The sequence below is a fragment of the Paenarthrobacter sp. NPDC056912 genome (assembly GCF_042786555.1).
Lineage (GTDB): Bacteria > Actinomycetota > Actinomycetes > Actinomycetales > Micrococcaceae > Arthrobacter.
In genome coordinates, this window is the sequence record NZ_JBHUCD010000028.1 from 1 (window position 1) to 55046 (window position 55046).

58 protein-coding genes and 1 riboswitch (1 of these 59 running past the window's edge) are annotated in these 55046 nt (G+C 63.5%); of the genes, 33 read left to right on the forward strand and 25 right to left on the reverse strand.

The genetic code is table 11. The features are described 5' to 3' along the window. Positions 1–57: 57 nt before the first annotated feature. Positions 58–1074 (reverse strand): UDP-glucose 4-epimerase GalE, encoded by a 1017-nt coding sequence (gene galE / locus ACFRJ9_RS22105; protein WP_377672569.1) that lies wholly within the window; start codon positions 1072–1074, stop codon positions 58–60. An 80-nt stretch (positions 1075–1154) separates the two neighbouring features. Between galE and ACFRJ9_RS22110 the strand changes: the two genes are divergently transcribed. Both ACFRJ9_RS22110 and ACFRJ9_RS22115 read left to right on the forward strand, forming a co-directional pair. Then, positions 1155–1781: a TetR/AcrR family transcriptional regulator gene (locus ACFRJ9_RS22110; RefSeq protein ID WP_377672572.1), complete on the forward strand. Its 627-nt coding sequence runs from the start codon at positions 1155–1157 to the stop codon at positions 1779–1781. Between the two features lie 101 nt (positions 1782–1882). After that, positions 1883–2494 carry a hypothetical protein gene (locus tag ACFRJ9_RS22115; protein ID WP_377672575.1) on the forward strand — a complete coding sequence of 204 codons (612 nt, stop codon included), beginning with the start codon at positions 1883–1885 and terminating at the stop codon, positions 2492–2494. A 1-nt stretch (position 2495) separates the two neighbouring features. Here the strand turns inward: ACFRJ9_RS22115 and ACFRJ9_RS22120 are convergent, their stop codons facing one another. After that, a complete protein-coding gene (locus ACFRJ9_RS22120) occupies positions 2496–3338 on the reverse strand; it encodes a hypothetical protein (RefSeq protein ID WP_377672578.1) in 843 nt (280 codons plus the stop codon). 13 nt (positions 3339–3351) lie between these two features. Then, entirely contained in the window at positions 3352–4377 is a 1026-nt protein-coding gene (gene dapD / locus ACFRJ9_RS22125) for a 2,3,4,5-tetrahydropyridine-2,6-dicarboxylate N-succinyltransferase (protein WP_377672582.1), read from the reverse strand. Between the two features lie 117 nt (positions 4378–4494). Here dapD and dapE point away from each other — a divergent pair, with 117 nt between their 5' ends. Next, a complete protein-coding gene (gene dapE / locus ACFRJ9_RS22130) occupies positions 4495–5619 on the forward strand; it encodes a succinyl-diaminopimelate desuccinylase (protein ID WP_377672585.1) in 1125 nt (374 codons plus the stop codon). A gap of 78 nt (positions 5620–5697) precedes the next feature. Here dapE and ACFRJ9_RS22135 read toward each other — a convergent pair whose 3' ends face one another. The 4 genes from ACFRJ9_RS22135 to ACFRJ9_RS22150 form a co-directional block, all read right to left on the reverse strand. Beyond that, positions 5698–6600 carry an amino acid ABC transporter permease gene (locus tag ACFRJ9_RS22135; RefSeq protein WP_377672588.1) on the reverse strand — a complete coding sequence of 301 codons (903 nt, stop codon included), beginning with the start codon at positions 6598–6600 and terminating at the stop codon, positions 5698–5700. After that, a complete protein-coding gene (locus tag ACFRJ9_RS22140; protein ID WP_377672591.1) occupies positions 6597–7247 on the reverse strand; it encodes an amino acid ABC transporter permease in 651 nt (216 codons plus the stop codon). Before ACFRJ9_RS22140 ends, ACFRJ9_RS22135 begins: the two co-directional genes overlap by 4 nt. A gap of 92 nt (positions 7248–7339) precedes the next feature. Further along, entirely contained in the window at positions 7340–8218 is an 879-nt protein-coding gene (locus ACFRJ9_RS22145; protein ID WP_377672594.1) for a glutamate ABC transporter substrate-binding protein, read from the reverse strand. Between the two features lie 53 nt (positions 8219–8271). Further along, positions 8272–9027, reverse strand: coding sequence for an amino acid ABC transporter ATP-binding protein (locus tag ACFRJ9_RS22150; protein ID WP_377672597.1), 756 nt, complete (start codon positions 9025–9027; stop codon positions 8272–8274). 163 nt (positions 9028–9190) lie between these two features. On the opposite strand from ACFRJ9_RS22150, the gene ACFRJ9_RS22155 reads away from it, so the two are divergent. The 4 genes from ACFRJ9_RS22155 (at position 9191) to ACFRJ9_RS22170 (ending at position 12071) form a co-directional block, all read left to right on the forward strand. Further along, positions 9191–10030: a TIGR00730 family Rossman fold protein gene (locus ACFRJ9_RS22155; RefSeq protein WP_377672600.1), complete on the forward strand. Its 840-nt coding sequence runs from the start codon at positions 9191–9193 to the stop codon at positions 10028–10030. A gap of 18 nt (positions 10031–10048) precedes the next feature. Continuing rightward, positions 10049–10390: a DivIVA domain-containing protein gene (locus tag ACFRJ9_RS22160; protein WP_377672603.1), complete on the forward strand. Its 342-nt coding sequence runs from the start codon at positions 10049–10051 to the stop codon at positions 10388–10390. Positions 10391–10470: 80 nt separating this feature from the next. After that, entirely contained in the window at positions 10471–11676 is a 1206-nt protein-coding gene (locus ACFRJ9_RS22165; protein WP_377672721.1) for a hypothetical protein, read from the forward strand. A gap of 227 nt (positions 11677–11903) precedes the next feature. Next, on the forward strand, positions 11904–12071 hold the full coding sequence (locus ACFRJ9_RS22170) for a DUF3117 domain-containing protein (RefSeq protein WP_064721643.1): 168 nt from the start codon (positions 11904–11906) through the stop codon (positions 12069–12071). 133 nt (positions 12072–12204) lie between these two features. On the opposite strand, the gene ACFRJ9_RS22175 is transcribed toward ACFRJ9_RS22170, so the two are convergent. Continuing rightward, entirely contained in the window at positions 12205–12837 is a 633-nt protein-coding gene (locus ACFRJ9_RS22175; protein WP_377672606.1) for an O-methyltransferase, read from the reverse strand. 232 nt (positions 12838–13069) lie between these two features. Here ACFRJ9_RS22175 and sigE point away from each other — a divergent pair, with 232 nt between their 5' ends. Genes sigE through ACFRJ9_RS22190 form a run of 3 tightly spaced genes read left to right on the forward strand, consistent with a single transcriptional unit; the run spans position 13070 to position 15021 of the window. Beyond that, positions 13070–13693 (forward strand): RNA polymerase sigma factor SigE, encoded by a 624-nt coding sequence (gene sigE / locus ACFRJ9_RS22180; protein ID WP_377672609.1) that lies wholly within the window; start codon positions 13070–13072, stop codon positions 13691–13693. Between the two features lie 7 nt (positions 13694–13700). Next, positions 13701–14615 carry a hypothetical protein gene (locus tag ACFRJ9_RS22185; RefSeq protein WP_377672612.1) on the forward strand — a complete coding sequence of 305 codons (915 nt, stop codon included), beginning with the start codon at positions 13701–13703 and terminating at the stop codon, positions 14613–14615. Positions 14616–14646: 31 nt separating this feature from the next. Further along, a complete protein-coding gene (locus tag ACFRJ9_RS22190; RefSeq protein ID WP_377672615.1) occupies positions 14647–15021 on the forward strand; it encodes a Sec-independent protein translocase TatB in 375 nt (124 codons plus the stop codon). 24 nt (positions 15022–15045) lie between these two features. Here the strand turns inward: ACFRJ9_RS22190 and ACFRJ9_RS22195 are convergent, their stop codons facing one another. From ACFRJ9_RS22195 to ACFRJ9_RS22205, 3 genes are read right to left on the reverse strand one after another with little or no spacing between them, the layout of a single operon-like run. Then, positions 15046–16173, reverse strand: a complete 1128-nt coding sequence (locus ACFRJ9_RS22195; protein ID WP_377672618.1) for an Mrp/NBP35 family ATP-binding protein — start codon at positions 16171–16173, stop codon at positions 15046–15048. Between the two features lie 4 nt (positions 16174–16177). Continuing rightward, the gene (locus ACFRJ9_RS22200) at positions 16178–16918 is read right to left on the reverse strand and encodes a DUF1003 domain-containing protein (RefSeq protein WP_377672621.1); all 741 of its coding nucleotides are present in this window, start codon (positions 16916–16918) and stop codon (positions 16178–16180) included. After that, positions 16899–18182 carry a magnesium transporter MgtE N-terminal domain-containing protein gene (locus tag ACFRJ9_RS22205; protein ID WP_377672623.1) on the reverse strand — a complete coding sequence of 428 codons (1284 nt, stop codon included), beginning with the start codon at positions 18180–18182 and terminating at the stop codon, positions 16899–16901. The genes ACFRJ9_RS22200 and ACFRJ9_RS22205 overlap by 20 nt, the downstream gene beginning before the upstream one ends. 76 nt (positions 18183–18258) lie before the next feature. Between ACFRJ9_RS22205 and ACFRJ9_RS22210 the strand changes: the two genes are divergently transcribed. Beyond that, positions 18259–19086, forward strand: a complete 828-nt coding sequence (locus ACFRJ9_RS22210) for a general stress protein (protein ID WP_377672625.1) — start codon at positions 18259–18261, stop codon at positions 19084–19086. 102 nt (positions 19087–19188) lie between these two features. Here the strand turns inward: ACFRJ9_RS22210 and ACFRJ9_RS22215 are convergent, their stop codons facing one another. Then, positions 19189–20763, reverse strand: coding sequence for an aminopeptidase P family protein (locus tag ACFRJ9_RS22215; protein ID WP_377672627.1), 1575 nt, complete (start codon positions 20761–20763; stop codon positions 19189–19191). Between the two features lie 80 nt (positions 20764–20843). Here ACFRJ9_RS22215 and ACFRJ9_RS22220 point away from each other — a divergent pair, with 80 nt between their 5' ends. From ACFRJ9_RS22220 to ACFRJ9_RS22230, 3 genes are all read left to right on the forward strand, one after another. Continuing rightward, entirely contained in the window at positions 20844–21689 is an 846-nt protein-coding gene (locus tag ACFRJ9_RS22220; RefSeq protein ID WP_377672629.1) for a PHP domain-containing protein, read from the forward strand. A gap of 13 nt (positions 21690–21702) precedes the next feature. Next, positions 21703–22311, forward strand: coding sequence for a MarC family protein (locus tag ACFRJ9_RS22225; RefSeq protein ID WP_377672631.1), 609 nt, complete (start codon positions 21703–21705; stop codon positions 22309–22311). 72 nt (positions 22312–22383) lie between these two features. Next, on the forward strand, positions 22384–22722 hold the full coding sequence (locus tag ACFRJ9_RS22230) for a YciI family protein (protein WP_377672633.1): 339 nt from the start codon (positions 22384–22386) through the stop codon (positions 22720–22722). Here ACFRJ9_RS22230 and ACFRJ9_RS22235 read toward each other — a convergent pair. From ACFRJ9_RS22235 to ACFRJ9_RS22245, 3 genes are all read right to left on the reverse strand, one after another. After that, positions 22719–23588 carry a DNA-methyltransferase gene (locus ACFRJ9_RS22235; protein ID WP_377672635.1) on the reverse strand — a complete coding sequence of 290 codons (870 nt, stop codon included), beginning with the start codon at positions 23586–23588 and terminating at the stop codon, positions 22719–22721. The two genes, ACFRJ9_RS22230 and ACFRJ9_RS22235, sit on opposite strands and share 4 nt — an antisense overlap. A gap of 8 nt (positions 23589–23596) precedes the next feature. Next, positions 23597–25303, reverse strand: coding sequence for a DEAD/DEAH box helicase (locus ACFRJ9_RS22240; RefSeq protein WP_377672638.1), 1707 nt, complete (start codon positions 25301–25303; stop codon positions 23597–23599). Between the two features lie 276 nt (positions 25304–25579). Continuing rightward, positions 25580–27064, reverse strand: coding sequence for an RNB domain-containing ribonuclease (locus ACFRJ9_RS22245; protein WP_377672640.1), 1485 nt, complete (start codon positions 27062–27064; stop codon positions 25580–25582). A gap of 41 nt (positions 27065–27105) precedes the next feature. Here ACFRJ9_RS22245 and ACFRJ9_RS22250 point away from each other — a divergent pair, with 41 nt between their 5' ends. Next, entirely contained in the window at positions 27106–27774 is a 669-nt protein-coding gene (locus tag ACFRJ9_RS22250) for a ferritin-like fold-containing protein (protein ID WP_377672642.1), read from the forward strand. A gap of 3 nt (positions 27775–27777) precedes the next feature. On the opposite strand, the gene thiE is transcribed toward ACFRJ9_RS22250, so the two are convergent. Then, positions 27778–28461, reverse strand: a complete 684-nt coding sequence (gene thiE, locus ACFRJ9_RS22255) for a thiamine phosphate synthase (protein WP_377672645.1) — start codon at positions 28459–28461, stop codon at positions 27778–27780. 27 nt (positions 28462–28488) lie between these two features. Beyond that, a riboswitch (TPP riboswitch) is annotated at positions 28489–28608 on the forward strand. Here thiE and thiO point away from each other — a divergent pair. The 4 genes from thiO to ACFRJ9_RS22275 all read left to right on the forward strand — a co-directional run bounded on the left by thiO (position 28600) and on the right by ACFRJ9_RS22275 (position 31243). Further along, positions 28600–29859 (forward strand): glycine oxidase ThiO, encoded by a 1260-nt coding sequence (thiO, locus tag ACFRJ9_RS22260; protein WP_377672647.1) that lies wholly within the window; start codon positions 28600–28602, stop codon positions 29857–29859. It overlaps the preceding riboswitch by 9 nt. Then, positions 29856–30092 (forward strand): sulfur carrier protein ThiS, encoded by a 237-nt coding sequence (gene thiS / locus ACFRJ9_RS22265; RefSeq protein ID WP_377672650.1) that lies wholly within the window; start codon positions 29856–29858, stop codon positions 30090–30092. The genes thiO and thiS overlap by 4 nt, the downstream gene beginning before the upstream one ends. 3 nt (positions 30093–30095) lie before the next feature. Next, entirely contained in the window at positions 30096–30893 is a 798-nt protein-coding gene (locus ACFRJ9_RS22270; protein ID WP_377672652.1) for a thiazole synthase, read from the forward strand. Between the two features lie 14 nt (positions 30894–30907). Then, positions 30908–31243, forward strand: coding sequence for a 4a-hydroxytetrahydrobiopterin dehydratase (locus ACFRJ9_RS22275; RefSeq protein ID WP_377672654.1), 336 nt, complete (start codon positions 30908–30910; stop codon positions 31241–31243). 65 nt (positions 31244–31308) lie between these two features. Here the strand turns inward: ACFRJ9_RS22275 and ACFRJ9_RS22280 are convergent, their stop codons facing one another. From ACFRJ9_RS22280 to ACFRJ9_RS22290, 3 genes are read right to left on the reverse strand one after another with little or no spacing between them, the layout of a single operon-like run. Then, the gene (locus tag ACFRJ9_RS22280) at positions 31309–31611 is read right to left on the reverse strand and encodes a hypothetical protein (RefSeq protein WP_377672656.1); all 303 of its coding nucleotides are present in this window, start codon (positions 31609–31611) and stop codon (positions 31309–31311) included. A 34-nt stretch (positions 31612–31645) separates the two neighbouring features. Continuing rightward, on the reverse strand, positions 31646–31870 hold the full coding sequence (locus ACFRJ9_RS22285) for a DUF3107 domain-containing protein (RefSeq protein ID WP_144659727.1): 225 nt from the start codon (positions 31868–31870) through the stop codon (positions 31646–31648). Positions 31871–31920: 50 nt separating this feature from the next. Continuing rightward, positions 31921–32655 (reverse strand): TetR/AcrR family transcriptional regulator, encoded by a 735-nt coding sequence (locus ACFRJ9_RS22290; protein ID WP_377672658.1) that lies wholly within the window; start codon positions 32653–32655, stop codon positions 31921–31923. 6 nt (positions 32656–32661) lie between these two features. On the opposite strand from ACFRJ9_RS22290, the gene moeB reads away from it, so the two are divergent. Continuing rightward, complete coding sequence (moeB, locus tag ACFRJ9_RS22295; protein WP_377672660.1) at positions 32662–33864, forward strand: molybdopterin-synthase adenylyltransferase MoeB; 1203 nt, start codon at positions 32662–32664, stop codon at positions 33862–33864. Between the two features lie 38 nt (positions 33865–33902). Next, positions 33903–34892, forward strand: coding sequence for an SDR family NAD(P)-dependent oxidoreductase (locus ACFRJ9_RS22300; protein WP_377672663.1), 990 nt, complete (start codon positions 33903–33905; stop codon positions 34890–34892). A gap of 22 nt (positions 34893–34914) precedes the next feature. Here ACFRJ9_RS22300 and ACFRJ9_RS22305 read toward each other — a convergent pair whose 3' ends face one another. Next, positions 34915–36237 carry a glutamyl-tRNA reductase gene (locus tag ACFRJ9_RS22305; protein WP_377672664.1) on the reverse strand — a complete coding sequence of 441 codons (1323 nt, stop codon included), beginning with the start codon at positions 36235–36237 and terminating at the stop codon, positions 34915–34917. A 158-nt stretch (positions 36238–36395) separates the two neighbouring features. On the opposite strand from ACFRJ9_RS22305, the gene hemE reads away from it, so the two are divergent. The 9 genes from hemE (at position 36396) to hemL (ending at position 46281) form a co-directional block, all read left to right on the forward strand. After that, positions 36396–37511 (forward strand): uroporphyrinogen decarboxylase, encoded by a 1116-nt coding sequence (gene hemE / locus ACFRJ9_RS22310; protein ID WP_377672666.1) that lies wholly within the window; start codon positions 36396–36398, stop codon positions 37509–37511. Between the two features lie 6 nt (positions 37512–37517). Next, positions 37518–39002: a protoporphyrinogen oxidase gene (hemG, locus tag ACFRJ9_RS22315; protein ID WP_377672669.1), complete on the forward strand. Its 1485-nt coding sequence runs from the start codon at positions 37518–37520 to the stop codon at positions 39000–39002. A 73-nt stretch (positions 39003–39075) separates the two neighbouring features. After that, positions 39076–39777 carry a hydrogen peroxide-dependent heme synthase gene (gene hemQ / locus ACFRJ9_RS22320; RefSeq protein WP_377672672.1) on the forward strand — a complete coding sequence of 234 codons (702 nt, stop codon included), beginning with the start codon at positions 39076–39078 and terminating at the stop codon, positions 39775–39777. Continuing rightward, positions 39774–40997 carry a ferrochelatase gene (locus ACFRJ9_RS22325; protein ID WP_377672674.1) on the forward strand — a complete coding sequence of 408 codons (1224 nt, stop codon included), beginning with the start codon at positions 39774–39776 and terminating at the stop codon, positions 40995–40997. Before hemQ ends, ACFRJ9_RS22325 begins: the two co-directional genes overlap by 4 nt. Then, entirely contained in the window at positions 40994–41992 is a 999-nt protein-coding gene (hemC, locus tag ACFRJ9_RS22330; RefSeq protein ID WP_377672677.1) for a hydroxymethylbilane synthase, read from the forward strand. The genes ACFRJ9_RS22325 and hemC overlap by 4 nt, the downstream gene beginning before the upstream one ends. Continuing rightward, positions 41979–42857, forward strand: coding sequence for a uroporphyrinogen-III synthase (locus tag ACFRJ9_RS22335; protein ID WP_377672679.1), 879 nt, complete (start codon positions 41979–41981; stop codon positions 42855–42857). Before hemC ends, ACFRJ9_RS22335 begins: the two co-directional genes overlap by 14 nt. Next, positions 42854–43834, forward strand: a complete 981-nt coding sequence (gene hemB, locus ACFRJ9_RS22340) for a porphobilinogen synthase (RefSeq protein ID WP_377672682.1) — start codon at positions 42854–42856, stop codon at positions 43832–43834. The genes ACFRJ9_RS22335 and hemB overlap by 4 nt, the downstream gene beginning before the upstream one ends. Then, positions 43834–44910, forward strand: a complete 1077-nt coding sequence (locus ACFRJ9_RS22345; RefSeq protein WP_377672684.1) for an LLM class flavin-dependent oxidoreductase — start codon at positions 43834–43836, stop codon at positions 44908–44910. Before hemB ends, ACFRJ9_RS22345 begins: the two co-directional genes overlap by 1 nt. Before the next feature lie 51 nt (positions 44911–44961). Continuing rightward, positions 44962–46281 (forward strand): glutamate-1-semialdehyde 2,1-aminomutase, encoded by a 1320-nt coding sequence (hemL, locus tag ACFRJ9_RS22350; protein WP_377672687.1) that lies wholly within the window; start codon positions 44962–44964, stop codon positions 46279–46281. Positions 46282–46377: 96 nt separating this feature from the next. Here the strand turns inward: hemL and ACFRJ9_RS22355 are convergent, their stop codons facing one another. After that, complete coding sequence (locus tag ACFRJ9_RS22355; protein ID WP_377672727.1) at positions 46378–46731, reverse strand: hypothetical protein; 354 nt, start codon at positions 46729–46731, stop codon at positions 46378–46380. Between ACFRJ9_RS22355 and ACFRJ9_RS22360 the strand changes: the two genes are divergently transcribed. Beyond that, positions 46694–47668, forward strand: a complete 975-nt coding sequence (locus ACFRJ9_RS22360) for a glycoside hydrolase family 3 N-terminal domain-containing protein (protein ID WP_377672722.1) — start codon at positions 46694–46696, stop codon at positions 47666–47668. The two genes, ACFRJ9_RS22355 and ACFRJ9_RS22360, sit on opposite strands and share 38 nt — an antisense overlap. 150 nt (positions 47669–47818) lie before the next feature. On the opposite strand, the gene ACFRJ9_RS22365 is transcribed toward ACFRJ9_RS22360, so the two are convergent. The 4 genes from ACFRJ9_RS22365 to ACFRJ9_RS22380 form a co-directional block, all read right to left on the reverse strand. Next, complete coding sequence (locus ACFRJ9_RS22365; RefSeq protein WP_377672689.1) at positions 47819–48556, reverse strand: amino acid ABC transporter ATP-binding protein; 738 nt, start codon at positions 48554–48556, stop codon at positions 47819–47821. Continuing rightward, positions 48553–49317 (reverse strand): amino acid ABC transporter permease, encoded by a 765-nt coding sequence (locus ACFRJ9_RS22370; RefSeq protein ID WP_377672691.1) that lies wholly within the window; start codon positions 49315–49317, stop codon positions 48553–48555. The genes ACFRJ9_RS22365 and ACFRJ9_RS22370 overlap by 4 nt, the downstream gene beginning before the upstream one ends. Before the next feature lie 12 nt (positions 49318–49329). Further along, complete coding sequence (locus ACFRJ9_RS22375; protein WP_377672694.1) at positions 49330–50280, reverse strand: ABC transporter substrate-binding protein; 951 nt, start codon at positions 50278–50280, stop codon at positions 49330–49332. Between the two features lie 321 nt (positions 50281–50601). Beyond that, positions 50602–51312 (reverse strand): 3'-5' exonuclease, encoded by a 711-nt coding sequence (locus tag ACFRJ9_RS22380; RefSeq protein ID WP_377672696.1) that lies wholly within the window; start codon positions 51310–51312, stop codon positions 50602–50604. Positions 51313–51377: 65 nt separating this feature from the next. Here ACFRJ9_RS22380 and ACFRJ9_RS22385 point away from each other — a divergent pair, with 65 nt between their 5' ends. Next, positions 51378–51794 (forward strand): MGMT family protein, encoded by a 417-nt coding sequence (locus ACFRJ9_RS22385; protein WP_377672699.1) that lies wholly within the window; start codon positions 51378–51380, stop codon positions 51792–51794. Then, positions 51791–55046: the 5' portion of an ATP-dependent helicase gene (locus tag ACFRJ9_RS22390; RefSeq protein ID WP_377672701.1), read on the forward strand. 104 nt of this gene lie beyond the right edge of the window; 3256 of the gene's 3360 nt are visible here — the first part of the coding sequence; it begins with the start codon at positions 51791–51793; its stop codon lies off the right edge, out of view. Before ACFRJ9_RS22385 ends, ACFRJ9_RS22390 begins: the two co-directional genes overlap by 4 nt.

Here is a 55046-nt window from a genome sequence, read left to right on the forward strand (position 1 = left end):
CCTCGCGCGAGGTGGGCGGCCGCCGTCGTTGGTTCTGCCAGCGGGCCTGGAGGCCGGTTAGGAAGCGTTGTACCCGAAGGGGTTGTTCTTCTGCCAGCGCCAGTGGTCCTCGCACATCTGGTCCACGGTCTTGGTGGTGGACCATCCGAGGTCGGCCAATGCGGAGGAGGCGTCTGCCCAGAAGGCCGGGAGGTCGCCTGCACGGCGGCCGGTGATCTCGTAGGGCAGTTCGTGGCCTACGGCTTTCTCGAAGGAGCGCAGGACTTCCAGCACGGAGGAGCCCTTGCCTGAGCCGAGGTTCCAGCGGCGGACGCCCGGACGTTCGGCGATGAAATTTAGTGCTGCCACATGGCCCTCGGCGAGGTCCACCACGTGGATGTAGTCTCGCTGGCACGTTCCGTCGGGGGTGTCGTAGTCCCCGCCGAAGACCATCAGCTTCTCGCGGCGCCCAACGGCAACCTGTGCAATGAACGGTACGAGGTTGTTCGGAATGCCTTGGGGATCCTCGCCGATGCGGCCGGACGGGTGCGCGCCAACCGGGTTGAAATAGCGCAGTAGTGCGATCTGCCAGCGGGGATCGGCGTTGCCCAGGTCCGAGAGGATGTCCTCGATCTGTTCCTTGGTGCGGCCGTAGGGGTTGTTGGCGCCGATCTCCATCTTCTCGATGTAGGGGATCGGGTTGTGCTCGCCGTACACGGTGGCCGAGGAGCTGAACACGATGGAGCGGACGTTGTGCTTGTCCATTGCCCGGAGCAGGTTCAGGGTGCCCACGATGTTGTTGTAGTAGTAGGCCAAGGGTTCCTGGACGGATTCTCCGACGGCCTTCAGGCCCGCGAAGTGAATGACGGCGTCGATCTTGTGCTGGTCGAAAACGGCCTCGACGGCCGGCTCGTCCACCAGGTCCACGTTGTGGAAGGCAGCTGTCTTGCCCGTGAGCTCGGAGACGCGGCGCAGGGACTCTTCACTGGAGTTCACGAGGTTATCGAGGACGACGACGTCATGGCCGGCTTCCTGAAGGGACAGAACGGTGTGCGAACCGATGTAGCCGGTGCCACCCGTGACAAGAATTTTCATGGTGTCTACGCTATCGGAAATCGAAGCCACGCCGCGCAGTGTTGAGCAAGGTGGAAGCACGTTTGTGCTAAAAAATACTGGTGCCCAAAATTGTTGATGCCGAAGCCCGGCGCCAGGAAGTTGTCCAAGCAGTATTCCGAATCATTGCCAGCGACGGTTTGGAGCGGGCCTCCCTTCGTGAAGTAGCTGATGAGGCCGATCTGGCCGTGGGCTCAGTTCGACACTACTTCGCCAGTAGCGATGAACTCCTGGTGTTCTCCTTTGGCATGGTTATTGACCGAATCGCCGGGCGCCTTGAATCTGCGTTGGCCGCCGTGGAGGAAGCGGACTACGCCAGCCCGCAGCAGCACACAGCCGTGTTGACCCTCCTTGGCCAGTTCTTGCCCTTGGATGAGGAACTGGCCGTCGATGCTTGTGTGTGGATGGCCTTCAGGCATGCGGCACGGATCAAGCCTGTCCTGGAAGGTGAAGCCGAACGAAGCCACAGGACTGTGGCAGCCGTCGTCGGTCGGCTGGTCATGGTCCTGAACCCCGGAGAGGCCAATGCCCAACAAACCCTCGTAACGGAGGCTGAAAGGCTCCTGGCGACCCTGGACGGGCTGTGCATGCACGCCCTGCTGCAACCTGACTGGATGACCGCAGAGATGTGCAGTGATGTCCTCACGGCCCACCTGCGGTCGCTGGGCGCAGTGCCCGCCGCTGGCTGAGCAGCACGGCTGCCCTTATTCAGGGTTTACCCGTCGCTGACGTGGGGTAGCCAACGGGAATAGACTGGGCATGTCGGGGACCTGCCAAGGGAGGAATTCGGATGCATGAGTCAGGCGGCCCGGGATGGCGCATCACCATGGACACGTCCGGGCCGATGCTCATAGCCCTGTACCTGCGGGACGTAGCGGGACTGGACGGTGTCGGAAAACCAGTCCTGTCCCATGCAGATCCGAAAGTTCGGCACGCAGACCATACGCATCTGACCTCCGACGTCGGAGGCGTCCCCGCGCTCAAGACCGAGTGGGAGGCCTGGTGGGAGCAGCTCGTCCGGTCCTATCCCGAACCCGCCCTCGAACTGGCGCCGCCCAGCTTCAAGGCCTTCGGCAATTCACCAGCCCTCCAGCGAGTCCTGCAAGCCCACTTTGGCTCAGCGCTGGGCTGGGCAACGGACAGGATTGATGAGTACGCGGACATCGAGGCTGCCCGGGAAGCCAACGGAGTGACGCACGTCCTTGGAGAAATGGTGGAAGACCGGCTCCTTGAAGTGGGCCGGAGCTCGCGGGACTTCGACCTCACCATCATCGAGCTTCCGCTGACGGAACCGCGGGCGTGGTACTTGGAGCCAAGCACCATGATCATGAGCCACAGGCTGCTATCCCAGCCCGACGTGTTCCGGAGCTACGTCCAGCCCGTGGTGGAACTGCTCGCCTGATCTACGTGGTGGGGGCGGACACCGTGATGGTGACAGTGTCCGCGGGGGCCGCGGACGCCTCCCAGCCATTGCGCTTTTCCCGGTTCCACGTTTGGCCGGCAGCGTCCACCTGAGTAATGGACAGCGACTTGGCGTTCGCAACGGCCCAGTGGGCTACAGCCCAGGCCTGCGTGCCGGTGATATCCAGATGCACCGAGCGTCCCTGGACGGTCGCCGCCGGGGTGCCAAACGCCGTCGTCAATTCTTCAAGGACGGCGGCAGGGTCGCCTGCCGCGTCAGGCATGCGCAGTTCACAGTTCAGTGAAGACTCCGAATGTCCGGTCAGGGCCGAAGCGAAAGCCCGTCCCATGCCTTCGTGCTGGGCATAGGCGCGGGGAAACGCCGAACGCTGGACCGCTTGGGCGGCCTGAGTGATCTCCATGGTCTCGTAGCCGGGCACTTTGACCAGTCCGTCGAAGAACGCGTTAGTTGCGTAGACGGGGTCCATGACTTGTGCTTCGGTGCCCCAACCTTGCGTTGGCCTCTGCTGGAAGAGTCCCCGGGAGTCGGGGCCGGCCTCATCGCCATAGTTGATGTTGCGCAACCTGGACTCCTGCATGGCGGTCGCCAAGGCGATGCTCGAAGCCCTCGGCGGCAGTCCGCGCTGGACGGAAATCGCTGCGATAAGGGAAGCGTTCGCTGCCTGATCGGTGGCGAGTTCGTAGCTTTCGGAACCCACGACGGCGACGCAGCGCTCCGAGACCAAAGTCTCGGAGCGCTGCAGTACAGCAACAATCGCGTAGATAGCACCTGCCACGAGGGCCAAAGCCAGCACCGCAACGATGGCGCGGCGGAACCGGCGCACGGACGTCCTCCTGCTAGTTGGCGTGAAGTGCCTCGTTCAGCTCAACCGTCTGGCCCTTGCGCGGAAGGACTTCCACGCCGCCTGTGGTGGAGTTGCGGCGGAAAAGCAGGTTGGGGACACCGGAGAGTTCCACAGCCTTGATGATCGTGCTGGTGTCCTCGCCGTTTTCGTCCTTGGGTCCCGGAACACGCACGCGGGTTCCGGCGGTGACGTAGAGGCCGGCTTCGACGACGGAATCGTCACCGATGCTGATGCCTACGCCGGAGTTTGCCCCTAGGAGCACGCGCTCACCGAGGGCGATCTTTTCCTTGCCGCCGCCGGAAAGGGTTCCCATGATGGACGCTCCGCCGCCAACGTCGGTGCCGTCGCCGGCCACAACGCCGGCAGAGATACGGCCTTCCACCATGGAGGTGCCGAGGGTGCCGGCGTTGAAGTTGACGAAGCCTTCGTGCATCACGGTGGTGCCCTCGGCCAGGTGGGCACCCAGGCGGACGCGGTCGGCGTCGGCAATCCGAACACCTGTGGGGACAACGTAGTCAACCATCCGCGGGAACTTGTCCACGCCGAAGACCACCACGTTGCCGCGCTTGCGCAGGCGTGCACGGGTCAGTTCGAAGCCATCCACTGCAGCCGGACCGAAGTTGGTCCACACGACGTTGGGAAGCTTGCCAAAAACGCCGTCCAGGTTGATGCTGTTCGGCTTGGCCAGGCGGTGCGAGAGGAGGTGCAAACGGAGGTAGGCGTCGGCTGTGTCTGCAGGCGCGGCGTCGAGGTCGATCTGGGCGAAGACCACCTTCTGCTCCGTGCCACGGTCGGCATCCTTGCCGTCTTCGGCAAGTGCCGTGAGCGCGGGGTCTGCGTTTTCAACGTCGCGCAGCGTCTCGGCAGCAACGCCAAGGGCCGGAGCGGGGAACCAGACATCCAGCACGGTTGCTTCCCCGGAAGCCGAGGTGGCGATGGTGGCGAGGCCGAATCCGTAGGCTGATCGGTCGTTAGCGGGTGCGTTTGCGGGCACAGCAGAGGAAGCAGTTTCAGTCATGGGCCAAGTGTATCCAGCAGTCGGAGGTCGGCTAAAACCCGTCTCACGCCCTGCAAGTCGCATTCGTGGTGAATCCTGGGTGCCCCAAGCACCAACAATGGTAGATATGGTGGACGGGTGACCCTGAACCCCGCTCCCGCCCTCCTCGACCTGCGCCAGGACGTTGCCGTGCTGACGGCGGCGCTGATCGACTTCAACAGCGTCTCCGGCAACGAGACCGATCTGGCTGATGCCGTCGAGTCCGCTCTGCGCGCCATCCCCGCCTATACGGTGGTCCGCGATGGCGACGCCATCATCGCCCGCACCGAACTTGGCCGTCCTGAACGCGTCATCCTTGCCGGACACTTGGACACGGTTCCGCTGCCCACGGTTGAAGGGTCGCTGGGCACCGTCCCGGCGACGTGGGAGTCCGGCGTTCCCGGCGAAGGCGTGCTCTATGGCCGCGGCACCACGGACATGAAGGGCGGCGTCGCGGTGCAGCTCGCCTTGGCGGCGACACTGTTCGACGACGGCCGTCAGCCGGACAAGGATGTCACCTTCGTCTTCTATGACCACGAGGAAGTGGAGGCCGTGAAGAGCGGCCTCGGCAGGCTCGTGCGCAATCACGGGGACCTCCTTCAGGGCGATTTCGCCATCCTCCTGGAACCCACCCACGGCACTGTGGAAGGTGGCTGCAATGGCACAAGCCGATTCGAGGCAACCACGCTCGGCGAGACGGCACACTCCGCCCGTGCATGGATGGGCAGCAACGCCATCCACGCTGCGGCACCCATCCTTGCCCGGCTGGCGGCGTATGAGCCCAGGACCATCAACGTGGACGGCCTCGACTACCGCGAGAGCCTCAACGCCGTCAAGATCAATGGCGGTACTGCGGGCAACGTCATTCCTGACCGCTGCGTGGTGGAGATCAACTACCGCTTCGCCCCGGACAAGACGCCGGATCAGGCCGAGGCCCATGTTCGTGAACTGTTGGAAGGGTTCGACGTCGTCCGTACGGACGCTGCTGCCGGCGCCCGCCCGGGGCTGAACCACCCGGCAGCCGCGTCCTTTGTTGCCGCCGTCGGCGCCGAGCCCAAGCCCAAATACGGCTGGACCGACGTCGCGCGCTTCAGCGAGCTCGGTATCCCGGCGGTGAACTTCGGGCCCGGTGATCCGCTGCTGGCGCACAAGGACAACGAACACGTCGACGCCGACGCCGTCCGTGAGTGCCTCCGTGCACTGAGGACGTGGCTGGAGGCTTAGCCCGGGAGGTTCCCGCAGGCAAGAAAGAAGGTCCGCAGCTTGGTGGCTGCGGACCTTCTTCGTGTCGGTGCAGGATTTCTACTTCTTGTCCGGGTTATCCGCGCCGGGAACGACGTTCTGTGCAACCGGGTCGTTGCCGGTTCCTTCAAGGCCAGTTCGAATCGTCATCGGAGCCATGCCGCCAGCAGCCTTCTTGGAGCCGCGGCGTTCGATCCAGATCGCAAGCCGGGACACCGAGAGGTTGATCAGGATGTAGATGGCTGCGCCCACGAAGAACGCCGGGAACAGGAAGTCCGGGCCCAGGAAGTCCGCCATGATCTGGATCTTCCTCAGGAGTTCCTCGTAGCCAACAATGTAGCCAAGCGAGGTGTCCTTGAGCAGGACCACCAGTTGCGCGACCAGCGACGGGAGCATCCGGCGCACGGCCTGGGGGAACTCGATGGACATTCGCGACTGGAAGCTCCGCAGGCCGATGGCCAGACCAGCCTCACGTTGTCCCTTGGGCAGCGACTGGATGCCCGCGCGCAGGATCTCGGCAAAGATGGCGGCGTTGTAGAGCACCAAGCCAACCACTACCGCTTGGAACTGACCGGTCGCGAAAACCAGCAGGACGAACAACATCATGAGGACAACAGGCATGCCGCGGAGGAACTCAAGAACTACCTGGGTGGGTATCCGGATCCACGCGATCAGTGAGATGCGGAGGAGGCAGAGCGCGATGCCGAGCGGAAAGGCGATGACCGCTGCCACGGCGGCCGCAGCCAGCGTGGCCAGGATTCCTTGGCCGATGAGGCTCCACACATCCGGGGCCATCGGGCCGTAGAAGATGACCCAGCGGTCGGCGTCGAAAATTCCTTGCTGGGCGAGCGTCATGATGGCGATGCCCAGGACAACGAGGATGATCAGGATTCCGAGTGCGGACCCCAGCAGTGAGTAAAGGCGGGCCTTGGGCCCGGGGACGTCGTACAGGACCGAGGTCATCGGGCAATCGCCACCTTTCGTTCAACAAAGTGCGCCAGGAGCCCCAAAGGCACCGTAATCAGGAGGTAGAAGAACGCCACCCCGAGCAGGATCCAAAGGACTTGGTCACCGTAGTCGTTGGTGAGCTGGCGACCGTAGCCGAAAAGCTCAAGGACGAAGAATGCGCCGGCCACCGAAGAGTTCTTGACCAGTGCGATCAGGATGTTGATCAACGGGGGTATGACTGTGCGGACAGCTTGGGGAAGCACAATGAAACCCAAAACCTGGGTGAATGTCATGCCAATGCTGCGAGCGGCTTCTGCTTGTCCGACCGGCACGCTGTTGACACCGGAACGGACGGCTTCAGCAATGAAGGCTGCCGTGTAGCTGCTCAACGCGATGATGGCAGCGACTTCGAATTGTTCGAATTTGACGCCCAGCCGGGGGAGAACAATTGCAGAGAAAAAGAAAATGATGGTCAGCGGGGTGTTTCTTGCGACTTCAACATAGAACATGCTGAAACCGCGGAGAGCAGCCACCGGGGAGACCCTCATGGCCGCCAGGATGGTGCCGACGATGAGGGCAATGATTCCTGAGATTACGGAGAGGTAGAGGGTGCGGAGAAATCCGTCCCAGTATTCGGGGAGGCTTGCTATGACGGCGTCCATGGCTTCCTTCGGCTGCAGCTAATCAGGGAACAGGGTCCTGGATTCGGCAACTGCCGCCGTCCGGTGGGACGGCGGCAGCCGACGGGTCCCGACTAGTAGCGGTTGATCGCAGGAAGTTCAGGCGTGGTCTTGATGACCTTGCCGGCCGTGGCTTCCCATGCCTTCTTGTAGGTGCCGTCCTTGGAGAATTCCTCAAGCTGGTCGTTGATCCAGTTGCGGAAGACGGTGTCGTCCTTCTTCAGGCCGATGCCGTAGGGCTCCTTGGTGAAGGTTTCGTCCGAGGCGAGCTTGAAAGCGTCCGGTTCCTTGTCAACGTAACCGGCGAGGATCACGTTGTCCGTGGTCACTGCGACAACCTGCTTGTTGCGCAGCGGCTCCAGGCAGGCGGTGTAAGTAGCGGCCGGAACAACTTCGGCACCGTACTTTTCGGCGATCGTCTTGGCGGGGGTTGATCCGGTAACGGAGCAGACCTTCTTGCCCTTGACGTCCTCCGGCTTGGTGATGGAGTTATCGTCCTTGTTCACCAAGAGCGCCTGGCCTGCCTCGTAGTACGGGCCGGCGAAGGAGACCTTCTGCTTGCGGGCATCGTTGATGGTGTAGGTGGCGATGACCAGGTCAACGCGTCCCTGTTCGATGAACGACTCGCGGTTCTGGGAGACAGTCTCAACCCATTCGATCTTGTCCGCCGGGATACCCAGCTTGGCGGCGATGTTCTTGCCGATTTCAACGTCGAAACCGACAGGCTTGCCGTCAAGGCCCTTCTGGCCGAAGAGCGGCTGGTCGAACTTGGTGCCGATGGTGATCTTCTGGGCCTTGTTCAGCTTTTCCATCGTGGTGCCGGCTTCGAAGCTGGCCGAGGCAACAGGGGCAGGCGTCGAGCCGCTTCCGCCACCGCAAGCGCTCAGCGAGAGAGCAAGCGCAGCCGACGCGGCCACCAGGAGTGATTTCCTCCGGGTAATAAGAGACTTCATGACGTTCCTTTCATTGGATGGCCGCCTTACGGCCGGATGCGGGCTGTAAGGAGCTAGTGGGTCAAAAGCTTGGACAGGAAGTCCTTGGCACGGGTGCTCTTGGGGTTGGTGAAGAATTCCTCAGGAGTCTCGTCCTCCACGATCTGGCCGTCGGCCATGAACACCACGCGGTCGGCGGCCTTGCGGGCGAAGCCCATCTCGTGGGTGACCACGATCATGGTCATGCCCTCTTTGGCCAGTTGGATCATGACATCCAGCACTTCGTTGATCATCTCTGGGTCCAGTGCGGACGTGGGTTCGTCGAAGAGCATCACCTTGGGCTTCATCGCGAGCGCACGGGCTATGGCAACACGCTGCTGCTGGCCGCCGGACAGCTGGGCGGGAAGCTTGGGAGCCTGGTGCCCCACACCAACGCGCTCGAGGAGGGCCATGGCTTCCTTCTCGGCCGTGCCCTTGGCGACCTTCTTTACCTTGATGGGTCCAAGCGTGACGTTCTCCAGGATCGTCTTGTGGGCAAACAGGTTGAAGGACTGGAAGACCATTCCGACGTCGGCACGCAAGTGGGCGAGGTCCTTGCCTTCTTCGGGAAGCTTCTTCCCGTCGATCGCGATGTCGCCGTCGTCGATCGTTTCCAAACGGTTGATGGCACGGCACAACGTGGACTTACCAGAGCCGGAGGGCCCGATGACCACTACGACTTCACCCTTCCGAACCTGAAGGTTGATGTCCTTGAGTACGTGCAATTGACCGTAGTGTTTGTTGACGCTGTTCAGGGAGACGAGCGCATCGCCGGACACATGAGTAGTCATACGACGAATCTAGCGAACAATGCGGAGAATATGACCACGGTCACGCCAAGTTGTCCAAGATCGTGACTGAACAGAAACCTCTTCCCCAGCGATATACCAGACTGCAATGTAAGAAGCGGGTCGCAGCGACTGAGCATGCATTCATCCGCGCTAGCCTAGGGCAATGAGCATCAGCCAGCACCCAATTCCCCGCCCGGATGCCAATGGCCACACCACGGGCAACAATGTGCCGCTTCCGTCTGCAATCGCACCGGCCCGGCATAAGGGCCCTTTGGAGCTTCGGCGCAAACAGGCGGACGGCGGAATGTCCGATCAGCATTTGCTGGATTCGAGCGGCGCCGGCCAGTTCATCCACACCGACCCTTGGCGGGTTCTGCGAATCCAGAGTGAATTCGTGGAAGGCTTTGGAGCGCTGGCGGATCTTGGGCCGGCTGTGAGTGTTTTCGGTTCCGCGCGTACCAAACCCGGAACCGAGTACTACGAGATGGCCGTGGATGTGGGCCGCAAGTTGGCGGAAGCCGGCGTTGCGGTCATCACCGGCGGTGGGCCTGGCTCCATGGAAGCTGCGAACAAGGGCGCCGTGGAAGGCAACGGTGTCTCCGTGGGCCTCGGCATTGAGCTGCCGTTCGAGCAGGGCCTCAACCAATGGGTGGACCTGGGTATCAACTTCCGGTACTTCTTCGCCCGGAAAACCATGTTCGTCAAGTACGCCCAGGGGTTCGTCGTGCTGCCCGGCGGGCTGGGCACGCTCGATGAACTGTTCGAGGCCATGGTCCTGGTCCAAACCCGCAAGGTGACCTCGTTCCCGATCGTGCTCCTTGGTGTTCGTTTCTGGGGTCCCATGATTGAGTGGATCAGGGACACCCTTGTGGCTGAAGGAATGGTGTCCGAAAAGGACCTTGACCTGATCCAGTTGGTGGATGATCCGGCCGACGCCGTCCACCGTGTCCTGCACGGATCACCCCTTCCGGCAGCCACCAACGGAAACCAACGCCCGGAGTAGCCGGCTCTTTCTGGCACGATGGTGCCTGTGAGCTTTTTCCTGGTGTTTCTCGCGATTGTCCTCATTGGAGCTGCGCTGTATCTCGGCGCCGGAATCGTTCGGGGGCGCTCCTTGGGGGCGGGCCTGGACGATCCGGTCCCGAATCTCCCGCCTGTGTTGTTGCCGGCCGGGGCCAAGCCTTCCGACGTCGATTCATTGCGTTTTGCCTTGGGCCTGCGGGGTTACCGGATGGACCAAGTGGACCAGGTCCTGGATGAGCTCAGGGATCAGTTGAGCGCCAAGGACCGCGAGATCGAGCGGTTGGGTGCGTTGGCCCATCGACGCCTGGGGGATGGCGAATCCAACCGGACCGAGCCGTGACCACCAAAGTTCCACTGCCTCCCGGCGGAGAGGGACCCACCGCCCGGCTTTCCAGGTCTGTCTCTGCCGCCGGAGCCCGCATGGCAGGGTGGCCCTGGTGGCTGCAAGTATCCCTGATTTTTATTGCGGCAAGGCTGGTGAGCGCCTGCATCTTCATGGCTGCCGCCATTCACCAGGGCACCAACCCCTGGTTCCCGCCTGCGCCTGACTATTGGAACTTCATCACCATCTGGGACGGCCGCTGGTACCAGGAAGCGGCTGACAACGGCTACCCGTCGGACTTGCCCGTGGATGGGAACGGAGTAGTCAAGGAGAATGCGTGGGCGTTCCATGCGTTGTTCCCCTTCCTGGCCCGCGGACTCGCCGCCATGACCGGAATGGGCACCTTGCCGGCACTCACGGCCATTGCGATGGTGGCCGGTTTGGGCGCCGCGCTGGTGATCTTCAAACTGTTCCGGGAGTTCGCAGGCAAACGTGCAGCCATGTGGGGCGTCATCTTTGTCTCCACTTTCCCCGTTTCGCCGATCCTCCAAGTCCCGTACGCCGAATCCTTGAATCTCCTGCTGTTGTCGGCCTCGCTATTGCTCGTAGTCCGGCGCCGTTACCTGATTGCCATACCTGTGGTCCTCCTCATGTGCCTGTCCAGGCCTACGGGAGTACCTTTTGCGGCAATGCTGGGACTCCTTCTGCTGTGGCGGTTGTGGCAGCGATACGGCCCATCGGCGGGGAGGACGTTGCCGCCGGGATCCGGCAGCGGTGCCGCTCCGACGTCGGTACGGAGCTTGGTATCGCTGACTGTGCTCGTGCTGGCCACAGGGCTGGGAGCTTTGGCCTGGCCCGCAATTGCCTGGGCCGTCACGGGGGACCAGGCTGCCTACACCCGGACTGAAACGGCCTGGCGCGGACACGATCTGGTGCCTTTCAAGCCCTGGTTCGACACGGGCAGGATGTTGTTCGGTCCGCTGCTGGGCGTCCTCGCGCCCTTTGTCTTCACTGCCTTGTTCATACTCGTCATGATGTCCAAACCGGTGAGGGCGCTGGGGACGGAGCTGAGGCTGTGGTGCGCGTGCTACATGGGGTACCTGCTGGTATTCCTGCATCCGCAAACGAGTACGTTCAGGATGTTGCTGCCCCTTTTCCCCTTGGCGCTCGGAGCGGCGCAGCTGTCCAAGTCGAAGGCGTACCGGGGGACCGTGGTGGTCATGTTCGTCCTCCTCCAGATTGTCTGGATCGTCTGGCTGTGGGCGTGGGCTCCCTTGCCCGGAGGCGGCGACTATCCGCCCTGACGTGGTGCTTTGTTGCTGATCGGCAATATGTACAAAGCCCGGACAAATACGCCGCTGATTCGCTACGGACGGGTAATTACGGGATAATGGACTACGAGCAAGGACAAAGCACTTAAACGGTGCCCGGCCAAGGCGGCCTCCCAAGCGGTGCCGCCGGCTGCAATTGCGACGCGGATCCAGCCCGGCCGGGTTGGCGTGACTTGGGACAAATGGAGGGGATTTTCCTAATGGCGGCTATGAAACCACGTACTGGCGACGGCCCTATGGAAGTTACCAAAGAGGGACGCAGCCTGATCATGCGTGTGCCACTCGAAGGCGGAGGGCGGCTTGTGGTCGAGCTCAACGCCGCCGAAGCGGAGAACCTCAAGGAATGCCTTGTAGGCGTTACTGAATAGATTCATGGGGCAGGGCCCGGCGCAAGCCGAGGCCCTGTTTTGTTTAAGCCGCTGTGTTTGTTGAGTCCCAAGACATAGATAAAGCCGGCGCCCTGAGGGCGCCGGCTTTATCTATGGTGAATGAGGCATTTTCCTATTTCTTGACGGCCACCAAAAGGCCGTCGCCGGTGGGAAGCATTGCGGAAGCGAGCCGCTCGTCGTCGCGAATGGCCTTGCCCACCTGGCGCAGAACCACGGTGGTCGAGTCCCGCGCCGCCGGATTGGCTACGCGGTCCTTGTCCAGTGCGTCGTTGATCACCAGGGTGCCGCCGGACTTGAGCAGGCGGATGGCTTGTTCAACGTAGCCGGGGAAGTTTGGCTTGTCGGCGTCGATGAACACGAGGTCGTATGCGGAGTCCGTCAGGCGCGGCAGGACATCGGCCGCCCGGCCGGAAATGGTGCGGGTCCTGTTCGCAGGGCTCCCGGATTCAAGGAACGCTTCGCGGGCGGCCTTGAGGTGCTCCACGTCGACGTCGATGGTGGTCAGCACGGCCTGGCCGCTCAACCCGCGCAGCAGGCAGACGCCCGACACTCCTGCGCCTGAGCCGACTTCAACGACTGTCTGCGCCTTGGACGCTGCGGCCAGTACTGTCAGCACTGCGCCGACGCCGGGGCTGACAGGGGTCACGCCGAGCTCAAAGGACCGTTCGCGGGCGCGCAACAACACGTCATCCTCAGCTGGCAGATCTTCTGCGTAGGACCAGCTGGTTGACTTGTCGGCACTCATGAAGGGTTCGCTTTCCGCGGGTAGGGGTGTTTTTACCAGACTACTGTGTCCTGCCCTGTAAACCCGCTGTTCGCAGCCGCCCGCGGCTGTGTCCGTCGTCGTATTTCGCCGTCCGTGGAAAACCCTGGCCAGTCAGGAAATTCCCAGACAAGCTTGGGATAATAATTGTCCGGTCATCCAAGAGGTGGGCGGCACCGGATGACGGTGAACCACAGTTTGAGGGGAGTGGACGATGCCGGCATCGCATGCTGCGCCAGTCCAAACATCGGAAAGCTTTGACGCGGTTGCCGATTGGGTCATGCCCAGTTGGGAGGAAGTGGTCGCGAACCACTCCGCGAAGGTATACCGCCTTGCCTATCGGCTGACCGGCAACAAGTTCGACGCCGAGGACCTCACCCAAGAGGTCTTTGTCCGAGTCTTCCGCTCGCTGGAGAATTTCAAGCCGGGAACCCTGGACGGCTGGTTGCACCGCATTACCACCAATTTGTTCCTTGATCAGGCACGCCGAAAGAGCCGGATCCGCTTCGATGCACTGGCTGAAGACGCAGAGTCCCGCCTGCCCGGCCGCGAGCCGGGTCCTGAACAGAGTTTCGAGCACAACAACCTGGACCTCGACGTCCAGCGTGCCCTTGAGGAACTCCCGCCCGACTTCCGTGCCGCCGTCGTGCTGTGCGATCTCGAAGGGCTCTCCTACGACGAAGTTGCCGAGGCGCTCGGCGTAAAACTTGGGACTGTAAGGTCCCGGATCCACCGCGGCCGGACTATGCTGCGGGAGAAACTCGCCCATCGCGACCCCCGTCCGGCAGAGGCGCGCAAGCCACGCCTGAAGATGCCCCGCATCGCCAGTCTCCATTAGGGCGTCGATGCCTCGACGCAAACTACGTCCGGGAAGTTCATCCCGGCCCACGTTGGCTGCCCTGCGCCACGTCCGTACTCCTGAACACCTTCAAGCCTGCGCCGAGTGCCGTGCCGCGCTTCACCGGGAACGGCAGTACCTTGAGCGACTACGCGGATCAGCTGTGCCCGAAGCCAGCCAGGACCTCGCAGCGCGGTTGATTCAGCACACCGAACGCTTGGCCAACCAGCCCGAATTTTCCGGCGCCGCTGCACCGAATCGAAGCGGTGCGTTGCGGAGTCTCCGTATCGCCGGAATAGCTGCTGGTACCTTGGCGGTCAGCGCCGGTGCCCTCGCTGTGTCGGCATATGTCGTGGCGGGTGATACCGAGGAGCCGGCATTCGCTTCAAGCAGCGACGCCGGTTTGCTTGCCGGCGCGCTGAAGGGCGGCCCGGCAGAACTCATGGCCAGCCCGGATTTCCGGCAGAACGGCACCGTTACCTTGAGCGGTGCCCAACTGGCTTCACTCAGGGAACAAGGCTGGGCATGCCCGGAATTGGCAGGACTTGGCTTCAGCGTGGTTTCAGCCCGCGCCACCCTGCATAACGGGCACCCCGCCGTGGAACTCAACCTGGAGAGCAACGGGCACTACGCCACCGTGGTGGAGGAGCACCTGCAGGCCGTGGAGGACGCTTCCGGCCGTACGGCTCCGGCACGGCTGTCCGTTACCCAGGGAAAGCCCTGGGAGGCCGTCTACGCCACGCCCGGCGCTGTGATCAGCTATACGTCCGACCTCCCGGCAGACGTGGCTGATGACGCCGTCCCGGAGATTGTTCGCGCAGGCGACTCCATGAGCCTTAGCACTTCTGTGCAGGGCTCCGAGTCGTGGTACGAGAGGCTGCTTCGTGGCCTCAGGACACTGCTCCGCCCTGCCGGTTTATGAGCGGCACCACAGACAAGGTAATCTTCGTAGCGTGTTTGGAATCAACGGCCCGGAGTTCATACTCCTTCTGATTATCGGCGTACTCGTCATCGGTCCCAGCCGTTTGCCCGAATACACTCAAAAGCTTGCCAATTTGGTGAAGGAAGTCCGTCGGATGGCATCCGGCGCCCGCGAGCAGATCAAGGAAGAAGTCGGCATCGATATCGATGAGGTCGACTGGAAGAAATACGATCCCCGCCAGTACGATCCCCGGCGGATCATCAAGGATGCGCTCCTTGACGACGAGTCCAAGCCCGTCAGCGCGGGAGCGCCTGCCGCAGTGGACAACAAGCCGAAGCCGCCTGCGCGTGTCATCGAGAAGCTGGCGGACGGCGAAGCCGCACCCTTCGATTCCGAAGCTACCTAACGGATCCCTGACAGAACGGACGTGTCAGCGGGGTTCGATGCCCAACGGCATGCCCGCCAGTCCGCGGGGCCGTGCCGCCAACATCCCGGCAATACTTTCCAACGCCTTGGCGGCGGCTGTTTCCGGTCCCGCGAGGACCACGGGTTTCCCGGCGTCGCCGCCCTCCCGCAACCGGATGTCCAACGGAATCTGCCCCAGTAGCGGGACGTCCGATCCGACTGCGGCGCTCAGGCGCTCAGCCAGGATGGCACCTCCTCCGCTGCCGAACAATTCCATGCGTCCGCCGTCGGGCATTTCAAGGAATGACATGTTCTCGATGACGCCAGCCACCTTCTGCCCTGTCTGGGTGGCAATGGTTCCTGCGCGCTCAGCGACGTCCGCAGCAGCCGCCTGCGGCGTTGTTACCACCAGGATCTCGGCGTTGGGCAACAACTGCGCTACGGAAATGGCGATGTCTCCAGTGCCGGGTGGCAGGTCCAGGAACAGGGCATCGAGGTCGCCGAAGTAGACGTCGGTAAGGAATTGTTCCAGGGCACGGTGGAGCATGGGACCACGCCACGCCACCGGTTGGTTGCCGGCAACGAACATGCCAATGGAGATGACCTTCACGCCGTAGGCAACCGGCGGCAGGATCATGTCGTCCACCTGGGTGGGTTTTTGCGTGATCCCCATCAGGGCCGGCACGGAGAAGCCGTGGACGTCGGCGTCCACGATGCCCACCCGAAGGCCCTGGGCGGCCAGTGCACAAGCCAGATTGACGGTAACGGAGGATTTACCCACCCCGCCTTTTCCACTGGCTACGGCGTAGACCTTGGTCAACGAACCAGCCTTGGTGAAGGGAATGCCGCGCTGTCCTCCCGGGCCGCGCAGCTGTTCCTTGAGCGCTTCACGCTGGGCCTGGGTCATGACTTTCAGCTCTACGTCCACGCCAGTAACGCCGGCCACCTGGGACAGGGCAGCTGTGGCGTCCTCGGTTATCGTCTCCCGCAGCGGACATCCTGCAATGGTGAGGAGTACGGCAACGCGGACGGTACCGTCGGGTTCGGCCGCCACAGACTCCACCATGCCGAGCTCCGTAATGGGACGTCGGAGTTCGGGATCAATAACTGTCGCCAAGGCAGCATGAAGCGCCTCGACGGATGGGGTACTCATGGGGTCAGGCTCGGCTTTCGGGCTTCTCGGGTGCGGCGGGTTTGCCACTGGAATGCTGCGGTCCTGTGCGCGGCGGGCGGACCCGCGGGATTTGCTGTGTTCGCGGACCACGCGACTTGTCGCGCTTCTCCTTGAGTTTCTCCTTGACCTTTTCGCCCGGGGACTCGGTTCCGCCCGCGGATCCCTCGCTTTCACGAAGCTCTTCCTGGGCGTCGATGATGTCCTCCAAAAGGCTCCGGAGTTCGGCACGGACGTAGTCGCGGGTGGCGACCTCGCGCAGGGCAATGCGAAGGGACGCCAACTCGCGCGTCAAGTACTCAGTGTCCGAAAGGTTTCGTTCAGCCCGCTGGCGATCCTGCTGCAGCGATACGCGGTCCCGGTCATCCTGCCGGTTTTGAGCCAACAGCAGCAGGGGCGCTGCATAGGAGGCCTGGAGTGAGAGCATCAGGGTGAGCAGGGTAAACCCCAACTCCATCCGGTCAAATTGCCATTCCGTGGGCGCGAAGGAGTTCCAGGCCAGCCAGAACACACAGAACACCGTCATGTAGACAAGGAACGTCGGTGTGCCCATGAACCGGGCGAAACCCTCGGTCGCATTGCCGAAGGCATCGGGGTTGGGGGAGAACTTGGGGAGGATCCGTTTCCGGCCGCTCAGCGGTGTGTCGAGGTTGCCGAGGCTGCTGCCCGTGCGTCCCGTGGACTTGGCGGATCGGGTGGCGTTGTTTTCAGCCAATGCGGCCTCCAAGTTTCCTTATAGGGGCGTCGTCCTCGTGGGCGCGCCAGTCATCCGGCAAAAGGTGATCCAGCACGTCATCAACAGTCACCGCCCCCACAAGACGGCCGTCGTCGTCGACGACGGGCAGCGAGTTCAAGTTGTACGTGGCCAGTGTCCGGGCTACTTCGCTGATGTGCGCCTGGTCCGACAACGGTTCCAGGTTCTTGTCCACGAGGTTGCCCAGCGGTTCCGGCGGAGGGAACCGCAAAAGTTGTTGGATATGGACCACGCCGAGGAAACGGCCTGTGGGCGTCTCCAACGGGGGACGGGCGATGAAGATGGAGGAGGCCAACGCGGGCGACAGCTCTTCACGGCGTACGTGGGCCAGGGCCTCGGCCACGGTGGCTTCCGGCGGCAGGATGACCGGGACAGGCGTCATCAGGCCGCCGGCAGTGTCCTCGTCATACTCCAGGAGTCGACGGACGTCTTCGGCTTCCTGCGGCTCCATGAGCTGCAACAGTTCTTCAGCCTGGGCGGACGGAAGCTCGGCGAGGAGGTCGGCGGCGTCGTCGGGGTCCATTTCTTCCAGGACGTCAGCGGCCCGCTCAACGTCCAAGGCGGACAGGATCTCCACTTGGTCGTCCTCCGGCAGTTCCTGAAGGACATCGGCCAGGCGCTCGTCCTGCAGCTCGCTGGCAACTTCGAAGCGGCGCTTATCGCTCATCTCCTGCAGGGCCTCAGCGAAGTCAGCAGGCTTGAGGTCCTCGTGGGTGGCAACGAACTGCGTGGCCGCTTGCGGCTCGTTATGGGCATCGGTCTGGGCATCCGCCCAATCGATGATGAGTGTTTCATTGCGGCGCAGCCGGCTCAGCGGCGACAACGAATGACCACGGCGAACGAACAGCTTGCTGACGAACCAGTCCTTGGAGCGGTGCTGGTCCATGGCGATGTCTTCGATGGTGGCGTCGCCACTGCCATCTGCCAGTGTGACGCGGCGATCGAACATTTCGGCAACCACCAAAGTTTCGGCGCCGCGCTGCTCGAAGCGGCGCAGATTGACCAGGCCGGTGCAGATGATCTGGGTCTGGTCGATGGAAGTAATGCGGGTCATAGGTACGAACACGCGCTTCTTGCCCGGTACCTCTACCACAATGCCCACTACGTGTGGTGCCCCGCGGGTTCCACGGGAGAGCACCACGACATCGCGCAATCGACCAAGACGGTCGCCCAAGGGGTCGAAGACGTCCAAGCCGAGCAGGCGCGCGACAAATACGCGTGAGGGATGTGTGCTCATATTTACAGGCTACCGAGTCTGCTCTCTTTTAGCTGAATTCCAGCCGGTTCACATATCCATGAGACACAATGGGGCTATGTCAAACATTTTTGGTGGTCCCAAAGCCGTTGAGGAATCCCGCAGCGTCCCCCAGGGTGACACTGTTGGCTCGTATACCTCGTATTTGGATGCCCAGAAGGCGGTGGACTACCTCGCTGACCAGCAGTTCCCGGTTCAGTTGGTGTCAATCGTGGGCAATGACCTCAAAATGGTGGAGCGGGTGACCGGCCGCCTGAGCTATCCGCGGGTGGCGCTGTCCGGAGCATTGAGCGGCATGTGGTTCGGTCTCTTCGTAGGCGTCATGCTCTCCTTCTTCACACCGGCCGGGGGCCCCTTCTCCATCATCACCTCAGTACTCATGGGTGCCGCCTTCTTCATGCTGTTCGGCATCGTGACCTATGCCACGCAGCGCGGAAAGCGTGACTTCACCTCTACCAGCCAGGTGGTGGCCACCAATTACGACGTCATCGTTGCAATGGAAGCCGCACACGAAGCACGCCGGTTGCTCCAGCAGCTGCCCATGAACCCCTCACAGGCGGCCACGGGACAGGCCAATAACTACGCCCCGCACAATGCTCCGTTCCAGCAGCCCGGCCAGGCCCCGGAGAGGCCCTCCACATGGAACGATCCCTACGGCCAGCGGGGCCCCGAAGCCACTGACGCCGGCGCTCCGGCGGGCCAGAACGCTCCTGACACCGCAGGAGCCCCGTCAAGCCAGCCCGCGCAGAACCCCACACCATCCGCCGTGCGCTACCCCGACCTTCCGGACGGTCGTCCGCAGTACGGTGTCCGCGTCTCCGAGGACCAGGACGCATCGCAAGAGGACGTGCAGCAGTCCGGCCCTGAGGGTTCGACCAAGCCGTAGCTCCAGGCGGCAGCCCGCCGCACACACGCACCAAGCACAGAAGGAAGGCCACCGGATATCACCGGCGGCCTTCCTTCTGTGTTTGTCTCCCAGGGCTGGGGCCTAGCTTGCGGCTTCCTGGTAGATGCCGGCCATCCAGGACTCGACGTCGTCGGCCTTGCGCGGCAACGCTGCGCTGAGGTTGACCGGACCGTCGGCCGTCATGAGGATGTCATCTTCGATCCGGACCCCGATGCCGCGGTATTCGGCGGGGATGGCGAGGTCTTCGTCCTTGAAGTACAGGCCGGGCTCAATAGTGAAGACCATGCCCTCGGTGAGGGTCCCGTCAAGGTAGAGCTCCCGCTTGGCCTGGGCGCAGTCGTGGACGTCCAGGCCCAGGTGGTGGCTGGTGCCGTGCGGCATCCAGCGGCGGTGCTGCTGGCCCTCGGAGCTGACGGCTTCCTCGACGGAGACCGGAAGCAGGCCCCACTCGGCGAGGCGTTCTGCCAGGACCGTGGTGGCAGCAGTGTGGATGTCGCGGAATTTCACGCCCGGCCGGGCGGCAGCGAATCCGGCATCGGCGGCGTCGAGAACGGCCTCGTAGACCTTGCGCTGGACGTCGCTGAAGGTGCCGTTGGCGGGCAGGGTTCGGGTGACGTCGGCGGTGTAGAGGGAGTCTGCTTCCACGCCGGCGTCCAGCAAGAGGAGCTCGCCGGCGTTGACGGTTCCTGAGTTGCGGTTCCAGTGCAGCACTGTGGCGTTGTTGCCGGAGGCGGCGATGGTGTCGTAGCCGAGTTCGTTGCCTGCCTCGCGGGCGCGGGCAAAGAAGGCGCCTTCAACAACACGCTCGCCGCGCTGGTGGGTCAACGCACGGGGGAGCGCGCGGACGACGTCGGCGAAGCCTTCCACCGTGGCGGCCACGGCGATCTTCATCTGCTCGATTTCCCAGGCGTCCTTGAGCAGGCGCAGTTCGGAGAGTGCCTCACTGAGCTTCTCGTCGAGGGCGTCGAGCTCACCAAGGTCAAGGTTGTCCGGGTCCTTGGCGGTGTTGTAGCGGGCGGTGTCCACCAAGGCGTCGATGTTCTCGTCCACCTTGCGGACCAGGCGGATGGAGATGCCACCGATTTCCGGGGCGCCCACGTTCTTGGTGATCGCTACTTCGAGCTGGTCGATGTGCGCGGTGGGCAGGCCCAGTCGGGCTTCGAATTCGGCCAGCGTGGGGCGGGCGCCGATCCAGAACTCACCGGCGCGGGAGTCGGCATAGAACTGCTCGGTGTCGCGGCCGGCCAGGGGACGGAAGTAGAGCGTCGCGGTGTGGTGACCGCCGTCGTCGCCCTTTCCCTCTGCGACCGGCTCAAGGATGAGGACGGCGTCGGGTTCGTGGTCGAGGCCCAAGCCCGTGAGGTGGGCGAACCCGGAGTGCGGGCGGAAGCGGTAGTCGCAGTCGTTCGAGCGGACCTTCAACGGACCGGCCGGGACTACGAGCCGTTCGCCTTTGAACAGTTCGGAGATGGTACGACGGCGGCGCGCGGCGTGGTCTGCGACGGCGTCACGCGCAGGGGTCACCTGCGGGGCGGGCGCCCAATTACTGGCCATGAATGCCTTGAAGGCATCGGACGTAGGCCTCTGTGAGCGGTTGTTGACGCGCTCTTGCAGTGGCTGGGAGGACGAGTTCTGGGTGTTTTCGGCATCGTTCACCGTTACATCGTCCCATCAGATACGCGAGGAGGCCAACGGCGCAACGCACCAAGCAGGCGCGCATCCCATAGGCTGTGAAAGTGAGGATAGACCTGCATGCACACTCGAATGTTTCCGACGGAACCGAGACACCGGCCGGGGTGATAATTTCCGCCGTTGCGGCTGGCCTCGACGCCGTGGCCTTGACCGATCACGATTCCACCGATGGCTGGGAGCCGGCCTCCGCGGCGGCCCGCGAACACGGCATCGCGTTTGTCCCGGGAATTGAGATCTCCTGCCGGACGGAGCAGGGCATCAGTGTGCACCTGCTCAGCTATCTCCACGACCCAAGCCATCCGGGCCTCCTGGAGGAGATCACCAAATCCAAGGACGCACGCCTGACCCGTGCCGAGCATATGGTCACGTTGTTGTCCGAGGATTATCCGTTGACGTGGGACGACGTTATCCACCACGTGGCTCCGGGTGCCACCGTGGGCCGCCCGCATATCGCTGATGCCTTGGTGGCCGCGGGAGTTGTCGCGGATCGGACGGAAGCCTTCACCTCCATACTCACTTCCCATTCCCGCTACTTCGTGCAGCACTACGCACCCAACCCGGCCTTCGCCGTCGAGCTTGTCCGCGCAGCCGGAGGCGTCCCGGTCTTTGCCCATCCGGTGGCCTCGGCGAGGGGCCGCATCGTGGGGGAGCGAACGTACTTGGAAATGATTGATGCAGGATTGCTGGGCCTCGAAGTGGAGCACCGGGACAACCCTGAGGAAGGGCGCACATTCCTGCGTGAACTGGCGGCCAAGCACGGCTTGTTCGTGACGGGTTCGTCGGATTACCACGGAGCCGGCAAGCCGAACCTCCTGGGAGAGAACATGACGTCGCCGGACGTATTGGCGCAGATTGAGGAGTTGGCAACGGGCAGCACGGTAGTTCGGTGAAGGGAGTCCGCTGATGGATCTGCAACTGCTCGCATCGGTGATTGTCACGCTGTTCGTGATCATGGATCCACCAGGAACCGTGCCGATTTTCATGTCCTTGACGGCCCAGATGTCGGCCAAGGACCGGAACCGCTCGGCGTTTCAGGCGCTCCTGGTGGCAACCGGTGTCATAGTGGTGTTCGCGATCTTCGGCCAGTCCATCCTCAACTACATGCACATCTCCCTTGCGGCCCTGCAGGGCGCCGGAGGACTGCTCCTGGTGCTGATCGCTTTGCAGCTGCTGACGGGTTCAACCAGCGGCGAGGAAAACGCTGCCAAGTACAAGAACGTGGCCTTCGTGCCGTTGGGCACGCCCCTCATGGCAGGGCCCGGTGCGATCGTGGCCGTCATGGTCTTCGTTCAGCAGTCCAACGAGTTCTCGCAGTATCTCGCAGTCGGACTGGGCATCGCTGTCACCCTTGCATCCCTGTATCTGGCCATGCGTTTCGCGGGCGTCGTGCAGCGGGTGCTTGGCGAGAATGGCGTGGAGCTTGTCACCAGGATCGCCGGCCTGTTGCTCTCGGCCATCGCCGTGCAGATGATCGCCGATTCCGTGACCGCCTTCGTGCAGGGTGTCGCCTGAATCCAGGCTGAGGCACGGAACGGGTTGACCGCAACCGTTGCTCCCGGCCCATAGGCGGGGCACCATCGAAGCATGACTAAATACTTGATCTCGTTCCCGAGCGAAGCCATGGTGGTCACGCCCGAGGAGTTCCCGGTTGTCGTCGCAGAGTCGCACGCAGTGATCAGGGAGGCGAAAGCGGCCGGCGTCTACGTCTTCGGCGGCGGTATCGCAGAAGATATAGATCCTGTGGTGGTCTCCGCTGACGGATCGGTGGGAAGCAATCTTTACCCGGGTTCCGAGCTCACGGGCGGGTTCACCGTGCTGGAAGTGCCAACGCGGGAAGACGCCGTGGAATGGGCCAGGAAGATCGCGAAGTCATGCCGTTGCCCGCAAGAGCTCCGCGAGTTCATGTACGACCCCGAAAGCTAACTCAGGATCTGGTGGAACTCGGCCTTGCCACCCAAACGCTTCTGCATCACCGCGATGGCCTGTTCGTTCTGGTCGACGCACACGAAGCTGCGTCCCAGTTTGGCGGCGACCGCGCCGAGGGTCCCGGAACCTGCGAAGAAGTCGAGGCACCAGTCGCCTTCCCGGCTTGAGGCTGAGACGATCCTGCGCACGAGGCCCTCGGGCTTCTGGGTGGGGTAGCCGGTCTTTTCCCGGCCGGTCGGCGAAACAATCGTGTGCCACCACACGTCCGTGGGCAGCTTGCCGAGCTCACGCTTGGCAGGTGTGACCAGGCCCGGTGCCATGTAGGGTTCACGGTCCACTTCGGCGTTGTCGAAGTGGTACTTGGCGGGGTTCTTCACGTACACCAGGATGTTGTCGTGTTTGGTGGGCCACCGGTTCTTGGCCCGGGCACCGTAATCGTAGGCCCAGATGATCTCGTTCAGGAAACATTCCCGGCCGAAGATGGAGTCAAGCATCACCTTGGCGTAGTGCACTTCGCGGTAATCGAGATGCAGGTAGAGGGTGCCGTCGTCGGCCAGCAGCCGCCAAGCCTCTACGAGCTTCGGCTCCAGGAACGACCAGTAGTCGCTGAAGGCGTCGTCGTAGCTGTGCAGGGCGCCCTTGATGGTGTCGTAGGAGCGGCCCTTGAAGCCGACGCGGTCGCCGTCGCCGTCCGCGTTACGGACCATACGGGTTTCCTGGCGCCGTTGGACCCGTCCTGTGTTGAAGGGAGGGTCCACGTAAATGAGTGTGAAGGCGCCGTCCGGCAGCGTTGGGAGGAATTCCGCGTTGTCCGCGTGCACCACCAGGTTGCTGCCGTCCGGCGCCCAAACAGTTTCAGTCATTGAGGGTTTTAGGCCTCGGCGTTGCTGGACTGGGCGGCAGTTGCCTCACCGGAAACTACTTCGCCGTTGCGGCGACGCGTGCGGGTACGGCGCGTCCGGGCCGGCTTCTCAGCGTTGTCCGCAGTTGCGGTGCGGGTTTCCGAGGCGCCTGCAGCCGGGGCTGCCTCGCCATCGGAGGTACGACGACGGCGCGTACGGTTGCGTCCGCCATCGCCCTTGGACTCGCTGGACTCAGATTCGCTCGACTTGCCCGAGCGGCCACGGCCGGCATCCCTGCCGCGACCACCATCACGACCGCTGTCGCGACCACTACGGCCGGAGCCGGAGTTCTTCTTGCCGGTCTCGCCCAGGTCTTCGAGAACCTCAGCGTCCACGCCCGCGAGGGTGCGCTTGTTGCGGGGCAGGCGGCCCTTGGTGCCTTCGGGAATGTCGAGGTCGCTGTAGAGATGCGGCGAAGAGGAGTAGGTTTCCACGGGCTCCGGAACGCTGAGCCCCAATGCCTTGTTGATCAGGCCCCAGCGGGGCATGTCATCCCAGTCAACAAACGTGACGGCGGTGCCCTTGTTGCCTGCGCGGCCGGTACGGCCAACGCGGTGCAGGTAGATCTTTTCGTCTTCCACGCACTGGTAGTTGATCACGTGGGTGACGTCGTCAACGTCGATGCCACGGGCGGCGACGTCGGTGGCCACCAGGACATCGACCTTGTTGTTGCGGAACGCGCGGAGGGCCTGCTCGCGGGCGCCCTGTCCGAGGTCACCGTGGATGGCGGCCGCAGCGAAGCCGCGATCGACGAGTTCCTCAGCGACCTTGGCGGCCGTGCGCTTGGTCTTGGTGAAGATAATGGTCCGCCCGCGTCCGCGGGACTGCAGGATGCGGGCCACGACCTCCGTCTTGTCCATGCTGTGCGCACGGTAGATGAGCTGACGGATATCGCGCTTGGTGAGGCCTTCGTCGTTGGGATCAGCGGCCCGGATGTGCGTGGGCTGCGTCATGTAGCGACGTGCCATGGCGATGACGGGGCCAGGCATGGTTGCCGAGAAGAGCAGGGTTTGGCGGACGGCAGGAGTGCCGGCGATCAGGGTCTCAACGTCAGGGAGGAAACCGAGGTCCAGCATCTCGTCTGCTTCGTCAAGAATCACCATCTTGACGTTCTTCAGGCTCAGGTGCTTTTGCTTGTAGAGGTCGATCAAGCGGCCGGGCGTGCCGACAACGATTTCGACGCCCTTCTGCAGAGCGTCGATCTGGGGCTCGTAGGCACGGCCACCGTAAATCGTGGCGATGCGGGCGTTGCGCTTACGGGACGCCGTCTGGAGGTCGTTGGCTACCTGAACCGCAAGCTCACGCGTGGGAACGATGACCAGGGCCTGGGGTGCGCCGGGCACTGCGAGCTTGGCGTAGCCGGGGTCATCCCGGCCATCGACACGCTGGAGGGCGGGAATGCCGAAGCCCAGGGTCTTGCCGGTACCGGTCTTGGCCTGGCCGATGATGTCGTGGCCGCTGAGGGCGACCGGCAGCGTCATTGCCTGGATGGGGAACGGGTGGGTAATGCCGGCGTCGGCCAAGGACTCGACGATGTCCGCGCGGACGTTGTAGTCGGCGAACGACTTTTCTTCGATCTCGTGGGGCGTCTCATCCGAGATGATCGTTTCCTCGGGTTCGATGGTTTCGGTTCCGGTGGAGTCGGTCAGGACTTCATGGGTGTGCAATTCACTCACAGGGAGTTTCCTTATTCATTTGGGCATTGGCGCTGCATGCTCAACGGGGTGGCTTAGCCGTACCGGAGCACGAACGGGCGCGCAAGCAAATCCAGTGGAAGCCGATCGCGGGCTATCTAAGTACTGGCACTGGGGACCAGCGGGCATATCTCAAGATCGCGTAGGGGCGGGCTTGTTGAGTTCAAAAATTAACTGAATCAACGACCGGGCATCCATTACTACACGGCCAGTCTATCCTCTGGGAGCCCTAAAGCCCGGATCGTGGGCGCAGCGCCGTTACCGGACCAGTTCGAACCGGATCTCCCGGCCGGCGATGTCCGCCTTGATCAACCGCACCCTGACCACTGTCCCGGGCTCCATCTCACCGTCGCATCGCGCCGTCACGGCAGGCTCCGGAATCTGCACCGTGCCGGACGGGCCGTTGCCGTTTCCGTTGCCATTGCCCTTGCCGTTGCCGTTTCCGTTGGAAGGCTTGGAACCGGAAATGACAACGGCGTCGAACTCCTGGCCAAGATGGTTTGCCACGAGTGCCGCTTCCACGGTGTCCAATGCCATGCGTTCGAGGCGCCCGGCCAACTGGTCCGAAGCAGCCATGATCTCAGGCAGAGACGGAAGGGCATCGCGAGCCCAACCGGGGATGTCGTGGCCGTTGCTGAGGGCTTCGCAGATCACCAGGACGAACCGGTCGATGAGGCGCCGCAATGGAGCCGTGGTGTGTGCGTAGGGTGCACCGATGGCCGATTGGATCACGTTGGCAGGCACCTCGCCGTCAAAGGGCGTATAGCCGGCGCCGCGGAACAGCGTGCCGGCCGAGTGCAGGATGGCCAACTGCTTGGGGTCGGAAGCATCCAGAGTCCGCAAGTACTCGCCATAGGAGACTTGACCGTCCCACGGCTTGCCAAGAGCCTTGGTTTGCCGCTTGAAGTGCAGGAGCGATCGTTCATCCGGCGCAGGCATGGTGCGCAGGATGCCCACCTTTCCATTAAGCATCAGTTGCGCAGCTGACATCCCGGTCATGAGGGAGATCTGCGCATTCCAGTCCTCCACCGGCAAGGACGGGGCGGCCGCGATCCTGTACCCGCCGCCGTCGGTCGCCTGGACGATTTCCTGCTCCGGCATGTTCAGGCTTGCGCCCCCGCGGAGGCGTTCCAACTCAACGCGTTTCAGGCCCACCTCCTTCAGGAGCCGGAGAACCGGGGAGGCAGTATCGTCGTCGATCTGCTGCTGGGCTCCCTTGTAGCTCAACTTTTCGCGACTCCGGACCGTTCCTCGGGCAACCGTGACTGTGACGACGTCCGCCGCAGCGTCCAGATCGAATTCCCACACGAACGCGCTGCAGTCCTGGCCGGCCAGCAGGCTGCCGGCATTCTCGCTGATCACCTCGGGGTGCAACGGAATCCGGCCATCCGGAGCGTAGAACGTTTGCCCGCGCTGCCGGGTCTCAGCATCCAATGCCCCACCGGGAGCCACAAAGGACGGTACATCCGCGATGGCATACAGAACCTTGTACCCGTCACCTGTGCGGTCAATGAACAGCGCCTGGTCCAGATCGGTTGAGGTCGCCGGATCAATGGTCACGAACGGAATGTCCCGCAAATCCCGTTCCGGCAAGGTGTGGTGGTCCACCGCTGTCCGGGCTTCCTTCACGGCCTCCGCCGGGTACTCTCCGGGAAGCTCCAACTCCGTCCTCAGGGCAGCAAGGGCCGCAGCGAGCTGGTCCGACGAGTCGTCGACATTGGGCGTTATCCGATGATGTGACACGAAAGTCAGGTTAGCCCGAAATGGACGGATAGTCTTGAAGCATGGGCACATTCCCGGACGCAGCAGCATCGACCGGGCAACTCGCCGCGGAGCTCCTGGGAGCCATGGCGTACGGCGAGTTGTCCGCGTTCGGGCGGCTGTCTTCCGACTCCCGATTCGCACCGACACTCCATGACAGGTCCGTGCTGGCGAAGATCGCCGTAGGAGCCTACGGAAACTTTGCCTTGCTCAGCGGACGCCTCCAGGAAATGGGGATCGATCCTGAAGAGGCCATGCTCCCCTTCCAGCGATCCTTTGACCACTTCCATGAACGCACCAAACCCGGAGACTGGTTTGAATCGGTCATGAAGGCCTACGTCATCGACACCGTTTCATCGGACTTCTACAAGACTGTCTCGACTTTCCTTGACCCCGGAACACAGCAATTCGTCGAGCGGGTGGCCTCTGCGGACCAAGCCACCGAAGTCCTTCGAGTCCTGCTGCGCCGCGCGTTGGCCGACGACCCGCGGCTGGCGTCCCGGTTGGCGCTGTGGGGACGCCGACTAGTGGGTGAGGCGTTGACACAGGCTCAGCGTGTCGGTTTGGAACACCCCCGCCTTGGGCCGATGCTGAGGAGCGGCGGAGACGCCCGCGCCGCTGTCAGCCAACTGACGGCAGGGCTCGCCGAAAGGCATGCCCGCCGTATGACGGGCCTAGGGCTGACCGCCTGAGGTTCAGGCAGCGTCCAACGCCGAGAGCAGCGCCTTGGCGGCCGCCGTCGGGTCTTCCGCTTCGGTGATGGCGCGCACGACGACGATCCTGCTAGCCCCCGCTGCGAGCACCTGCTCAACGTTGGTGAGGTCGATCCCGCCAATGGCGAACCAAGGCAGGAGCAAACCCCCCACGGTGTCCTCGTCAGCACGTTTGACGGCTTCCGCGGCATATGTGACCAAATCCAGGCCGACCGCTTCGCGGCCGGGTTTTGTGGGAGTTGCCCAGACCGGACCAACACAGAAATAGTCCAGTCCGCTTTGGCCCGGCGAAGCCGCGATGGCTGCGTCAATCTGCCGCGGCGTGTGCGTGGAAAGGCCGATGACAGAGGGGTCGTGGAGGAGGTGGCGGGCGGCTTTGAGCGGGAGGTCCTTTTGGCCGATGTGGAACACGGGAGCCCCGGAAATACTGGCGACATCGGCTCGATCGTTGACTGCCCAGAGACGCCCGTGCCGGTGCGCGACCTTGTGCAGGACTTCCAGGATCTCCAATTCCTCGGCGGCCTCAAGCGTCTTGTCGCGGAGTTGGATGATGTCCACGCCGCCTTCAAATGCGGCATCGACGAAGTCTTCAAAATCGCCCTGGGTTTTGCGGGCGTCGGTGCATAAGTAGAGGCGGGCAGTGGTGTGGACATCATGCTGGGTCATGGATACCAGAGTAGTTCCTCTAAACTAAGCACGTACTGCGGGAGCCGCGACGTTCGTCATATGACCGTCCGGCTGAGAGGGCTTCAGCGCCGACCGCTTGACCTGATCCGGCTAGTACCGGCGTAGGGAAGGAACCGAATGGCAGATTCCCGCCAAACCCCAAGCACCGCACCGCCCATCCTTGCTGACGTCGCAGTGATCGGAGCGGGCATCATTGGCCTGGGCATTGCCCACGAAGCGCGGCGGCGGGGCTACTCCGTGGCACTCATTGACCCTGCGCCGGCAACGGGGGCCACCTTCGCCGCCGCCGGTATGCTCGCGCCGGTCAGCGAATTGCACTACCAGGAGGAAGACCTCTTGGAACTCATGCTCGAGTCGTCACGGTTGTGGCCCGCCTTCATAGCCAACCTCCCTGGCGGCGGGGAAAGCACCGGCTACCGCACGACGTCGACGCTCGCCGTGGGTGCCGACGCCGCCGACCGCCGCGCGCTCGCAGACCTCCGCCTGGTGCAGCAGGCATCCGGCCTCGCCGTGGAACCGCTGTCCCTGCGGGACGCGAGGGGACGTGAACCGCTCCTCAGTCCGCAGATATCCTGTGCTTTCGACATCCCGGCCGATCACCAGGTTGACCCCCGCAAGCTGGCGCGTCGGCTTCTGGCCGGGCTGGGTCACCATACGCCAGGGTCTCGGACCTGGCTGCCGGGGGCGGCCGACGGCTTTGCGATCAGTGCAACGGCAAGGGGTTTGCTCTGGGATGGTCCGCGGGTCTCAGGGGTCGAGTTGGAAACCGGGGGAGTGGTCCTGGCCAACGAAACCGTGGTGGCCAACGGCTTGGGCGCCGCGCATTTGGCCGGCCTCCCCCAGGAGCTTAACCTTCCACTGCGGCCTGTCTATGGTGACATCCTCCGGCTGCGTGTTCCCGCGCATCTGCAACCCTTGATCACCTCAACCGTCCGCGGAATGGTTCGAGGCGTCCCTGTCTACATCGTGCCCCGGGAAGACGGAACCGTAGTAGTCGGGGCGACCCAGCGCGAGGACGGTTTATCTGCCTCGTCCGATGCCGTGTCCGCGGGAGGGGTTTACCAGCTCCTGCGGGATGCACAAGTCCTGGTCCCCGCCGTCGCTGAACTTGAACTCATCGAAGCAACGGCGCGTGCCAGGCCCGGTACTCCGGACAATGCCCCGCTCCTCGGGCGCGCTGCCGGCGCCGAGGCGGACATCAGTGGCCTCGTGATCGCCACCGGCTTCTTCCGCCACGGAGTCCTCCTGACTCCCGCCGCCGCGAGGATCGTGGGGGAGCTGATCGGCGGCTCGGCCGATTCCCGCTGGTCCCGCTTCCGCCCGGACCGGTTCCCCGCAACACACCGCCTCCAGACCCCAAGCAAGGAAACCGTATGAACATCAAACTCAATGGCGCCGACCATGCCCTGGCAGACAACGCCTCCGTCAGCACCCTCGTCACGGCCATCACCGGCCGTGTCCTTGACCACCGTGGTCAGGCGGCCGACGGCGGCAAGCTGGGTGTCGCCGTCGCCCGCAATTCCGAAGTAGTGCCGCGCAGTCAGTGGGCAGCCACCGCGCTCGCAGACGGCGATGAACTCGAACTCGTGACCGCAGTACAAGGAGGCTGAACCATGACCGCAGCAAACATTGACGTTCGTACCGATTCACTGGTGATTGACGGTGTCGAGTTCGGCTCGCGCCTCATCATGGGCACCGGCGGCGCGCCAAGCCTCGACGGGCTGGGTGCCGCATTGCTGGCCTCGGGTACGGAGCTCACCACGGTTGCCATGCGACGCTATTCGCCCGCCGAGACTGGTTCGCTGTTCCAGCTCCTGGTGGACCACAACATCAAGGTCCTGCCCAACACCGCCGGGTGTTTCACGGCAAAAGACGCCGTCATGACCGCCGAGCTTGCCCGAGAGGCGCTGGAGACGGATTGGGTCAAGCTTGAAGTCATCGCAGATGAACACACGCTGCTTCCGGACGCCGTGGAGCTCGTCGATGCCACCGAGCAACTGGTTAACCGCGGTTTCAAGGTGTTCGCGTACACCAATGACGATCCCGTCCTGGCGTTGCGTCTCGAGAACCTCGGCGCTACGGCTGTCATGCCGCTTGGCTCGCCGATTGGAACCGGCTTGGGCATCCTGAACCCCCACAACATCGAGATCATTGTGTCGCGCGCGTCGGTTCCGGTGGTCCTCGACGCCGGTATTGGAACCGCCTCGGATGCCGCCCTCGCAATGGAACTGGGCTGCGATGCCGTCCTTCTCGCCACAGCGGTGACGAGGGCCCAGAACCCGGTGCAGATGGGCGAAGCCTTCAAACACGCAGTGATCGCCGGTAGGCTTGCCAGGCAGGCGGGCCGGATCCCGCGCAGGGAGCACGCTTTGGCGTCCTCGGCGATGGAAGGCCGTGCGGAGTTCCTCTGAGTGAAGGAGCAGTCATGGCAGGCAACAAAGACGCATTGTCTCCAGACGCCGTCGAAGCTGCCCTCGGTGGCCTCCCTGACTGGCGCTACCAGGACGGTTTAGTGACTGTCTTCAAAACCTCGACGGCGGCCGACGCCTTGGCGCTTATTGCCGCGGTCGGGCGCATCGCAGAGGAACAAAACCATCATCCGGACCTGGAATGGCGGTACAACCGTGTCTTCCTCCGCTATGTTTCCCACGACGCCGCGGGGCAGGTTACCCAACGCGATGTTGCCGCCGCCGGCTCCGTGAGCAGCGCCGCTGCCGGGTTGGGCGCGGCCGCGGAACCGGGCCGCTATCCGGGCGCTTGAAAGGGTTTAACACAACAGTGACCATCACCCACTCGGTGATGGTCACTGTTGTACGCCGTGGAGCGTTAGAGCCTTAGCGCCTTGGTAAGCGCTGCAGTATCAACCTTGGTACGCGATCGGCCCAGGAAGACTGCCACGGCCACGGCGACCGCAGTCCCGAGCACAATCGGCAGTATCCACGGGATCCACGTCAGCCCCGGCTGGTAGCCTAAACCGGCGCTGATGAACACGATCCAGCTCAGGGCGCCTACTGCCGCCGACGCGCCGACCGGCAAGGCGATGCCGTACTTGGCATGCCGCTTGTCCGTGGCCCACACAATGAAACCCGAGGCGACGGTGGCGAGGACAACAATGACGAGAGAAAGCATGAAGTCTCCTTAGCGGACGGCGTGACGCGAAGGGCTAGAGCGCGCCGAAACCAACCCTGCGGACTTCTTCGGCGCCGATCTCCACATAGCCCAGGACGTTGCCGGGAACGATGATCTGGCGGCCCTTCTCGTCGGTGAGCCGCAGCTCCGAGCCCTTGGACACGGCCTCGGCCACGATCTTGGCCACGGCGTCGGCATCCAGGGCGGATTCGAGCACGATCTCACGGCCAACGTTCTGAATGCCGATCTTTACTTCCACAGCAAGGCCTCCAAGCCAATCAAGTGTTAAGTCAGTCCTCTATTTGTAGCCTAGGACTCTTTGGGGAAACGACTGATTCCGCGCCAAGCTAAACGATAGATCAGATCGCTGGCCACATCGAGGTCCAGGTTTCCGTCTGTTTCAAGCCAATACCGGGCGCTGACCTGCGCCATTCCAGCCAAGCCGCGGCCCAGGAGTTGTGCCTCGAGGGGAGGCAGTTTGGTGTCTTCCGCAATGACGTGGGCAACGGCGTCGGCAAAGGTTTTGTTGAATGTCTCCAAACGTGAGCTGACGTCGGGATCGTTGATGAGGTCGGACTCGAACACCAGGCGGTGAGCTTGGTCGTCGTCGGCGATGAACCTGTAGTAGGCCCGCATAACGGCTTTGACGCGTTCCTTGTTGTCCGTCGTGGAGTTCAATGCGCTGAGCATCAGATCCGTCAGCGTGGCCAGGTGGCTGTCCAAGAGGGCCATATAGAGCTCGCGCTTGGACGGGAAGTGTTGGTACAGGACCGGTTTGCTGACGTGGGCCGTCTCGGCAATTTCGTCCATGGCGGCACCGTGGAACCCGTTGGAGACGAAGACTTCCAAGGCGGCGTTGAGCAGCTGCGCCCGGCGCTCGTCCCGCGGCAATCTTGGTGACCGCGTTGAACCAGATCGTTCCTGTTTCGCTGCTACCCCATCGTTTGCCCGTGTGCCGTCAGCCACAGTCTGCCGCCTTTCCTTTGCAGTTATGACCACTGTACCGGTGGGTAATATGACCGGGCGGCATCGGCAGGCATACATTGGGGTATGGCCTCAATTGTTGCTGACCACACTGCTGCGCCCGCTGTCCTGCCGCCCCTCGTTGAACCGGCCGCCGAACTTTCGCCGACCGAGGTGGAACGGTACTCCCGGCACCTCATCATTCCGGAAATCGGCGCCGTGGGCCAACGCAGGCTTAAGAATGCGAAAGTCCTCGTCATAGGGGCCGGGGGACTTGGTTCACCGGCACTGTTGTACCTGGCGGCTGCCGGCGTGGGGACCTTGGGGATCGTTGATGACGACGACGTAGACCTCACCAACCTGCAGCGTCAGGTCATCCACGGAGTCAAGGATGTGGGCACGCCCAAAATCGAGTCCGCCCGCAACGCCATCGCAGAACTGAATCCCCTGGTGAACGTCGTCCTGCATAACGTCCGGCTGGACTCATCCAACGCTCTGGAACTCTTCGCTCAGTACGATCTCATTCTGGACGGCGCGGACAATTTTGCCACCCGCTATCTGGTTAACGACGCCGCCGCGATCCTGGGCAAGCCGTACGTGTGGGGCTCCATCTTCCGATTTGACGGCCAAGTGAGCGTCTTCTGGGCCGAACACGGCCCCACTTACCGGGATCTCTACCCTGAGGCCCCTCCGGCCGGTTCCGTGCCATCGTGCGGGGAGGGCGGCGTCTTCGGCATGTTGTGCGCGGCCGTTGGATCGCTCATGGTGACGGAGGCAGTCAAGCTGATCACCGGCGTCGGGCGTTCCCTGCTGGGTCGCGTCGCGCTGTTTGATGCTCTGGGCGGCAGTTGGCGTGAGATCCGGGTTTCCAAGGATCCGGAAGCCGAACCCATCACAGGGCTGACCGACTACGAGGCTTTCTGCGGTGTGACGCCACTTGCGGCGACGGACCAGGACCATACTGTCTCTGCGAGGGACCTTGCGGGGATGCTGGCAGAACGTGAGGCCGGACAGCGGTCCTTCGAGTTGGTGGATGTGCGCGAGGCCGGTGAGCACAGCATCGTCAGCATTGACGGCTCGGTGCTTATTCCGCAGGGCCGGATCCTGTCCGGCGAGGCGTGGGTGGATTTGCCGCAGGACACGGACATCGTCTTCCACTGCAAGGCCGGGACGCGCTCCGCGGCCGTCCTGGAAGCAGCTCAGAAGGCCGGTTACACACGCGTCAGCCACCTCGACGGCGGCATTCTCGCTTGGGTCCGCGACGTCGAACCGGGAAAGCCCGTCTACTAGCCGTTGCTACCGTCCCGCCCGGTCTGCGAAGCTCAACCATGAGCGAAGAAACCACAGACACCCCGCAGCACGCCATCGACTCCGGTTTTGGGCATGGCAGCACGGCAATGGAAGTCATTGCAGGCATCGACCTGTCGGGAAAGACTGCAATAGTCACGGGAGGATACTCGGGACTGGGGCTGGAGACCGTTAAGGCCTTGGCCTCCGCCGGTGCACAGGTAACCGTTCCCGCCCGCAGGTTGGACCACGCCCGTTCGGTGCTGGCCGAGGCCGGACTGGCCGGCCGCGTTGAGGTCGAAGCCTTGGACCTGGCTGACCAGTCGAGCGTCAAGGACTTCTCGGCGCGCTATCTGGCCGGGCACGGGACGTTGGACATCCTGATCAACAACGCGGCCATCATGGCAAGCCCGGAACAGCGTGTAGGTCCGGGTTGGGAGGCGCAATTCGCCACCAACCACTTGGGTCACTACACCTTGGTGAACCTGTTGTGGCCGGCGTTGGAGGCTTCCGGGAAGGCCAGGGTGGTGTCCTTGTCTTCCACCGGGCACAAGCTCTCACCCATCCGTTTCGATGACATCAACTTCACCACCGGCTACGACAAGTGGCGCGCATATGGCCAAGCCAAGACTGCCAATTCGTTGTTCGCAGTGGAACTGGATCGACGGAGCAAGGAACATGGCGTGCAGGCATTCGCAGTGCATCCCGGCGGCATCATGACCGAGCTGCAGCGGCACCTGCCCAAAGAAGAAATGGTGGCTGCCGGGTGGATGGATGCCGAAGGGAACGTGCGCGAAGGCTTCAAGACCCCTGAACAGGGGGCGGCCACCTCAGTGTGGGCTGCAACGGCTCCGGCGTTGGCCGGAAAGGGCGGTGTCTACTGCGAGGACTGCGACGTAGCCGAGCCAACTGACAAAAACTCTCCCCTGGCCAGGTACAGGGGAGTGGATGCCCATGCCGTTGACAGGGCTGATGCCCGGAGGCTGTGGGAGCTGTCCGCCGAACTGACGGGTGTCAACGCCTTCGCTTAGGCAGACGCTGCACTGAGCGGGGTCAGGCGCTCTCGGAGCGGAGTTGCTGGTGGTCCACAGGGCATTCCGCCGCCGGGGCGGCGGCCTGGGGCTGTTCCACCTGGATGCCGTACAGGGCCTCAAGGGCGGCTACGTAGTCGTCCTGCTGGCCGTTGGCCGCAAGTTCGCGTGCCCGGACGGTGGGGATGTGCAGGAGCTGCTTGACCATACGGCGCAGCGCAAACTCCACCTCTTCCGCAGCGGCGGTGCAGCCGTGGCGGGCGCGAACTTTTTCCATTTCCGCGTCCAGCACGTTCATGGTGTGGCGACGCAGCGCCACAATGGCGGTGTCCACCGACCGTGCTTCCCGCTCGGCCTCAAAGGATGTGGCCGCTCCGGTGACAATCGCACTGGCCTGGGAGAGCGATTCTGCCTGTTCCTGGGGCGCAGCGAGGCGTACGGACTCCAGCGTGAGGAGCTCCACGCCGTCGAGCTCGCCCACGGCGGGGTCGAAATCATGGGTGAGCGCAAGGTCGATCGCGATCAGCGGCTTGCCCGAGTCGGCCCGGACCTTGGCCAGGTCTGCAGCCTCGACCCTGGTGTCGGATCCGCTGCAGCCGATCATGACATCCGCCGCAGCAACGGCATTGGGGAGAGTGTCGGCGTCAAGCGCCGTTCCACCGCGGGTAGCGACGAATCCTTGTGCGCGGCCCGATGAAGAGTAGACGGAAACGTCGGTGCAGCCGCGCTCCCTCAGGAGCGACATGGTGGCTCCTGCATAGGCGCCTGTTCCGAACACCACAACCTTCTTGCTGGTCCAATCGTCGTGGTCGGAAAGGTCGGTGGCCAGATCCAGCGCTACGGAGACGATCGAGAGGCCGCGTGAGCCCAGGGCGGTCTGTGCGCCGACGTCCTTGGCGGTCTTGGACGCTGCCTGGAAAAGTCGAACGAGCCCGGAGCTCGCTGTTCCTTCCTGCTGGGCTGTGATCAGGGCCCGCCGGACCTGTCCTGCGATTTCGCGTTCGCCCACCACAGCCGAGTCTAGGCCGGCGCTCACTGCGAAAAGATGCCGCGTGACGTCAGGCCCGGTGCGGGTGGCGAAGGACCGGGAGACGAGTTGTTCGTTGAGGCCGCTCAGTTCACTGATCTGCGAAACGAGGGCGGAACGGGCAGCTTCGAGGCCGGCACCGTTGGCCGTCTCTCCATAAATCTCATAGCGGTTACAGGTGGCCAGGACCACGGTGCCGGAAACCAGCGGGGATCCTGAGAGGGCCGCCGAGGCAAGCTGAGATGAACCGTTGCTCAACTGAGCGACGGTCTCGAGGTCGATGTCGGCGTGTGTAGCCACCAATGAGAAAAGAACCACAGCAACCCAATCATAGCTTTTTCGTAGCCCGGTAGAACAAACGTGGCGCCGTGGGGATCCACACGCAAGGGTGTGATCCCCGCCACTTAGGCCCTGACGGGCGCGACGTGACAGCCTGTCGTTATCTTTTGCCCCGGATTTTCGGCACAATCGATGGCATGACTTCTAGCTCGGCAGCATCCAAGAGTACGGCCAACAACGTCCCCGCGGGAACCCTCGACGCAAGCCACCCGCTTAAGGATGGCCGTACCGCGGATTCGCCGCTGATCACGGCCTACCGAGGTGGAGCGCCGTCCCGCCGGCCCGTGTGGTTCATGCGCCAGGCAGGCCGTTCGCTGCCGGAGTACCTCAAGGTGCGCGAGGGCGTCGCAATGCTGGACTCCTGCCTGCGGCCTGAACTCGCCGCTGAGATCACGCTCCAGCCGGTCCGGCGTCACGACGTCGATGCCGCCATCTTCTTCTCGGACATCGTTATACCGCTCAAGCTCGCTGGCGTGGGGGTGGATATTGTCCCCGGCGTCGGTCCGGTTCTGGACAAGCCTGTCCGTACTGCCGCGGATGTGGCCGCGCTCCCGGAACTGACGTGGGAGGCCCTCGAGCCGATCCGTGAGGCTGTCCGTTTGACTGTGGCCGAACTTGGCAAGACTCCGCTCATAGGATTCGCCGGTGCGCCGTTCACCTTGGCGGCCTACATGGTCGAAGGCAAGCCTTCCCGCGACCACCTTGGTCCGCGAACCATGATGCACGCCGACCCTGAGACCTGGACGGCGCTGGCGAACTGGGCGGCGGATGCTTCTGGCATGTTCCTCCAGGCGCAACTTGAGGCCGGGGCCTCGGCCGGTCAGCTCTTTGATTCCTGGGCCGGTTCCCTGGGGCTGGCCGACTACACCAAGTACGTGGCACCCGCCTCAGCTCGGGCACTGGACCACGTCCGCGGGCTGGGCGCACCACTCATTCACTTCGGCACCGGGACTTCCGAGTTGCTGGTCGCAATGCGCGACGTCGGCGTGGACGTGGTGGGTGTCGACTACCGCCTCCCGTTGGATGAAGCCAACCGTCGTCTGGGCGGCACTGTGCCCCTGCAAGGAAACATTGACCCCGCCCTGCTCTCTGCGCCGTGGGAAGTACTGGAAGCGCACGTCCGCGAGGTCATCGCTGCCGGGGCGCACGCTCCGGGACACGTGCTGAACCTGGGCCATGGCGTGCCGCCGGAGACAGACCCAGCCGTCCTGACGCGTGTTGTAGAGCTCATCCACTCGATCCCGGCAGAGTAGCCGGACATGCGCGGTGGCCACTCGACGCCGAAGAAACACCCAACGTCCGCATTGCCTGCGGTTGTGGTGGGAGGTGGCATATCCGGACTGGTGGCAGCACGTGAACTGGCCATGTCCGGGAATTCCGTCATAGTCCTTGAAGCCAGCGACGCGTGGGGTGGTTGCGTCGGGGGCCATGTCGTCGCCGGACTGGGTCTTGACAGCGGAGCGGAGTCTTTCGCCACACGGTCAACGGCCGTTGCCGACCTCGCGCGTGAAGTGGGGCTGGGCGACGCGATTGTTGCACCGCACCCCGGAGGCGCGTGGGTGCAACTTCCCAATGGCCCCCAGGAGCTCCCGAAGACAGGAGTGCTTGGTATTCCAGCGAACCCCTGGGACCCGGAGGTCCGGCGATCGCTGGGGTTCGCCGGTTCCCTTCGGGCTTCAATCGACCGGTGGCTGCCCGCGTCCGTAGGTACTTCTTCGGAAGTTACCAGTGTGTCGGCACTGGTCCGCGCCCGCATGGGCCAAAGGGTTCTGGACCGGTTGGTCGCCCCGGTGGTCGGTGGCGTCCATTCGGCCGATCCCGCTCTGTTGGATGTGGACATGATTGCGCCCGGACTGCGCGCTGGCCTTCGGAAACACGGTTCCCTGGCCGCCGCAGTTGCCGCCCAGCGCAGGGTCGCGCAAGGCAAGACAAGCGCTGGTGCCGGCGCCGCCAAGGCGGGTTCCGCCGTCGCCGGCTTGAAAGGCGGCATGAACACGCTGGTCACCGCGTTGGTCGCTGATCTGCGGGAGCGTGGCGTGGAATTGCTGACAGGCAAGCGCGCCGAGGACATCGTCAAGACGGACGGCGGATGGCGGATCACTGCCGGCGAATCCACTTACGACGCCGGCCGGTTGGTAGTGGCGCTGGACGGTCCCGCTGCCATCGGGCTGCTGGAGAAGTCCATGCCGGAGTTGTCCGGCTTGCGTCCTGCTCCCGGTCCGCTGGTGAGTCTGGTGACCATCGTGGTGGACCTGCCGGAACTGGACGGGCGTCCGCGTGGGACCGGAATCCTGGTGGCACCACAAACCCCTGGAATCAAAGCCAAGGCGCTGACCCACGCAACAGCCAAGTGGGACTGGCTGGCCGAGGAAGCGGGCCCCGGCACGCACGTCCTCCGGCTTTCCTATGGTCGACGCGAGGAAATTGACGCTGGCGCTGCGGATCTTGTGATGGATGATGACGCGCTTCTGGCAGCAGCCTTGGAAGATGCCTCCGTGCTGCTGACTGTTCCTGTGTCCCGGACCGACATCGTGGACTGGGATGTGGTGCGGTGGGCAGGCGCTTTGCCGTTCGCCGCCGTCGGTCATAAACAGCGGGTGGAGCAGGTGCGCAACGCGTGCGCTGCGGTGGAGGGTCTGACTGTCGTCGGTGGCTGGTTGGCCGGTAATGGCTTGGCGGCAGTGGTGGCGGATGCGCGGGCGCAACTTGCCCGGGGCAACGCCCAAGAGCCCTCTATTCTGTGATTTATGTCACTTCTACGGCTTGTAGAAGTGATCCGTTTCGACTTAGCGGCTGGCACGGGGCAAACTTGAACCCATGAGCCACACTTCTGCCGAATCTGTCACTAAAACTGCTGAAACCGAAGAACAGTTCTTTACGCTCTGGACCGTCTTCAAGCGCTCAGCAGACGTCCTGCGCAGCGGCGATGCTGCCCAGGAGTTCGAAGCCCTCGGGGACAAGCTCGCCGAAGGCGGCGTGATCCTGCGGGGCAGCTACGACGTTTCCGCCATGCGCTCGGATGCCGACATCATGGTGTGGCTCCACGGACCCAAGCCCGAGGACCTGCAGGCCGCCATCCGTGCCATCCGCCGCAGCAAGCTCTTTGCCGGCACCGAGATCGTCTGGTCCGCCATGGGCGTGCACCGCGAAGCGGAGTTCGCCAAGAGCCACGTCCCGGCATATGCCCGTGGCGTCGAGCCCAGCACCTGGCTGTGCGTCTACCCGTTCGTCCGCTCCTACGAGTGGTACATCCTGCCGGCCGACGAGCGCGGCAAGATGCTCCGCGACCACGGCCTCCTGGGCCGGGAATTCCCGCAGGTCATCTCCAACACCGTCTCCTCCTTCGCCCTGGGCGACTGGGAATGGATCCTCGGCCTTGAGGCCCCGGAACTTGTGGACCTCGTGGACCTCATGCGCCACTTGCGTGCCACCGAAGCCCGGAACCATGTACGCGAAGAGATCCCCTTCTACACGGGCCGTCGCGTGTCCGCCGCAGAGATTGCCGAGGTCCTCGCGTGAGCGGTCTGCCAGTCTCCACGGCCGTAAACCCCGTCACCGAGCGCGGCCGCCAGGAGCCCAAGAAGTACGACGCCGTCCTGCTGGCATCCTTCGGTGGTCCGGAGGGCCAGGAAGATGTCATCCCGTTCCTGCGCAACGTGACCCGCGGCCGAGGCATCCCGGACGAGCGCCTCGAAGAGGTCTCGCACCACTACCGCGCTTTCGGCGGAATCAGCCCCATCAACCAGCAGAACCGGGAGCTCAAGGCTGCGATCGAAGCCGAACTCGCCAAGCGGGGCATCGAGCTTCCTGTCCTGTGGGGCAACCGCAACTGGGACCCGTATATTGCGCCGGTCCTTCAGGACGCGTACGACGCCGGACACCGCCGGCTGCTGATGCTCACCACCAGCATCTACTCTTGTTACTCCAGCTGCCGCCAGTACCGCGAGGACATCGGCATTGCCCTGACGGAAACGGGGCTTGACGGCAAGCTCGAGGTCGACAAGATCCGCCAGTACTTCGACCACCCGGGCGTCGTTCAGCCGTTCCTTGAAGGAACCGCTGCCGGCCTGGAGGAAATCCGCGCCAAGCTTGTTGCTGCAGGGGAGACCGATCCCGACGCGAAGATCCGTGTGCTGTTCGCAACCCACTCCATCCCCACGCGGGACGCCGAGGCTGCAGGCAGGTCAGAGGATGAGCCCCGGGAATTTGCCGAGGGATCGGCCTACGCCGCCCAGCACCTTGCCAACGCCAAGGCCATCATGGACACAGTGGCTCCGAACGTCGCCTGGGACCTCGTTTACCAGTCCCGTTCCGGCGCACCCCACATTCCATGGCTGGAGCCCGACATCAATGACCACCTGGAGGAAATCGCTCCGGAAGGTGTTCGCGGCGTCGTCATTGTTCCCCTAGGCTTTGTCAGCGACCACATGGAGGTCGCCTGGGACCTTGATACCGAAGCACTCGAGACCTGCGGCAACCTGGGTATCGAGGCCACACGTGTTCCTACCCCCGGCACGCACGCTGCGTTTGTCTCCGGCCTGGTTGACCTGATCTGCGAACGCACAGTTGAAAGCAACATTGCAGACCGGCCCCATGTCACGGACCTTGGGCCTTGGTACGACGTCTGCCGTCCCAACTGCTGCGAGAACTTCCGCGGTGCCAAGCCGGTCATCGCCGAAGTTGGTACCACAGTGGGCATTGGACACGACACCTACCCGGCCGCGGAGGCAAGCAAGTGACTGTTCGCATCGGTACCCGTGCCAGCAAGCTGGCGCTGACCCAGACGCAGCAGACCGCGGACCAGCTTGCCGCCGTCGGAGGCTTCCCCGTGGAGCTCGTGCACATCAAGACCGAAGGTGACGTCAAGACCGGATCGCTCTCGCAAATGGGTGGTACGGGCGTGTTTGTAGCTGCTCTCCGGGACGCCCTGCTGGATGAAACGTGCGACGTCGCAGTGCATTCGCTCAAGGACCTGCCAACCGGTGCCGCCGTCGGACTCAGCATCGCGGCCACGCCCAAGCGCGTGGATGTCCGTGACGTCCTCTGTGCACGGGATGGTTTGACGCTCGCGGAACTGCCCGGCGGTGCCAAAATCGGTACCGGTTCGCCCCGGCGTGCGGCACAGCTTCGGGCAGCACGTCCGGACATCGAGGTGTTGGATATCCGCGGAAACGTGGACACCCGCCTTGGCCGGGTCCCCGGGCTTCCCGGCAATACGATCGAGGCCGTTGTCCCGGGCAAGTCCTGCGACCTCGATGCCGTGGTCCTTGCCGCTGCAGGCCTGGAACGGATGAACCGGTTGGACACTGTCAGCGAGTTCTTCGAATCGGATGTCATGCTTCCCGCGCCCGGACAGGGTGCGCTGGCCATTGAATGCCGCACCGCAGACGCTTCCCGTCAGACAGGCTCCACCGAAGGATCCAATGGTGTGTTGGCCCAGGCCCTCGCAGCACTCAACGATAACGACACCCGCTTGGCGGTCACAGCCGAGCGCGCCGTCCTGGCACGCCTGGAAGCGGGCTGCGCAGCACCCGTGGGTGCCTACGCCTTCCGGAAGGGCAGCATGCTGCACCTGGAAGCGGTGGTCTGCGCTGTGGACGGAACCAAGACCGTTCGCGAAAAGAAGGCTACCGACGGTCTGACCGAAGTAGGAGCCACCCTGCTCGGCATCGAAGTGGCGGAGCTGTTGCTCGCCGCCGGTGCCGCGGAGATCGCGGACCTTGCAGCGTCCTGATCCGTTGGAACTTCCCGGACTGTCCGGTCGGCGCGTCCTGATCACCAGGAGCGCCGACCGTGCCCGGCCCCTCACCTCACTATTGAGCAGCCTCGGTGCCGAGCCGCTGCTGCTCCCGCTCATCGACTTTGAGCGTGCGGAAGATCAGGAATCCCTCGATGCCGCCATGGACCGCTTGGCCAACGGTGATTTCGACTGGCTCGTGGTCAGCAGCATCACCACCGTGCGTGTCTTGCTGGAAAAGGCTGCTGAACGCGGCACTTCCCTTGCGGAGCTCGTTCCTCCCGGAACGCGCGTTGCCACCGTGGGCCCGTCCTCACGGCGCGTCCTCGAAGCCGCAGGCATTGCCGTGGAACTGGCACCCACCGAACTGCAATCCGCAGAAGGCCTCCTGGCGGTGTGGCAGGACAGTCCTGCACGCGTCCTCCTTCCGCAGGCTGACATCGCCGCAGAAGTACTTGGTGCAGGGCTCGCCGCCAGGTCAGCGGACGTGACGTCCGTCATCGCCTATCACACCGTTGATTACCCGGCCCGCGCCGGGCGGCGCCTGGAAGCCGGACTGCCGCCCGCCGTCGTTGTTTCCGAGGACCATGCGCAGGGGCTGATCAGTCCCGCAGAGGCCCGGACAGCGCTCGACGCCGGGACCCTGGACGCCGTTGTTGCCGCCTCGCCGAGCGCCGCCCGCCGCATTGCCGAAACCCTCCTTCCACTGGGCAGGTGCCGTTTCATTGCGATCGGACGTCCGACGGCGGCAGAGGCCGCCGAGCGTGGCATCACCGTGGCAGCTATCGCCAAAGAACCCACCCCGGACGGCATCGCCGCCGCACTCGGAACCGTATTCGCCAACGAAGGGAACCCCAGATGAGCTTTCCGAACCACCGCCCCCGCCGCTTGCGCACCACCCCTGCCATGCGCAGGCTCACCGCAGAGTACCGGCTGGCCCCCGCGGACCTCATCCTTCCTGCCTTCATTCGCGGGGGCCTCACTGAGCCCAGCCCCATCACGTCCATGCCCGGCGTCGTCCAGCACACCACCGAATCCTTGAAGCGGGCCGCGGCCGAAGCCGTGGAACTCGGCGTGGGCGGCATCATGCTCTTCGGTGTCCCCGCAGTTCGCGATGCACGAGGCACTGCATCCCTGGACCCGGATGGTGTCTTGAACAAGGCCATTCGCGACGTCAAAGCTGAAGTCGGCGATGACCTCGTCATCATGGGTGACGTCTGCCTGGACGAATTCACCGACCACGGCCACTGCGGCGTCCTGGACTCCGACGGCTACGTTGACAACGACGCCACGCTGGAAATCTATGGCCAGATGGCAGTGGCGCAGGCCGACGCCGGAGCCCACGTGCTGGGGCCCTCCGGGATGATGGATGGCCAAATCGCCGTCATCCGCCAAGCCCTCGAGGAATCCGGCCACAAGAACACCGCAATCCTGGCTTACGCCGCCAAATACGCGTCTGCCTTCTACGGACCGTTCCGGGAAGCGGTGGACTCCCAGTTGAAGGGTGACCGCCGGACCTACCAGATGGACGCAGCAAACCGTCGGGAAGCCATCCTCGAGGTGGAGCTGGACCTTGAAGAGGGCGCCGACATGGTGATGGTCAAACCCGCCATGAGCTACCTCGACATCCTCGCAGACGTTGCCGCCATGAGTCCGGTCCCGGTCTCGGCCTACCAAATCTCGGGGGAGTACGCCATGATCGAAGCGGCCGCCGCGAATGGCTGGATCGACCGGCGCGGCGCCATCACCGAGTCCGTGCTCGGGATCAAGCGGGCCGGTGCCGATACCGTCCTGACTTATTGGGCCTCCGAACTGGCAGGCTGGCTGAAGGAGTCCTGATGACCGCCGTTTCCTCCGACCCCGCCGCTCCCGTCGCAGCCAACGAAATCCTGCTCGGCCTCAATACTTTCGGCGACGCCGGACTCGATGCCGAGGGCAACCCCAAAGAGCATGCGCAAGTGCTGCGCGAGCTGCTGGAGGAAGCGAAGCTGGCCGACGCCGTCGGGATCCATGCCTTCGGCGTGGGCGAGCACCACCGCCGCGATTTTGCCGTGTCCGCGCCGGAAGTCTTCCTCGCAGCGGCCGCCGCCGTGACCTCTCGGATTCGTCTGGGTTCCGCGGTCACGGTGTTGAGCTCGGACGATCCCATCCGTGTCTTCCAGCGGTTCGCCACCGTGGACGCCCTCTCCAACGGCAGGGCCGAAGTGATGCTGGGACGGGGCTCCTTCGTGGAGTCCTTCCCCCTTTTCGGCCTGGACCTGGCGGATTACGAGGTCCTTTTCGAAGAGAAGCTGGAGCTTTTCGACAAAGTGCGCGCGCAGAAGCCCGTCCAATGGGAAGGGCGCACCAGGCCCAACGTCAACGGACTGCAGGTCTACCCGCGTTTGCAGCACCACTTGCTGCCGGCCTGGATCGGTGTGGGAGGAACGCCTGAATCGGTACTGCGTTGCGCGGAATACGGCTACCCGATCATCTTCGCCATCATCGGGGGAGAGCCACGGCGTTTCGGGCCGCTCGTCAACCTGTATCGCGAGGCCATGGGCAAATACGGTCACTCGATGCGCCAGATTGCCACCCACTCGCCAGGCTTCATTGCCGACTCCGATGACGCCGCCCGCGAGGAACTCTTCCCGCATTGGCTCGAACAGCGCAACCGTATCGGTGCCGAACGCGGATGGGGTCCGGGCAACCGCGGTGAATTCGATGCCATGTGCGGTCCTGAAGGCGCGCTGTATGTGGGCTCACCGGAAACGGTGGCGCAAAAGATTGCCTTGCTCAAGCGCAACCTGGGCGTGGACCGTTTTGACCTCAAATACAGCAACGGCACCTTGCCCCACACATCAATGATGCGCTGCATCGAGCTCTACGGCACCGAGGTGGCCCCACGGGTTACCGAGCTGCTTGCGGACGCATAACCGGCTCCTCGCTGCCCGGCCGCCCGCGAAATCACTGAAAGAATAGGAACCATGACCTCAAACACCCCTGTGTCCGACCAACTGTTCGACCGCGCCCGGTCCTTGATGCCTGGCGGAGTCAACTCGCCGGTTCGGGCCTTTGGCTCTGTGGGCGGCACTCCGAAGTTCATGGTCTCGGCGAAGGGCGCCTACCTCACGGACGCCGATGGCAAGGAATACGTCGACCTTGTCTGCTCGTGGGGTCCCGCCCTGCTGGGCCACGCCCACCCGGCTGTCCTCGATGCCGTGCACGCCGCCGTGGACCGAGGCCTGTCGTTCGGTGCTTCAACTCCGGACGAGGCCAATCTGGCAGCGATCGTCAAGGAGCGCGTGTCCGCGGTGGAACGACTCCGCATGGTCTCCACCGGTACCGAAGCCACCATGACGGCGGTCCGGCTGGCCCGCGGCTTCACCGGCCGCAACCTCATCATCAAGTTCGCCGGCTGCTACCACGGCCATCTGGACGGGCTGCTGGCCGCTGCTGGTTCAGGGGTGGCGACGCTGGCCCTTCCGGGATCCGCCGGAGTCACCGCCGCAACAGCGGCTGAAACTTTGGTGTTGCCGTACAACGATCTCGCTGCTGTCGAGGCCGCCTTCGGCACTCACGGCAGCAACATCGCGGCCGTGATCACTGAGGCAGCGCCGGCCAACATGGGAGTCGTAACCCCGGGGGAGGGTTTCAACGCCGGACTCTCCCGCATCACCAAGGAGCACGGCGCGCTCCTGATCCTTGACGAAGTCCTCACCGGTTTCCGTACCGGCTACGCAGGCTACTGGGGCCTCACCGGCCGCCAGGAAGGCTGGGTACCTGACCTGCTGACCTTCGGTAAGGTCATTGGCGGCGGAATGCCGACGGCGGCCCTTGGCGGACGTGCCGACGTCATGGACTACCTCGCGCCCGTTGGACCGGTGTACCAGGCCGGCACATTGTCGGGAAACCCTGTGGCCATGGCCGCAGGTGTCGCCACGCTGACTCATGCAACCCCGGAAGTCTACGCCTACGTCGATGCCCGCTCGCTGGAATTGTCGGCTGCGCTTTCCTCTGCCTTTGACGCTGAAGGAGTGGATCACTCCATCCAGCGCGCCGGAAACCTGTTCTCGGCAGCGTTCGGAACTTCAGCCCACGGCGTGCACAACTACGACGACGCCCAGGGCCAGGAAACCTTCCGTTACGCCCCCTTCTTCCACTCGATGCTGGACTCCGGGGTCTACCTGCCACCGTCTGTCTTCGAAGCCTGGTTCCTGTCCGCGGCCCACGACGACGCCGCGATGAACCGAATCATCGAAGCCCTCCCGGCGGCCGCGAAAGCGGCGGCTGCCGCAACGGCATAGTTCCGCCTGTGCCCCGGACCGTTGCAGGAGCAACCGTCCGGGGCATTGCCATGTCTCCAGGGGGTAGGCTCGTAGAGGAAACCCAGCCCCAACGAATTAACGGTTTACCATGCGCAAGACCCAGACATTTGCATCCCTCACGGCGAGCATCGCGACCGCTGGAGTGCTTGTCGCCGTCGCGTCAGGCTGCTCAAGCGGTAGCGGAGCCGCCGGTCCAAGCTCTGCGGGGCCTACGTCGTCGGGGATGTCATCCTTCCCATCAAGTACCAGCTCATCGTCGTCGCCGCCGGCAACAACGCAGGCGCCCACGCCTTCCGTGCCTCCGTCCCCGGCTCCATCGAGCAATCCACCCACAGCAGCCGAGCGAGAACTCGCCGCGCTGAGTCTCGAACAGCGGGTCGGGCAGCTGTTCATGGTCGCGGCCAAGGCCACTGGGGCGGAGCCAGCCACGATGGAAGCCTTGAAGAAGTACCACACAGGGAACATCTACCTCAGCGGACGAAGCCAGGCGGGAACTGCCGCCACTGCTGCAGTTGTCAGCTCAGCCACGGGCACGGTCTCGGCCGCCACGACCGGCGGACTTCCCCTCTTTGTGGCCACTGACCAGGAAGGTGGTTACGTTCAGGTACTGTCGGGGCCCGGTTTCTCCACGATTCCCACCGCACTGGTGCAGGCAGGGGCCGGTCCGGTCAAACTCCGCGCCGACGCTGCTGTGTGGGGCAAGGAACTTCGAACCGCGGGGGTGAACGTCAACCTTGCTCCGGTCCTGGACACTGTAACAAGCCCTGAGTTCGCGCCGTCGAACGCCCCGATCGGACACTTTCAGCGCGAGTACGGATATACGCCAAGTCAGGTGTCTTCGCTGGGAAACGCCTTCGCCGACGGGATGAAGGACGCGGGGGTCGCCCCGGTAGTGAAACACTTCCCGGGCCTCGGACGGGTTGTGCCCAACACTGATGTCACCAGCAACGTGCGGGACACTGCCACCACCCGCAACGATCCGAATTTGGAACCTTTCCATGCCGCCATCAAGAATGGCGCGCAGTGGGTCATGGTCTCCAACGCCTACTACGATCGGATTGATCCAGCCAACATCGCCCCCTTCTCGCCCGTAGTGATGGACACGATGCTCAGGGGTGACGCCGGCTTCAAGGGGATTATCTTGTCGGACGACCTGTGCAGCGCAGGGCAATTGGAACCGTGGACAGATGGCGAGCGGGCGTTGAACTTCTTTGCTGCAGGGGGAACCATGCTGGTGTGTGCTGATCCGGCGAGCATCCCTGCCATGCACCAGGCAGTAGTCCGGAAGGCACAAGGAGATCCGGCATTTCGGGCAAGAGTCGATGCCGCGGCCCTGACCGTCCTCAAGGTCAAAGCCGGCCCCTAGGGAATCCGCACGGCCTGCAAGGAAAGGGATACAGGAAACCCCGCTCGTGGTGATCTTCACTGTGATGGTGAGGGTCGCGACGAGCGGGGCCTGCTGTATTGAGCTGTGGTTAGTCCTTGGCTGGTGCCGTTCTGTCAGAGAACGTCCCTGTCAGAGAACGTCCGAGAGGAAGCCTTGGAGGCGCTCCGTCTGCGGGTTGTTGAACACTTGCTCCGGCGGACCGGACTCCACCACCACGCCGGCGTCCATGAAGGTCACGACGTCCGAGACGTTGCGTGAGAATCCCATTTCATGGGTCACCACCACCATTGTCATGCCGCCTTGGGCGAGGTCCGTCATCAGGGCGAGGACACCCTTGACGAGCTCCGGGTCGAGTGCGGACGTGGCTTCGTCGAAGAACATGACTTCAGGCTTCATGGCCAGAGCCCGGGCAATTGCCACACGCTGCTGCTGGCCACCGGAAAGGTTGGCCGGCCGCGCATCTGCCTTCTGCTTCAGGCCAACCAGGTCCAACTGGGCCAAAGCTTCATCCCTCGCCTGGTCCTTGGACATGCCGCGGAGCTTGCGCAGCGCAAGGGAGATGTTCTCCGCGACGGTCTTGTGCGGGAACAGGTTGAACTGCTGGAAGACCATGCCGATCCGTCGGCGTAGTTCGTCGGGATTGTCCTTGAGGACTGAACGGCCATCGAGCAGGATGTCACCCTGGTCCGGCTCAATGAGCCGGTTCATCACGCGCAGAAGGGTTGACTTACCCGAACCGGAAGGACCGATCACGGATGCCGTAGTGCCCTTCTCGACGTGAAGGTCGATGCCCCGCAACACATGGTTGCTGCCGAACGACAAATGGATGTTCTTCGCCGTCAATGTTCCTGAAGCGAATTCACTCATGCCTGGGCTCCTTTTCCAACGACGGCAGCAGCCTCGTCCGGTTCCTTCTTTTCCGGGCGCCCGGAACGCATGCGGGCATCGATCCAGTTCACGAAGTGCGTGAGCGGGATGGTCAGTGCCAGATAGAAGATTGCTGCAGCAACGTACGGCGACAGGTTGCCGCTGTTGGCTGCGGCATCCTTGCCGATCTGGAAGATCTCACGCTCCGATGCGAGCAGGCCAAGCATGAAGACCAAAGACGATTCCTTGATCAATGCGATGAACTGGTTCACCAACGCCGGGAGGACTCGACGGATGCCCTGGGGTACCACCACAAGGCGCATGGACGAGCCGTAGCTGAAACCCAAAGCACGTGTGGCTTCGAGTTGTCCCTTGTCCACGCTCTGGATGCCGGAACGGAAGATCTCGCCGATGTAAGCGCCGGACATCAAGGACAAGGCCGCGATGGCCATCGGGTACGGGCTCGTGGAGCCTGTCAGTTCACGAATGATGGGTCCGAAACCGAACCCGATCACCAGGATGGTCAGCACAGGTGGAAGACCACGCAGGATGTCCGTGTAGACGCGTGCAATCCACCGCGCGGCCGCGTTCCGGGAGATCCCCATCAGGGCAAGCAGCATGCCGATTGCCGTCCCGATAATGCCGGAGGTGACAGCCAGGATCAGGGTGTTCGGCAGGCCGACCGCGAACATTTTGGGGATGACTTCGCCCATTGCCTCCCAGTCAAAGAAGGTCTGGGCGAGTTGATTGAGGATATCCATGGAACGTCCGGGCTACTTTGCGGGAACTTGGACGGCCTTGCTGCCCGGGGTCCAGCCCTGCGGGGTCTGCTCGGCCGGCGTCGGACGGTCTTTGTACCACTCGGCAGTCAGCTTGCTCCAGGTGCCGTCTGCGATTACGGCGTCAAGGCCCGAGTTCAGGGCGTCGATCAGCGGCTGGTTGTCCTTGTTCACAGCGTAGGCGGTGAAGTTCTGCGTGTTGACGACCTTCTCGGCGATCTTGGTGCCGTCGCCTTCCTTGACCTGGCCGTCGGCCTGCTGGGAGGGAGCAACCCAAGCGTCGATCTGGCCGTTCTTCACGTTGCCGTAGACCGTGTTGTAGTCAGGGAAACGGACGGGTTCGATCTTCAGCGTGTTGGTGACGTAGTCATCCTGGACCGTACCCTGGACAACGCCGATGCGCAGGCCTTCCTTGAGGTCGGCGAATCCGGTGACCTTGGCGTCGTTCTTGGTCACAACAGCCATGTAGCCGAAGTCGTAGCCGTTGGTGAAGCCAACGGTCTTGCGGCGGGCGTCAGTGGTGGAGATCGAGGAGGATCCGACGTCGAACTGCTTGTTCGCAACCTGGGACAGGAGGGCAGAGAAGTCCGTGGAAGCGAACTCCACCTTCAGGCCGAGCTTGTCGCCAATGGCACGCAGGAGTTCGTTGTCGTAGCCGGTGAACTTGCCGGAAGGATCGATGAAGATGTTCGGCGGTGCATCCGAAAGGGTGCCCACGCGGAGGGTGCCGTCGGTAACGAGACCAAGCTTGGACTTGTCGATCTTGTCCAGCGGTGTGACGTCGGCGGTGGTGAACTTGTCCAGCGTCTGCTGGTCGCTGCCGGCGAGGGCGTCAGTGGGGGAGCCGCTGGGTTCGGAGGTTCCTCCGCCGCAGGCTGCCAGGGAAATCACCAGGGCTGCGGCCACAGGGGCGGCAGAGAACCACTTGAGGGCTTTGAATTTCATGAAGAAATCACTTTCATCGGGTCACAGAGACGTTTCGCGGTGGGCGGGGAAGGTGGCAGCAAGCGAAGGTCGACTGCCTTAGCAGAGTTCAACCCGCCAAACTTAATTATGTCACCAGCCCACTAAGGCACCGTGAATCGAATAAGTGATTGCTGTGGCTCAATTTTTCCGAACAAAGTTGCAGCCAAAAGGCCAAACATCAACGGTCCATTCCGATAGTCACGGCGCAGATGGAATCCCAGCGCGCACCTTTGCCTCCGGAGGGTTCCCGGATTTATTGTGACTTGCGTCGCAGATCGTAACCTACGGGCGAACCCTTGCCTAGAAGCCTCCCCGGCTGGCGTCCTCTGGCGGCAGGACCGGCCAATCGCCCTCAATAACGGCGGTGGGCTTGCTGCGCCGGAGATACTGCTGGAAGTCGGCGGCCTGGGAGGCAGCCCAGTCCACCTGCAAATGATGGAGCTTTGAGGCAGGCATGTGCAACTTGGGAAATTTACCCGCCATGGCGTCCAGCACGCGAAGTGTTGCCAAAGCATCCGCAGCGGACGTGTGCGCGTTGTTCAGGTCGATGCCGTATTCCTCGCACAGCGCGGTCAGCGTACGTTTGCCCTTGCGGTACCGGTCCACCTGCTTGTTCATGACGTACGGATCCAACACCGGGAAGCGGCTCAGCTGGGGAACTCCGTACCGTGCGGACTCGGCTGCCAAAACGGTGAAATCGTAGCTTGCGTTGAAAGCAATGACCGGAGTGCCGTCGTCGAACAGTCCCTGCAGAACCCCGGCGACTTCGCGGGTGACCTCGGCCGCGGGCCGCCCCTCGGCGCGGGCCTTTTCGGTGGTTACACCGTGTACTTCGCTGGCTTCCAAAGGAATCTCGACGCCGGGGTCGGCCAGCCACTCATGTTCCGCGATCAACTCGCCGTGGGCATCCACCACTGTGATGGAGGCAGTGACGATTCGTGCCGACCGCGAGTTCTTCCCGGTGGTCTCGAGGTCGAACGCGGCGCGGGAGAGGGTGTTCCAGGAGCTCATGCGTTCACGCTACCGGCTGCCCCTGACACTATTGGGCGCGACACTCCTGCCGTTACGCTGAACACATGCGGATGGAATATGTGACGGCAGTATTGGCCGTCGTGGACCTCGTTCCGTCCGGCGCCGCGGTCTCCTATGGGGACGTCGCAGAACTTCTGGGAGCGGGTGGGCCCAGGCAAGTGGGCGCGGTTATGAGCCACTACGGCAGCTCGGTCGCCTGGTGGCGTGTCCTGAGGGCCAGCGGCGACGCACCTCCTGGCCACGAGGCCGATGCCCTGCGGCATTATCTGGAGGAGTCCACCCCCCTTCATGGCGCCTACCAGGCATTCCTGAGGACGGGCGAAGGCAGGTGGCGTGTGGACCTGACCGCGGCACGGTGGGCACCCTCCGAAGCGGATTTTGACCAACTTGATGTGATCTCGGACCAGTTGGAGCGTCAACTCCATATTTTGTCGGTACCCGATGATGAAATGACTGTGTGACCGCGACTCTCACCAAATCCCGCCAAGCGCCGGCAGCTCTTCGCCTTCTTCCGCCCCGCGAGACCCATTTCATGGCACCTGGCCTGTCTTCGGACCAGCAGGCAGTAGTGTCCTTGCGGCAGGGGAGCGGCCCAGTACTCGTCCCCGGCGGTCCCGGAACCGGAAAGTCCACGGTCCTCGTGGAATCCGCGGTCCGGAGGGTCCGTGAGGACGGAGTTGACCCCGAGCGGATTCTGATACTCGCCCCGGGCCGCCATGCCGCGGCCGCGTTGCGTGACACTTTCACCGGGCGGCTGGACAGGAGCCTCAGTACGACGCCGGCCCGCACCTGGGCCTCATACGCTTTTGATGTCATCCGACGCGCCAAGGCAGAAGGTGTACTGCCGCTGCCGCGGCCCCCGAAGCTCCTGTCGGGACCGGAGCAGGACCTCATCATCAAGGAGTTGCTTGAGGGCCATTCCCGCTCCGGTTTTCAGTTGCCGTGGCCGGAAGACCTCGCCGCTGCTCTTCCCACGCGCGGCTTCCGCCATGAAATCCGGCAATTGTTTGACCGCATCATTGAGTCCGGTCGCACTGCCGAGGACCTGGTCGGCCTGGCCTACGAATGTGGGCGGCCTGACTGGATGGCGGCGGCGGAGCTCTACACGGAGTACCGGGATGTCCTGGACCTGCGCATGCCGGAGGCTTTTGATCCCGCCGGTATCATCACCACCGCCCGGCAGATCTTCCAGGATTCCCCCGCCTTCCTTGCCGCAGAACGTGAGCGCCTCCAGCTCATCCTTGTGGACGACGCCCAGGAATCGAATCCGGCAGTGTTCGAGCTTTTGGCCGATGTGGCCGAAGGCAAGGACGTTGTGGTGACGTACTCGCCGGATACTGTAGTGCAAGGTTTCCGCGGTGCCCGCCCGGATCTTGTGGCGGAGTTGCCGTCCCTTGTGGGCGGTGTTCGGCAGTCGGTTCGGGAATGCCCCCTGTGGGTGACCCACCGCCACGCGCCCGAGGTGGCTGAAGCCTGGACGCGGGTTGCAGCCCGTATTTCGCAACGTTCAGGCGGCCAGCTTGCCCGGCGCCTTGAACAACCGTCAGTGCCGGTTCCGTCGGCAAGCGAGCCGGAACCGGCCGCTGAAGGGAGGGTGGAAGGCCATATCCTGCCTTCCGCCGTTCATGAAATGCGATACGTCGCCCAGCGCATCCTGGAAGCACAGCTCCGGGACGGGCGGGAGTTCAGCGAGATTGCCGTCATCGTCCGCAACGGAGGCCAAATTTCCCAGGTTCAGCGCTACCTCGCAGGCCAAGGCATTCCGGTGCGCGTTCCGGTGGCGGATTCGGCAGTCCGGGACGAGGTTGCTGTGCGTCCTTTGCTTGAAGCGTTCGCTATCGTTCTAGATCCCGCACGGCTGACCCCTGAAACTGCGGTTTCCCTGTTGACCTCACGTATTGGCGGAGCAACAGCAATCGAATTGCGCAGGCTCCGCCAGTCACTGCGCCGCGAAGAGCTCCTGGGCGGCGGCGGCCGGTCCAGCGACTCCCTGCTGGTCGAGTCGCTGCTTCAACCGGGAGCGCTGGCTTCTCTGGGGATCGAGGCCGGTTCTGCCCGCCGCCTGGCCCATATGTTCGCGGCCGGTGCCACGGCTTCAGCCGAACCGGGTGCCAATGCTGAATCGGTGCTGTGGGCGCTGTGGCAGGCCACTGGGTTGTCTGGCCGCTGGGCAGAATTGGCCCTCGAAGGCGGGACGGCCGGTGCCCGTGCGGACCGTGACCTCGACGCCATGATGGCGTTGTTCCACACGGCCGAACGCTTTGTCGACCAATTGCCGGGTTCCGGTCCGGAGCAATTCCTGGACTACTTGCTGAACCAGGAGCTGCCCATGGATACCCTCGCCGCGCGGGCACAGCTGGAAGCGTGCGTTGAGATCATGACGCCGGCCAGCGCCGCCGGGCGTGAATGGCCCGTCGTTATCGTGGCTGGTCTCCAGGAAGGTGTGTGGCCCAACACCCGCCTGCGCGGGGAGCTCCTGGGCAGCACCTTGTATGCAGACGCCGTTGAACACGGAGTGGAGCACGCCCTCCGGCGAGGCCCCATGAGCCGGCTGCGCGATATCCGTTACGACGAACTTAGGAGTTTCTCCACGGCCGTCTCACGTGCCCGCGAAGTCCTGATTTGCACGGCTGTGTCGTCAGAGGACGAACAGCCTTCAGCCTTCTTGGATTACGCGGCTCCGTTGCCCGCGGGGGAGTTTCGGCGGGACTACACCCCAGTGGACCGCCCCATGACTCTCCGGGCCCTCGTAGCTGAACTGAGGCAGCACGCGCAGTCGCAGGATCCTGACGCCGGCGTCGGCGGCCCGGCACGGGAGGCTGCACGGATACTGGCCAAGCTGGCAAGCGTTGAACCGCCGGTTGCCGGTGCGCACCCGGACACCTGGTGGGGTTTGGCGTCGTTGAGCTCCGAGGAGCCAGTGGTGCCGGCGGGAGGTACGGTGTCTGTCTCACCATCCAAGGTTGAGGCTGTCCACAAGTCCCCTCTCGATTGGTTTGTCCAAGCCGCGGGAGGGGAAGCTGCCACCGATTTCGCACGCAGCCTTGGCACCCTGGTTCACGGCATTGCCCAGGAGTTGCCCGAGGCCTCCGGTGCGGAGTATGTAGCCGAACTCGTCCGCCGCTGGCCTACGTTGGGCATGAAGGACAACTGGGAAGGAAAGCTCGATTTCCAGCGCGCTGAGCTCATGGTGCGTAAGTTGGCCCAGTATGTGTTGCTGATGCGCAGCGAGGGCCGGAGCCTGGTGGCGGTGGAGCAGGACTTCGAGGTCAGCCTCCCTGACGTTGCCCTGGAAGCTGACACCCCGGGTGCATCCGAAGCAGCGGGCGCCGCACCTGCACGTCACGCGATCCTTCGAGGACAGGTGGACCGTTTGGAGATTGATCCCGAAGGCCGCCTCGTGATTGTCGATCTCAAAACCGGAAAGCGCCAGCCCGGCAAGGCGGAGGTAGCCAGGCACCCCCAACTGGGTGCCTACCAGGCGGCCGTTCTCAAAGGCGCCTTCCACGACGCAGGAACAGCGGCGGAAGCGCGCGACGCCGGATCGCTCGCCGGAGCGTCCAGTGGCGCCGCGCCCGGCGGCGCCGTGCTGGCCCAACTCGGGACCAAGACCAAGAGTCCTGGCGTGCAGCAGCAGGAGCCACTGGACCCTGATGACAACTGGGCCGAGGTCTTGGTCAACGAGGCAGCGGTCTTGATGGCGGGGGCGGAGT

Bases quoted from the DNA above. Each gene is read 5' to 3' on its own strand.
- ACFRJ9_RS22170 (WP_064721643.1), top strand. From the start codon at position 11,904: ATGGCGGCTATGAAACCACGTACTGGCGACGGCCCTATGGAAGTTACC.
- ACFRJ9_RS22165 (WP_377672721.1), top strand. From the start codon at position 10,471: ATGGCAGGGTGGCCCTGGTGGCTGCAAGTATCCCTGATTTTTATTGCG.
- ACFRJ9_RS22225 (WP_377672631.1), top strand. From the start codon at position 21,703: ATGGATCTGCAACTGCTCGCATCGGTGATTGTCACGCTGTTCGTGATC.
- ACFRJ9_RS22230 (WP_377672633.1), top strand. From the start codon at position 22,384: ATGACTAAATACTTGATCTCGTTCCCGAGCGAAGCCATGGTGGTCACG.
- moeB (WP_377672660.1), top strand. From the start codon at position 32,662: ATGGCCTCAATTGTTGCTGACCACACTGCTGCGCCCGCTGTCCTGCCG.
- thiO (WP_377672647.1), top strand. From the start codon at position 28,600: ATGGCAGATTCCCGCCAAACCCCAAGCACCGCACCGCCCATCCTTGCT.
- ACFRJ9_RS22235 (WP_377672635.1), bottom strand. From the start codon at position 23,588: ATGACTGAAACTGTTTGGGCGCCGGACGGCAGCAACCTGGTGGTGCAC.
- ACFRJ9_RS22365 (WP_377672689.1), bottom strand. From the start codon at position 48,556: ATGAGTGAATTCGCTTCAGGAACATTGACGGCGAAGAACATCCATTTG.
- ACFRJ9_RS22160 (WP_377672603.1), top strand. From the start codon at position 10,049: ATGGTGCCTGTGAGCTTTTTCCTGGTGTTTCTCGCGATTGTCCTCATT.
- ACFRJ9_RS22205 (WP_377672623.1), bottom strand. From the start codon at position 18,182: ATGAGCACACATCCCTCACGCGTATTTGTCGCGCGCCTGCTCGGCTTG.
- hemE (WP_377672666.1), top strand. From the start codon at position 36,396: ATGACTTCTAGCTCGGCAGCATCCAAGAGTACGGCCAACAACGTCCCC.
- ACFRJ9_RS22275 (WP_377672654.1), top strand. From the start codon at position 30,908: ATGGCAGGCAACAAAGACGCATTGTCTCCAGACGCCGTCGAAGCTGCC.
- galE (WP_377672569.1), bottom strand. From the start codon at position 1,074: ATGAAAATTCTTGTCACGGGTGGCACCGGCTACATCGGTTCGCACACC.
- ACFRJ9_RS22185 (WP_377672612.1), top strand. From the start codon at position 13,701: ATGCCTCGACGCAAACTACGTCCGGGAAGTTCATCCCGGCCCACGTTG.
- ACFRJ9_RS22150 (WP_377672597.1), bottom strand. From the start codon at position 9,027: ATGACTACTCATGTGTCCGGCGATGCGCTCGTCTCCCTGAACAGCGTC.
- ACFRJ9_RS22370 (WP_377672691.1), bottom strand. From the start codon at position 49,317: ATGGATATCCTCAATCAACTCGCCCAGACCTTCTTTGACTGGGAGGCA.
- ACFRJ9_RS22155 (WP_377672600.1), top strand. From the start codon at position 9,191: ATGAGCATCAGCCAGCACCCAATTCCCCGCCCGGATGCCAATGGCCAC.
- ACFRJ9_RS22140 (WP_377672591.1), bottom strand. From the start codon at position 7,247: ATGGACGCCGTCATAGCAAGCCTCCCCGAATACTGGGACGGATTTCTC.
- ACFRJ9_RS22345 (WP_377672684.1), top strand. From the start codon at position 43,834: ATGACCGCCGTTTCCTCCGACCCCGCCGCTCCCGTCGCAGCCAACGAA.
- ACFRJ9_RS22280 (WP_377672656.1), bottom strand. From the start codon at position 31,611: ATGCTTTCTCTCGTCATTGTTGTCCTCGCCACCGTCGCCTCGGGTTTC.
- ACFRJ9_RS22210 (WP_377672625.1), top strand. From the start codon at position 18,259: ATGTCAAACATTTTTGGTGGTCCCAAAGCCGTTGAGGAATCCCGCAGC.
- thiE (WP_377672645.1), bottom strand. From the start codon at position 28,461: ATGACCCAGCATGATGTCCACACCACTGCCCGCCTCTACTTATGCACC.
- ACFRJ9_RS22375 (WP_377672694.1), bottom strand. From the start codon at position 50,280: ATGAAATTCAAAGCCCTCAAGTGGTTCTCTGCCGCCCCTGTGGCCGCA.
- ACFRJ9_RS22250 (WP_377672642.1), top strand. From the start codon at position 27,106: ATGGGCACATTCCCGGACGCAGCAGCATCGACCGGGCAACTCGCCGCG.
- ACFRJ9_RS22300 (WP_377672663.1), top strand. From the start codon at position 33,903: ATGAGCGAAGAAACCACAGACACCCCGCAGCACGCCATCGACTCCGGT.
- ACFRJ9_RS22380 (WP_377672696.1), bottom strand. From the start codon at position 51,312: ATGAGCTCCTGGAACACCCTCTCCCGCGCCGCGTTCGACCTCGAGACC.
- ACFRJ9_RS22135 (WP_377672588.1), bottom strand. From the start codon at position 6,600: ATGACCTCGGTCCTGTACGACGTCCCCGGGCCCAAGGCCCGCCTTTAC.
- dapD (WP_377672582.1), bottom strand. From the start codon at position 4,377: ATGACTGAAACTGCTTCCTCTGCTGTGCCCGCAAACGCACCCGCTAAC.
- ACFRJ9_RS22175 (WP_377672606.1), bottom strand. From the start codon at position 12,837: ATGAGTGCCGACAAGTCAACCAGCTGGTCCTACGCAGAAGATCTGCCA.
- ACFRJ9_RS22385 (WP_377672699.1), top strand. From the start codon at position 51,378: ATGCGGATGGAATATGTGACGGCAGTATTGGCCGTCGTGGACCTCGTT.
- thiS (WP_377672650.1), top strand. From the start codon at position 29,856: ATGAACATCAAACTCAATGGCGCCGACCATGCCCTGGCAGACAACGCC.
- ACFRJ9_RS22145 (WP_377672594.1), bottom strand. From the start codon at position 8,218: ATGAAGTCTCTTATTACCCGGAGGAAATCACTCCTGGTGGCCGCGTCG.
- hemQ (WP_377672672.1), top strand. From the start codon at position 39,076: ATGAGCCACACTTCTGCCGAATCTGTCACTAAAACTGCTGAAACCGAA.
- ACFRJ9_RS22270 (WP_377672652.1), top strand. From the start codon at position 30,096: ATGACCGCAGCAAACATTGACGTTCGTACCGATTCACTGGTGATTGAC.
- ACFRJ9_RS22195 (WP_377672618.1), bottom strand. From the start codon at position 16,173: ATGAGTACCCCATCCGTCGAGGCGCTTCATGCTGCCTTGGCGACAGTT.
- ACFRJ9_RS22360 (WP_377672722.1), top strand. From the start codon at position 46,694: ATGGTCGCGGCCAAGGCCACTGGGGCGGAGCCAGCCACGATGGAAGCC.
- sigE (WP_377672609.1), top strand. From the start codon at position 13,070: ATGCCGGCATCGCATGCTGCGCCAGTCCAAACATCGGAAAGCTTTGAC.
- hemG (WP_377672669.1), top strand. From the start codon at position 37,518: ATGCGCGGTGGCCACTCGACGCCGAAGAAACACCCAACGTCCGCATTG.
- hemB (WP_377672682.1), top strand. From the start codon at position 42,854: ATGAGCTTTCCGAACCACCGCCCCCGCCGCTTGCGCACCACCCCTGCC.
- ACFRJ9_RS22115 (WP_377672575.1), top strand. From the start codon at position 1,883: ATGCATGAGTCAGGCGGCCCGGGATGGCGCATCACCATGGACACGTCC.
- hemL (WP_377672687.1), top strand. From the start codon at position 44,962: ATGACCTCAAACACCCCTGTGTCCGACCAACTGTTCGACCGCGCCCGG.
- ACFRJ9_RS22290 (WP_377672658.1), bottom strand. From the start codon at position 32,655: ATGTATGCCTGCCGATGCCGCCCGGTCATATTACCCACCGGTACAGTG.